Here is a 57,671-nt window from a genome sequence, read left to right as displayed (position 1 = left end):
TTCGCACTTGCCGCACTGCACGCAGGCGTCGAAGCCCAGCAGTTGATTCCAGGTGAAGTCCTGAGGTTTCTCCACGCCCAGCGGCGCGGTTCGATCGTTCAGGTCCAGCGGTTTCAGGCCCGTGGAACGTCCGCCACCAAAACGCTCGGCCCGGCGATGCCAGGCCAGGTGCAGCGCCCCGGCGAAGGCATGCTTCATCGGCCCGCCCCAGGTCATGCCGAAAAACAGTTCGCTCACACCCCACAGCACGCCCAGCCCGAGAACGACCACCAGCACCCAGCCGCCGAAGTGCTCGGGAAGAATGCCCGCCACCGGCAGGGTGACCAGAAAAAAGCTCGCGGAAAACGCCATGAGGCTTTTCGGCAGGCGCATCCACGGCCCTTTCGACAGACGCGCAGGCGGGTTGAGACGACGAAGATAGACAAACACCGCACCGACAAACATCACCGCCGTCATCAACAGCAGCGCATAGCCAAGCAGGCGATTATGCAGACCGAAACCGTGCACCAGAATCGCCAGCACAATCGAGGCCACCGCGCCGCCCGCGGTGGCCACGTGGGTGTTGGCGATGTATTTGTCACGCGCGACCACATGATGCAGATCGACCATGTAACGCTTGGGCATGGCCAGCAGCCCACCCAGCCAATCGACTTTCGAGGACCGGCCGTTGCGCCACAGGGTTACCCGCCGCCAGGCGCCCAGCGCCGCAAGGGCCAGGGCGCTGAACAGCAGGATCGGAAGAAGGGTGTCTAGCATCTGAAGCTCCAGGTACCAAGCGGTCTTGCAGTCCGGGTGACGCTTCGCTGATTCGCAAAATTGTGGATCAGACAACCCGTATGTCGACTGATCCATCGCATTCGCGAACGAGTTCGCTCCCACGGCCTGCGGCCAGAATCAAAGACCGGCGAGCCTTAAAAGTCCTTGCACAGCCGCAAGCCGTCATAGATCGCCGCGTGGGTATTACGCTGCGCCACGCAATCGCCGATACGAAACAGCAGGTAACCGTCACCCGGCTGGCTCAACGATGGCTGTGGCTGAATGGCGAACAGCGCGTCGATGTCGATCTGGCCCTTGTTGCGCGAACCCTCCTTGAGCGCGTAATAGATCGCTTCGTCCGGACGCACACCGTTTTCCACCACCACCTGATCGACAACCCGCTCTTCCTTGGCCCCGGTGTATTCGTTCTCCAGCACCGCCACCAGCTTGTCGCCCTCGCGATAGACCTTTTCCAGCATCATGTCGCCAGTCATGATCACTTCCTTGGGGTACATGCTGCGGTAGTAGGTCGGGAACGAGGTTCCGCCAATCGCCACGCCCGGCTTGATGTCATCGGTGACGATTTCGACCTGACAGCCCTTGTCGGCCAGGAAGTCGGCCACCGACATGCCGGTGAACTCGCAAATGGTGTCGTAGACCAGCACGTTCTTGCCCGGCGTCACCTTGCCGTCCAGCACATCCCAACTGCTGACCACCAGACCTTCAGCGGCCCCCCAGTGTTCGTTCTGCTCCAGAAACGGATGACCGCCGACCGCCAGCACCACGATGTCCGGGCGCAGGTCGAGAATGGTTGCCGCATCCGCGGCGGTCCCCAGACGCAGGTCGACTTTCAGGCGCGCCAGTTCCAGCTGGAACCAGCGCGTGATGCCGGCGATCTGGTCGCGTTGCGGTGCCTTCGATGCGGTGGTGATCTGCCCGCCGATGAAGTCCTTCTTCTCGAACAGGGTCACGTCATGGCCGCGTTCGGCAGAGACGCGTGCAGCTTCCATCCCGGCAGGACCGGCCCCGACCACCACGACCTTGCGCCTGGGTCCGGTGGATTTCTCGATGATGTGCGGCACGCCCATGTATTCGCGGGACGTCGCGGCGTTCTGGATGCACAGCACATCCAGCCCTTGATACTGGCGATCGATGCAGTAGTTGGCGCCGACGCACTGTTTGATCTGATCGATCTGGCCCATCTTGATCTTGGCGATCAGGTGCGGGTCGGCAATGTGCGCGCGGGTCATGCCGACCATGTCGACGTAGCCGCCTTCCAGAATTCGCGTTGCCTGGTTCGGGTCCTTGATGTTCTGCGCGTGCAGCACCGGGGCCTTGACCACTTCCTTGATCCCGGCCGCCAGGTGCAGGAACGGCTCCGGTGGATAACTCATGTTCGGAATGACGTTGGCCAGGGTGTTGTGGGTGTCACAGCCCGAGCCCACCACGCCGATGAAGTCGATCATGCCGGTGTCGTCGTAATACTTGGCGATCTGCTTCATGTCCTCGTGGCTGAGGCCATCGGGATGAAACTCGTCGCCGCAGAGACGCAGCCCCACACAGAAGTCGGGGCCGACTTCCTGGCGCACCGCCTTGATCACTTCCAGACCGAAGCGCATGCGGTTCTCGAAACTGCCGCCCCACTCGTCGGTACGCTTGTTGACCCGCGGGCTCCAGAACTGGTCGATCATGTGCTGATGCACCGCCGACAACTCGACGCCGTCCAGGCCACCGGCCTTGGCACGCGCCGCAGCGCTGGCGTAATTGCCGATCACCCGCCAGATTTCTTCGGGCTCGATGGTTTTGCAGGTTGCCCGGTGTACCGGCTCACGGATGCCCGACGGCGACAGCAGGGTCGGCCAGTGATCGCCATCCCAGCGCGAGCGACGGCCCATGTGGGTAATCTGGATCATGATCTTGGCGCCATGCTTGTGCATGGCGTCGGCGAGGTTCTGGAAGTGCGGGATGATCCTGTCGGTTGCCAGGTTGACCGACTTCCACCAGCTTTGCGGGCTGTCGATGGCCACGCTTGAAGAGCCGCCACAAATGGCCAGACCGATGCCGCCCTTGGCTTTCTCCTCGTAGTACTTCACGTAACGATCCGTGGTCATGCCGCCATCGGTGGCGTAGACCTCGGCGTGCGCAGTGCTCAGCACGCGATTGCGGATGGTGAGTTTGCCGATCTGGATCGGCTGGAACATCGCTTCGAAAGCCATAACCCGATCCTCGATTTACAGCGGCTTGACGACGAACAGACCGTCGTCATGACCTTCTTCGGAACCACCGTAAACCTGCTCGGCAACCGTGCGCACAGCGCTGCCGCTGGCTGCGAGGATCTGGTCCATGGCCCCGGCGAACCAGCCGGTGAACATGTAATCGACCTTGCGCCCGACCTTGCCGTAGACGTACACGAAACAGGAGTGCTCCAGCTTCACACTGGCAGTGCCTTTCTCGACGTCGATGTCCTGGATCTTGAACAGGCCCCAGCCACGCTGCGACAGGCGCTTCATGTAGTGCTCGAACACCGCAACGCCTTCCAGGCCATGGCATTCGGCTTCCTTTTCGCACCAGTGCCAGGCGGATTTGTAACCCGCCTTGTAGAGGATGTCGGCGTACGCATCGGCGCCCAGCACTTCTTCGATGCCCATGTGGTTATTGACGAAAAAGTGCCGGGGCACGTAGAGCATCGGCAACGCATCGGAGGTCCAGACGCCGGTTTCGCTGTCGACTTCGATGGGCAGTTGCGGGGCGATTTTAGCCATGGCGGTCAAACTCCAGATGATTCGGGCTACACCCACCGCTCGAAGGGCCGTGGGGGTTCAATTCGATAAGGTATGGCGGGCGGGTTACTCGCCCCAGACGTCGGCCAGAACGTTGACCCAGTTCTCGCCCATGATCTTGCGCACCACGCGTTCGGAGTGACCGCGCTTGAGCAACGTTTCAGTCAGATTGGGAAACTCCCCCACGGTGCGGATGCCCAGCGGGTTGATGATCTTGCCGAAGTTGGTCAGGCGGCGGGCGTAACCCTTGTCGTGGGTCAGGTACTCGAAAAATTCCTGGCCGTGACCCTGGGTGAAGTCAGTACCAATGCCGATGGCGTCTTCGCCGACGATGTTCATCACGTATTCGATGGCTTCGGCGTAATCGTCGATGGTCGACTCGATGCCCTTGGCCAGGAACGGCGCGAACATGGTCACGCCGACAAAACCGCCATGATCGGCGATGAACTTCAGTTCGGCGTCGGACTTGTTGCGCGGGTGTTCCTTGAGGCCGGACGGCAGGCAGTGGGAATAGCAAACCGGCTTTTTCGATTCGAGAATGACTTCTTCCGAGGTTTTAGAGCCGACGTGGGACAGGTCGCACATCACCCCGACGCGGTTCATTTCAGCGACGATCTCACGACCGAAACCCGATAGCCCGCCATCGCGCTCGTAGCAGCCCGTGCCCACCAGATTCTGGGTGTTGTAGCACATCTGCACGATGCCGACGCCGAGCTTCTTGAAGATCTCGACGTAGCCGATCTGGTCTTCATAGGCGTGCGCGTTCTGGAAGCCGAACAGGATGCCGGTCTTGCCCAGCTCCTTGGCCTTGCGGATGTCGGCGGTGGTATGCACGGGCATGACCAGGTCGCTGTTTTCGCGCATCAGTTTCTGGCTGGTGCAGATGCTGTTGATGGTCGCCTGAAAGCCCTCCCACACCGACACGGTGCAGTTGGCCATGGTCAGGCCGCCCTTGCGCATGTCTTCAAACAGCTCGCGGTTCCATTTGGCGATGATCAGCCCGTCAATAACGATGCTGTCGGCGTGCAATTCGGCTGGGCTCATCAGGCTGTCCCCTTTTTTGATTCCGGTGCGCCGAATCGGCTGTCGGCGCTAATGGGGTCAGCATATGCCGGAGGGTCAGGGGAACCGGGTGCAAAAACGACAGGGGGTTTGCCGAAAGCGTCAAGATGCGACAAAGGGGGACGGCGAGTCGTCGTGCGATGTCGTAAACCTGTTCAATGTCTCGCGCTTGAGACAGAATCGAGCCTATCAATGGATCGGAGCGACTCGATGAAAACGTTTTTGCTGACCCTGGCCCTTATGACGACGGCTGTGACAGGCGTACACGCCGCTCAGAATCCGGACGCGTCGCCCTGCGACGGTGTCGAGGACGACAAGCAGACCCTGGAATGCTCGGCCTACAGCCGCACCACTGCCGAACAGTTGCTCAAGGAGAACTTCGACAACCTGCTCAAGCGCGTTCAGTCGCAGTTCGTTGCCAACAAGACGCAATTCAACGACTTTACCAGCAAACTCAAGACTGCCCAGCAAGCCTGGGAGAAGCTGCGTGACGCCGACTGCGCGGTTGAGGTCTTTCCTTCTGCAGCAGGCAGCAAGGCCTTCACCATCAGCGAAAACGACTGCATTGCGCGCATGAGTGACGAGCGTTCGGAGTATCTGGAGTCGATAGCTCAGGAATAACGTCTACGATGAGATAACCTGCCTCTTTATATGAACGAGCTCATCAGGTTTTCTCATGATTATTTGCGGTGTAGAAATCAAAGGCAGCGAAGCCATCTTCGCCCTCGCCACTCGACGTAATGGCGACATCGAGCACCTGCCGCTCGCCACGAAGAAGCTTGCACTGGAGGACGATGACGAGGCCGCCAACGTCAAAGCCTTCTCCACGCAACTTGCCGGTTTCGTGCGTGAAAACGGCATCAGCCATGTGGTTATCAAGAAGCGCAGCAAGAAAGGCGAATTCGCTGGCGGCCCGACCACTTTCAAGATCGAAACCATCTTTCAACTTATGTCCGATTGCAACGTGGTGCTGATCTCACCGCAGACCGTCAATGCGCAGAACAAGAAACACACCTTCGCCCTGCCCGACACCCTGAACAAGTATCAGCACGAAGCGTACAAGGCGGCGTGTGCGGGAGTGATGAAGAGCGTTTAAGCCTTTCGAGAGAGGACGCAGAGCGTCCAGAACGGCATGCGACGCAGAGCGTCGCACGATAGAGGGGATTATCGTTCCTCACGCTCCAGCGTGGGAATGCAGTTCGTGACGCTCCGCGTCACATTCATTCGCCGCGCAGTTACTTTTGAACCGACATAAAAAAACCCGCATTTCTGCGGGTTTTTTCAATGCTCAGTCAACTCAGTTGACCTTGGCATCCAGTTCGCCGCGCGCGTAGCGCTCGAACATGGCGTCCAGGGAGATCGGCTTGATCTTCGAGGCGTTGCCAGCGGTGCCGAATGCTTCGTAACGGGCGATACAGACGTCACGCATGGCCGAGACAGTCTTGGCCAGGTACTTGCGCGGGTCGAACTCGCTAGGGTTTTTGGCCATGAATTCGCGGATGGCACCGGTCGACGCCAGACGCAGGTCGGTGTCGATGTTGACCTTGCGCACGCCGTGCTTGATGCCTTCAACGATTTCTTCGACCGGCACACCATAGGTTTCTTTGATGTCGCCGCCGAACTCGTTGATGATCTTCAGCCATTCCTGTGGAACGGACGAAGAACCATGCATCACCAGGTGAGTGTTGGGGATGCGCTTGTGGATCTCTTTGATACGCTCGATCGCCAGGATGTCGCCGGTAGGCGGCTTGGTGAACTTGTAAGCGCCGTGGCTGGTGCCGATGGCGATGGCCAGGGCATCGACCTGAGTGCGCTTGACGAAGTCGGCGGCTTCTTCCGGGTCGGTCAGCATCTGGCTGTGATCCAGAACACCTTCCGCACCAACGCCGTCTTCTTCACCGGCCATGCCGGTTTCCAGCGAACCCAGCACGCCCAGCTCGCCTTCCACCGAAACGCCGCAGGCGTGAGCGAAGGACACCACGCGACGGGTAACGTCGACGTTGTAGTCGTAATCGGCCGGGGACTTGCCGTCTTCACGCAGCGAGCCGTCCATCATGACCGAGCTGAAACCCAGCTGGATGGAGCGCTGGCAGATGTCAGGGCTGGTGCCGTGGTCCTGGTGCATGACCACCGGGATGTGCGGAAACTCTTCGATCGCGGCGAGGATCAGGTGACGCAGAAACGGCGCACCGGCGTATTTGCGGGCACCGGCAGAAGCCTGGACGATCACCGGGGAGTCGGTCTTGTCGGCCGCTTCCATAATGGCGCGCATCTGTTCCAGGTTGTTTACGTTGAAGGCTGGAACGCCGTAGCCGAATTCGGCTGCGTGGTCCAACATCTGGCGCATGCTGATAAGTGCCATTGTCTGTGTCTCTCCCGGTAGGGTCGTTAGTCGAGCAAGCCTGCCGTAGTGGCGGCTGCCATTCAAGTTATAAGCTCAGCCGCGAGGCCGTGCGTGTGTGCCCGAGATCCGACTTATCTGGCCTTGCAGCCGCGACCGATCAGATCGTTGGTAGCGTCCCAGTAGATCAGGCCCTCGCTACCCTTGTTGACGAATGCCAACACATTGTTGCTGTACAGCGTACCGCTGGCAGCGCCGGGTTCGGCCTTGAGCCTGAACACCTGATCGCTCTGATTCAGACGCACGTCGACTTCCTTCTTGGCCGAGTCGATGTAGCGCCAGTTGACCTCTGCATTGCTGTCGCATACCCAGCGATTCCAGGGGTCATTCTGCTGCGGTGAACTCATGCTCGAACAACCGCCAAGCACTGCCAAAACCCCGAGGGCAATCACGCCTTTCATTACGTCTCCTGACTGCCCTGCGAAACGCGGCACGTGCCGGTCGTTTCAACTGTCAGGGGCAGTTCTGTTCCTGATTTCGGTCATCGGCCGGCTCACCGGTGACATGTGCCTCGACCCGTTGACTGTTTTCAGTCGTCGGCACATTCACGGCGGCCGGGCTGAATATCTGACAGGTCTTGGCACGCGAGCCAGAACCGGTACAACCAGCCAGTACAATGCAGCTCATCAGAGCCAGGGCAGCGATCTTCATGGCGAAACTCCTTTCGCGGAAAAATATCCACCCTTTAAAGACCGCTGAAGCCCGTCAATGTTGCCAACGGGTTTCAGACCTGGCTCACAGACAGCCCACATTGCCGGTCCGCGGCATGAATTCATAACGATCCCACACCTCCGGACCGCCGCGTTTGTAGACCACCGGCACCGTTTCTGCCTGCCAGCCCGCCTGATAGCAGCTTAGCTGGAGCGGTTGGGTCGGGGAGTCGCTCTCCACCTCTTCAGCCGCAGGCTTGCCCGCGCAACCGGCCAACAAACCTGCGATGAGAAACCACGGTAACGCCCTGACCATTGACCACTCCTTGTCCAAAGCTTTCACTCAAGCCTTGGCGCGTTGTTCGAGCATTTCCACCGCTGGCAGAACCTTGCCTTCCACAAACTCGAGGAACGCACCGCCACCGGTCGAAATATAGGAAATCTGTTGCGCAACACCGTACTTGTCGATGGCTGCCAGCGTGTCGCCGCCGCCCGCGATGGAGAACGCCGGGCTTTCAGCGATGGCCTTGGCCAGCGTCTTGGTGCCTTCACCGAACTGATCGAACTCGAACACGCCGACCGGACCGTTCCACAGGATAGTCCCTGAAGATTTCAGTAATTCGGCGAAATGCGCAGCAGTTTGCGGGCCAATATCAAGAATCATGTCGTCATCGGCGACGTCGGCGATCAGCTTGACGGTAGCGGCAGCGCTCTCGGCGAACTCCTTGGCAACCACCACGTCAGTCGGCAACGGTACGCTGACTTTGGCGGCGATGGCGCGCGCAGTGTCGAGCAGATCAGGTTCGTACAGCGATTTACCGACCTTGTGACCGGCCGCAGCCAGGAAGGTGTTGGCAATGCCGCCGCCGACGATCAACTGATTGCAGATGCCGCTCAGGCTGTTGAGCACGTCCAGCTTGGTGGAAACCTTGGAGCCGGCAACGATGGCGGTCATCGGCTGGGCCGGAGCGCCCAGGGCCTTGCCCAGCGCTTCGAGCTCGGCAGCCAGCAACGGACCTGCAGCGGCCACCTTGGCGAATTTGGCCACGCCGTGAGTAGAACCCTCGGCACGGTGCGCGGTGCCAAAGGCATCCATCACGAACACGTCGCACAGCGCTGCGTATTGCTGCGCCAGCTCGTCGGCGTTCTTTTTCTCGCCCTTGTTGAAGCGAACGTTCTCGAACAGGACGACATCACCGGCCTTCACGTCGACGCCATTCAGGTAATCGGCAACCAGCGGAACGTCACGACCCAGCGCCTTGCTCAGGTAGTCAGCAACCGGCTTGAGGCTGTTCTCGGCAGAAAACTCACCTTCTGTCGGGCGGCCAAGGTGCGAGCAGACCATGACGGCCGCGCCCTTCTCCAACGCCAGCCTGATGGTCGGCAGCGAAGCGAGGATACGTGCATCACTGCTGACCACGCCGTCCTTTACCGGGACGTTGAGGTCTTCGCGGATCAGTACACGTTTACCTTGCAGATCGAGGTCGGTCATCTTCAAGACGGTCATGAGCATTCCTGTTTTTTTACTGTTATTGGTCAGCGACGCGCAGAAAGTGATCGGCGACGTCGAGCATTCGATTGGCAAAGCCCCACTCGTTGTCGAACCAGGCCAGCAGATTCACCAGCCGGGGTCCGGAAACGCGGGTCTGACTCGCATCGACAATGGCCGAATGCGGGTCATGGTTGAAATCGCAACTGGCGTGCGGCAATTCAGTGTAGGCCAGCAGCCCCTTGAGCGGGCCGCTGGTGGCGGCCTCACGCAGGATACGGTTGATCTCCACGGCATCGGTGTCTCGCGACATCTGCAAGGTAATGTCCAGACAGGACACATTCACCGTCGGCACGCGAACAGCTTTGGCCTGAATTCGGCCGGCAAGTTCCGGAAGCAGCCGTTCGATTCCTCGCGCCAGACCGGTGGACACCGGAATGATCGACTGGAAGGCCGAGCGGGTACGGCGCAGATCCTCGTGATGATAAGCGTCGATCACCGGTTGATCGTTCATCGCCGAGTGGATGGTGGTAATGGTCATGTATTCCAGGCCGATCGCCTGATCCAGCAAGCGCAGCAGCGGCACACTGCAGTTGGTGGTGCACGACGCGGCCGAGACCAGCAGCTCGCGGCCAGTCAGCTTGTGCTGGTTGATGCCGAACACCACGGTGGCATCGACATCCCGTTCGCTGGCCATCGGCTGGGAAAACAGCACCCGCGGCGCACCGGCCTCCAGAAAACGCTGGCCGTCTTCGCGAGTGTTGTAGACGCCAGAGCACTCGAGCACCAGATCGACTTCCAGACCGGCCCAGTCGATGCCTTCCGGCGTCGCACTGCGCAGCACCTTGATCCGGTGGTCATTGATGTGCAGGTATTGCCCTTCGACCCGCACTTCGCCGGGAAACCGGCCGTGTGTGGAGTCAAAGCGCGTGAGGTATTCGAGACTGGCCATGTCAGCCAGATCATTGATGGCAACTACTTCAAACCCGGCCTTGGCCCCTCGCTCGCACAGCGCGCGAACGACACAACGACCAATACGGCCGTAGCCGTTCAGAGCAACTTTGTAAGGGCGGGGCTGGGGCATGAAATTTTCGCCAGGGAATAACAATCATGTGGGAGCGAAGCGTCGCCCGGTCCGCTCCCACAACATCAACATCACATAGCTGATCAGTCTTCCAGCAACTCTTCAGCAGTGCTCAGGACGTTTTCCAGCGTGAACCCGAACTCTTCGAACAGCGCTGGCGCAGGCGCCGACTCGCCGAAGGTGGTCATGCCGATCACGCGTCCTTCCAGGCCGACGTATTTGTACCAGTAGTCGGCATGAGCCGCTTCGATCGCAATACGCGCGCTGACCTGCAACGGCAGCACTGCCTGCTTGTACGCAGCATCCTGAGCTTCGAAAATGCTGGTGCATGGCATGGACACCACGCGCACATTGCGCCCCTGTTCGGTCAGCTTGTCGTAAGCCTGCACAGCCAGACCGACTTCCGAACCGGTTGCGATCAGGATCAGCTCAGGCTCGGCCGCGCAATCACGCAGCACGTAGCCGCCACGCGCGATGTAGGACAGTTGCTTCTCGTCGCGTGCCTGGTGAGTCAGGTTCTGACGGGAGAAGATCAGTGCCGACGGGCCATCGTCACGCTCGATAGCGTGTTTCCAGGCCACGGCCGATTCCACCGCATCCGCAGGACGCCAGGTGTCCAGGTTCGGCGTGGTACGCAGGCTGGTCAATTGCTCGATCGGCTGGTGAGTCGGGCCGTCTTCGCCCAGACCGATGGAGTCGTGGGTGAATACGTAGATCACGCGCTTCTTCATCAACGAGGCCATACGCACCGCGTTGCGCGCATATTCCATGAAGATCAGGAAGGTTGCGCCGTAAGGCACGAAGCCGCCGTGCAGGGCGATGCCATTCATCATGGCGCCCATGCCGAACTCGCGAACACCGTAATGCAGGTAGTTGCCGTTAGGGTCTTCGCCGGTGATGCTCTTGCAGCCTTTCCAGATGGTCAGGTTGGACCCGGCCAGGTCAGCCGAACCGCCGAGAATTTCCGGCAGCAACGGGCCCAGTGCGCTCAGCGCGTTCTGGCTGGCCTTGCGGCTGGCGATGGTTTCGCCCTTGGCGTTGACTTCGGCGACATAAGCCGCTGATTTTTCAGCGAAATCAGCAGGCAATTGCCCACTCATACGACGAATGAAATCGTTGGCCAGCTCCGGGAAAGCGGCGGAATAGGCAGCAAAACGCTGATCCCACTCGGCTTCGGCAGCCAGGCCTTTTTCCTTCCCGTTCCACTCGGCATAGATATCAGCCGGGATTTCAAAAGGACCGTAGTTCCACTTCAGTGCAGCACGGGTTAGGGCGATTTCGTCAGCACCCAGCGGCGCACCGTGGGACTCTTCCTTGCCCTGCTTGTTCGGCGAACCGAAACCGATGGTGGTCTTGCAGCAGATCAGCGTTGGCTGATCGCTCTTGCGAGCGGTTTCGATGGCCGTCTTGATTTCTTCAGGGTCATGACCGTCGACATTGCGGATCACCAACCAGCCGTAGGACTCGAAACGCTTCGGCGTATCGTCGGTGAACCAGCCTTCCACTTCACCATCGATGGAGATGCCGTTGTCATCGTAGAACGCGATCAGCTTGTTCAGCTGCAACGTACCGGCCAGCGAGGCCGCTTCGTGGGAAATACCTTCCATCATGCAGCCATCGCCCATGAACACGTAGGTATGGTGATCGACGATGGAGTGGCCTGGACGGTTGAACTGCGCGGCAAGCGTTTTCTCGGCAGCAGCGAAACCGACGGCGTTGGCAAAGCCCTGACCCAGCGGACCGGTGGTGGTCTCGACGCCAGGCGTGTAACCGTATTCCGGGTGGCCGGGAGTACGGCTGTGCAATTGACGGAAGTTTTTCAGGTCGTCGATGGACAGGTCGTAGCCGGTCAGGTGCAGCAGCGAATAGACCAGCATCGAGCCGTGGCCGTTGGACATGATGAAACGGTCACGGTCGGCGAACGAAGGGTTTGCCGGGTTGTGTTTCATATAATCGCGCCAAAGAACCTCGGCGATATCCGCCATGCCCATGGGGGCACCCGGATGGCCGCTGTTGGCTTTTTGCACGGCATCCATGCTGAGGGCACGAATAGCGTTGGCACGCTCACGACGGCTTGGCATCGCTGATCTCCTGGGAATTAAGAAATAGGATTGAGAAAAAGAAGGCTATTTTCCCTCACGGACAGGCCGGGGGCAATCACAGATAGACGACCATAGGCTTTTTTCCGGGGTTGCGGACATTATTTGCCACGCAAAGACTGGATCACCCGTCTGCACGACAAGTTCACAACGCCTGACCGGCGCCATCCATCCAGCAATATCAAAACTTTTTGATATTGCCCTTGCGACACTCTGGATCGCTCTCTAGACTGCGCAGCTATGAACCTGCGTGTACCTGCCATTCGCCACGATGCATGCGACGACCTCTCTGCATTGTGCAAGGCCGGCGGCGATCCCTTGCGGCTGAACGTGCTGCGTGTGCTGACCAACGACTCGTTCGGCGTACTGGAACTGGCGCAGATTTTCGCCATCGGCCAGTCCGGCATGAGCCACCACCTCAAGGTGCTGGCGCAGGCTGATCTGGTCGCGACACGGCGTGAAGGCAACGCGATTTTCTACCGGCGCGCCCTGCCCCACACCGACTTGCCGGGTGGCAGGCTGCATGCGGCGCTCCTCGATGAAGCGGATACGCTGGACTTGCCGGACGACGTACAAAGCCGTATTGGCCTGGTGCATCGGCAACGGGCATTGGCCAGCCAGGATTTTTTCGCCCGTACCGCAGAAAAGTTTCGTGCCCAGCAGGACCTGATCGCCGGTTTGGCGCAGTACAGCGAAAGCCTGCTGACCTTGCTCGACAAACTGAGCTTCGGTGCGCAGGCAACCGCTCTGGAAGTAGGCCCCGGTGACGGCGGCTTCCTCCCTGAGCTGGCGCGACGCTTCGCTCAGGTCATCGCGATGGACAACAGCCCGGTCATGCTCGACCTGGCGCGTGGCGTCTGCGAGCGCAAGGCACTGGCTAACGTTGAGCTGAGGCTGGCCGATGCACTGACCGACGCTAAAGTCAGCGCCGATTGCGTCGTCCTCAACATGGTGCTGCATCATTTCGCGGTGCCGGCCGAAGCCTTGAGGCAACTGGCCGAACATGTAAAACCCGGCGGTAGCCTGCTGGTAACAGAATTGTGTAGTCATGACCAGAGTTGGGCCAGGGAGGCCTGTGGCGATCTCTGGTTAGGTTTCGAGCAGGAAGACCTGGCCCGTTGGGCCATCGCTGCGGGGCTAGTTCCCGGGGAAAGCCTCTATGTAGGCTTACGTAATGGTTTCCAGATCCAGGTTCGCCATTTTCAGCGACCGGCTGGCGACACTCACCATCGGTAAAATGAAGGAAACCCGTAGAGATGAGCGAATACTCACTTTTCACCTCCGAGTCCGTGTCCGAAGGGCATCCGGACAAGATCGCCGACCAGATTTCCGACGCGGTTCTGGACGCCATCATCGCTGAAGACAAATACGCCCGTGTAGCGTGCGAAACACTGGTCAAGACCGGTGTGGCGATCATCGCTGGCGAAGTGTCGACTTCGGCCTGGGTCGATCTGGAAGACATCGTGCGTAACGTCATCCTCGACATCGGCTACAACAGCTCCGACGTCGGTTTCGACGGCGCCACCTGCGGCGTGATGAACATCATCGGCAAGCAGTCGGTAGACATCGCCCAGGGCGTTGACCGCAGCAAACCTGAAGATCAGGGCGCTGGCGACCAGGGCCTGATGTTCGGCTATGCCAGCAACGAGACCGACGTGCTGATGCCCGCGCCGATCACCTTCTCCCACCAGTTGGTGCAGCGTCAGGCCGAAGCGCGTAAATCCGGCCTGCTGCCGTGGCTGCGCCCGGATGCCAAATCCCAAGTTACCTGCCGTTACGAAAACGGCAAGGTGGTCGGCGTCGACGCCATCGTCCTGTCGACCCAGCACAACCCGGATGTGTCGTACAAGGACCTGCGCGAAGGCGTGATGGAGCTGATCGTCAAGCACGTCATCCCTGCGCACCTGCTGCACAAGGACACCCAGTTCCACATCAACCCGACCGGCAACTTCATCATCGGTGGCCCGGTAGGCGACTGCGGTCTGACCGGCCGCAAGATCATCGTCGACACCTACGGCGGCATGGCCCGTCACGGTGGTGGTGCATTCTCCGGCAAGGACCCATCGAAGGTTGACCGCTCGGCCGCCTACGCCGGTCGTTACGTGGCCAAGAACATCGTCGCTGCCGGCCTGGCCGAGCGTTGCGAGATCCAGGTGTCCTACGCCATCGGCGTCGCTCAACCGACTTCGATCTCGCTGAACACGTTCGGCACCGGCAAGCTGTCCGATGACAAGATCATCAAGCTGGTCCGCGACAACTTCGACCTGCGTCCCTACGCAATCACCACCATGCTCGACCTGCTGCACCCGATGTACCAGGCCACTGCAGCCTACGGCCACTTCGGCCGTATCCCGGTCGAAATGACCGTTGGCGATGACACCTTCACCGCCTTCACCTGGGAAAAAACCGACCGCGCCGACGCCCTGCGCGCAGCTGCCGGCTTGTAAAACCCCAGAAAAAAGCCCCGGACGACCTGGTCGTTTCGGGGCTTTTTTTCGTCTGGAGATATGGAAGCTCCGAGTCCGATCAAGAAAATGCGGCGCGCCGCAGACTTGTGACGCAGAGCGTCACCCAAGGCATTCCCACGCTGGAGCGTGAGGAACGATAACCTCAACTATCGTGCCCGATGCTCTGCGCTTCTGCCCGAAGGGCGTGTGAGCTTGCTTACGAAGACGCCGGTGCAGTCGTGACTATCGTGCGGCGCTCTGCGTCGTATGCCTTTCTGGACGCTCCGCGTCCTCTTGACGACGCAGAGCGTCGAGAACTGCGTTCCCACGCTGGAGTGAGGAACGATAACCTCAACTATCGTGCCCGATACTCTGCGCTTCTGCCCGAAGGGCGTGTGAGCTTGCTTACGAAGACGCCGGTTCAGTCACTGAGCACTCCGCGTGGACATGCCGCCCCGCGCAATGGCAAAACCCGGTAACCAAGCCCTACCCCTTCACCTCGCGACAACGACTAGCCTCATCGGGCCCATTCCTAACGCAAGGATGCTTCGATGCTGCCCACCGTTCGACTGATGACGTGTGCTCTTGTGTTTCTTCTGCCCGGCCTCGGCCATGCCAGCCAATGCCCTGACTGGCCTGCAGCCAAGGCGCACAGCGAGGTCACGGCCTTGCAACAGCAGATTGCTGATTGGGACGACAGCTACCACCGGCAGGGCATTTCGCAAATCCCGGACGAGCTCTAAGATCAGGCGCGGCAGAAGCTGAGCCTGTGGCGCTCGTGCTTTGCCGTTTCCACACCCGAGTCCGATCCGCTAAAGACAGCCGTTGGCCCGTTACCTCATCCCGTTCCGCACACGGGCGTCAACAAGCTGGCCGACGAAGGCAGCGTCAAGGGCTGGCTCAAGGGCCGCAACGATCTGTGGATTCAACCCAAGGTCGATGGCGTAGCCGTCACGCTGGTCTATGAACAAGGCCAGCTTGTGCAGGCGATCAGTCGTGGTGACGGGCGCAAGGGGCAGGACTGGACCTCGCAGGCGCGACTGATCAAGGCCATTCCGCAAAAGTTGCCCCAGGCTGAATCCCCAATCCTGCAAGGCGAGCTGTACTGGCGGCTGGACGACCACATTCAGTCAGCATCCGGCAGCGTCAATGCGCGCAGCAAGGTCGCGGGATTGCTGGCGCGGCAGACGATCAGCCCGCAGCAAGCCGACGCCATCGGGCTGTTCGTCTGGGACTGGCCTAACGGGCCTGCCGCTATGGAGCAACGTCTCGCAGGCCTGCAAGCCATGGGCTTTGAGGACAGCGCGGCCTATACGCATCCACTGCAAAACTACGCCCAGGCCGCACGATGGCGCGAGCATTGGTATCGCAATCCCCTGCCGTTCGCCACGGATGGCGTGATCATGCGTCAAGGCCAACGCCCACTCGCGCAGCGCTGGCAAGCCAGTGCGCCTTACTGGATCGCCGCCTGGAAACATCCCTACGCCCAGGCGCTGGCCGAGGTGCGCAAGGTCAACTTCAAGATCGGCCGCAGTGGCAGGATTACGCCGGTGCTGGAGCTGACCCCGGTACGCCTTGACGACCGTACCGTCAGCCGCATCAGCACAGGCTCGCTGCAGCGCTGGCAAACACTGGATATCAGGCCTGGCGATCAGATCGCCGTGAGCCTGGCCGGGCTGACGATTCCACGACTCGATGGCGTGGTGTCCCGTGCTGCCGAACGAGCTGACATGATCATTCCACGAGCCGACGACTTTCATGAACTCAGCTGCTGGCAAGCCACACCAGGCTGTGAAAGCCAGTTCCGCGCCAGACTGGCATGGCTCAGCGGCAAGAAAGGTCTGGCACTGCCCGGCGTTGGTCCGGGGACCTGGAACACGCTTATCGAGAGCGGCCAAATCATGGGCTTACTCGATTGGATGACCCTGAATCATGCTGAGCTTGTTAACATTCCCGGCTTCGCTGAACGCAGTAGCGCTAAACTGCTCGACAGCCTGCAAACCGCACGCGAACGGCCGTTTCAGACATGGCTCAAGGCCATCGGACTGCCGCCCACGGGAGGCGCCAGACTGCCCGACAACTGGCACGAACTGGCTGACCGCAGCGTTGAGCAATGGCAAGCAGAGCCAGGCATTGGTCCTGGTCGTGCGGCCAGACTCAGGGCTTTTTTTCAGGACCCACAGGTACAGGCACTGAGCCAGCAATTGCAGGCGCAGAGCATTTCAGGTTTTAAGTAGCGGACGTTCATTTTTCTGTCCGTATTCAGACGGAGTTCATATGCAGTTTTTATCGCCACTGATTCTTTTCACCAGCTGCACGCTGCTCGCTACAACCGTGTTCGCAGACGCACAGGCGCCCTCCCCCGTGCAGTCCGAATGCCAGATCAAAAGTCAGGAAATCAGCAGCAAGATTCAGGATGCCAAGACCGAGGGTGACAAGGCGGAACAGGCTGGCCTTGAAAAGGCACTCGCCGAGGTCAATGCCAACTGCACCGAAACGTCACTGATCAAACAGCGCAAGCAGAAGGTGCTCGACGCCAAGCAGGAAGTCAGCCGCCGTCAGACCGACCTGAACAAGGCCATGGAAAAGGGCGATCCGGAGAAGATCAACAAGCGCAAGGACAAGCTCGCCGATTCGCGCAAGGAATTGCAGCAAGCCCAGACCGAACTCGAGAAAGTCCAGTCAGACGATTGATCAGGTTGCGACGCTGCCCATGATCGGCAGCGTCGCGACCAGCCTGTCAGGACACGGCCGGGAAAGCCGACACCCCGAACAGCGCGATGATCAGGCCCATGCCCACCAGCCAGACAAGCGAGCGCAGTGCGGCCAGATCGGCCAGATAGAAAATGATGTACAGCAGGCGGCTGGTGATAAACAGCACCGCCAGCACATCAATCGTCACCAACTGCGCGTTGCCGGCAATGTGCGCAATGATCACCGCTGCGGCAAACGCCGGGGTCACTTCAAAGCTGTTCAGCTGGGCAGCGTGCGCGCGGCGCGGGAACCCCTCCAGCTTGTCGAGAAAGGCCCGCGGGTCATGATTATGCCCGCTGCCAAATTTGCCGCTGCCGAACTTGGCGATACCGGCACAGATAATCGGCAGCAGGATCGCGACCAGCACGCACCAGAAAGCAACTGTCATACGTCCATCCTTATAGATTCAGCTTCATCGGAAGCATCCGGGCAATACCCGCTCACACACTATGAGCAGGGGGTCAGCGAAAGGTTCTTGAAGAACGACCACCAACCTGACGCATTACACCAGTTTAGGAAAGATCAGGCTGAACGTGGTGAATTGGCCCGGCTCGCTCTGCACCGTAACCTGCCCCTCGTGCAGGCTCATGATGGAACGCACAATCGCCAGCCCAAGCCCGGTCCCGCCCTGCTGTCGCGCGCGGCTGACATGCACCCGATAGAAACGATCGAACAGGCGCGGCAGGTGCTCGGCATCGATGCCATCCCCCGCATTGCGCACCGCCAGTGACACTTCATCCTCATGTGTGGCAAGCGTGAGGGTAATCACGCTGCCCGACAGACCGTGACGAATGGCGTTGGACAGCAGATTGGAAATCGCTCGCTGAATCATCAGCCGGTCCCCGGTCGCCCTGGCGTGCCCCTGAACCTGCAAGGTGATGTCGCGATCCTCCGCCGAGGAGGAAAACAGTTCAGCGACCTTGTCTGCCTCCTCACGAAGATCGATGACCTCGACCGGCAACGGCGCTGCGGGCTGGCTGACGCTGGCCAGAAACAGCATCTGACTGATCATGCGCGACATGCGCTCCAGCTCTTCGGTGCAGGACTCCAGCGCCTGCTTGTACTCCTCCGACGGGCGCGGTCTGGACAGCGTGACCTGCGCCCTGCCCATCAGGTTGTTCATTGGTGAGCGCAGCTCATGCGCGAGGTCGTCCGAGAACTGCGCCAGTTGCTGCACATCACCGTCCAGCCTGTGCAGCATGAAGTTGACGGCATGTGCCAGGTCGCGCAATTCGTCAGGCAGGCCCTTCACTTTCATGCGATGAGACAGGTCGCGGGCCGAGATCAGCGCGGTGACTTTCCTGAACGCCCCCAGCGGCCTGAGCCCGCGACGCACCACCCACCAGACGCCAAAGCCGACCAGCAGCAGAATCACCGGCAAGGCCAGGCAGGTCGATCTGACGTAAGCGTGCAGCAGCACGGTGTCGCTTTCCCTGTCCATGGACAGCCTGACCAGCACGTCCTGACCGGTCTTGAGGCGTACGGTCCTGTAACCCAGGAGAATCTTGTGGCCCTGAGCGGACTTCAGTTCCTGAAAGCCTTGCGGCAGCCCATCGGTATCAGGAACCGGCAGACTTCGCCCTTCCTGGTTACCGACGCTCATCAACTCTTGCCGAGGGTTGCTCACGTCGAGAATGGTCAGCGAGAAGCTGTCATGCCCGACGATCTGGTCACGCAGCGTGTGCGGGTACTGGACGATGTCGACAACACCCAAAAAACCCTCGCTCATGCTGTGTTCGATCTGCCTGAACTTCTCGTTCAACGCGTCTTCGGCACGTATATCGAGCTGACGGGAAATCGCCGCATAGGCAAGCATTTCCATCATCAGCACCAGGCACCCGATGAGCGCCGCGACCGTCAATCCGAGACGTGTCGAGAGACGGGTCAGCTTCATTCACGCACTTCCAGTACGTAACCGACGCCACGCAGCGTGTGAATCAGCTTGGTCTCGAACGGATCGTCGATCTTCGCGCGCAGACGGCGGATCGACACTTCCACCACATTGGTGTCGCAATCGAAGTTCATGTCCCAGACCAGAGAGATGATCTGGGTGCGCGACATGACTTCGCCGCTGTGCCGCATCAACAGATGCAGCAGCGCGAATTCCTTGGTCGTCAGGTCGATGCGCTGGCTGCCGCGGAATGCCCTGTGGCGCCCCTGATCCAGCTCAAGATCGCCGACCTGCAACACCTTGGACGTGGTGGTCTGCTCGCTACGGCGCATCAGCGTACGGACCCGTGCCAGCAACTCGGGAAACTCGAACGGCTTGACCAGATAATCATCGGCGCCCATTTCCAGGCCCTTGACCTTCTCCTCAAGACGCCCGCGTGCAGTGACCATCATGATGCGGGTACTGACGGTCTTCCTCAGGCGGCTCAACACCTCCCAGCCGTCCATCTCCGGCAGGTTCACGTCCAGTATCACCACATCGTAAGCCTGATGCTGCGCGAGATAGAGCCCATCGAGACCAGTTGCCGCGATATCGACGATATAGCCGCTTTCGGTCAGCCCCTGATGCATGTATTCGGCAGTTTTCGGCTCGTCCTCGACGACAAGGATTCGCATAACCAGGCTTCCTGTTTGATGAACGGTGAATGACGATGCCGTGCAGTGTACTGAAAAGAAACGCCCATCCCGCTGGATAACAAAATCGTAATTTTGCAGCAATCCCTCTGATAACTCCGGTTGCATACAGTCCCCTCAGCCAACTTCAGCGCCCTGGTGCCTGTTTGTTTTTTGCTTTCGATGGGGTGAGTCATGCGACTGGAGAATAACGTGCGCGCTCAGCGTACAGATCGATTGGCAGGGAGTGCGCTATGAGAATCGCCGCACTTTGCCTGGTGTTGTTACCGCTTGTTGCCCCTGGCATTGCCGCAGCTCAAGGCATCAGCCTGGCTCAGGCACTGGAAGCCGCCTTCGCCCGTAACCCGGAACTGGCCGCAGCCCAGTGGGAGATCGGCGTCGCCGAGGGCGATCGACAGCAGGCCGGACTGATCCCCAACCCGACGGTGTCATGGGAAGTGGAAGACACCCGCCGCGAGACCAGCACCACCACCGTGATGCTCAGCCAGGCCCTGGAACTGGGCGGCAAACGTGGAGCGCGGATAGAGGCCGCCAGCAAGGGTCAGGACGCTGCGCGTCTGGAGCTGGAGCGTCGCGGCAACGAGCTGCGTGCCGAGGTGGTTCAGGCGTTCTACGCAGCGGCGCGGGCACAGGCAGGTCTGGAGCTGGCGCGCCAATCCAGGACACTGGCCGAGCGCGGCCTTGAGGTTGCCGAAGGGCGAGTCCGGGCGGGCAAGGTATCGCCGGTGGAAGCCACACGCGCCCAGGTGCAACTGGCCGAAACCGACCTGCTGGTCCGCCGCGCCGAGACCCTGAAAATCAACAGCAACCGAGAGCTGGCGCGCACCACCGGTTCGCCGCTCGCCTCTTTCGAACGTCTGGACTACAGCGACCTGTCGCCGGGCAAGCTGCCACCGGGCGCAAAGCTACTGACCGCCCTCAATCAGTCCGCCGAGCTGCGCTTGGCGCAGACCCAGATCGAGCAGCGCGAAGCCGCGCTGGGGTCTGAGCGCGCCAAGCGCATCCCGGACCTGACCGTGAGCGTCGGCAGCCAGTACAGCCGCGAAGAGCGCGAGCGGGTCAACGTCGTGGGCCTGTCGATGCCACTGCCGCTGTTCGACCGCAATCAAGGCAACGTGCTCGCGGCATCACGCCGTGCCGACCAGTCGCGCGACCTGCGCAACGCCGTCGAACTCAGGCTGCGCACCCAGACGCAGTCCGCCCTCGATCAATGGAACACCGCCGCGCAGGAAGTCGAGTCCTTCGACCGCGTAATCCTGCCCGCCGCGCAACGTGCCGTCGACACGGCAACACGCGGTTTCGAGATGGGCAAGTTCGGTTTTCTCGAAGTGCTGGATGCGCAACGGACGCTGATCTCGGCGCGCAGCCAGTACCTCGAATCGCTGGCCACCGCCACCGAGGCCAGAGTCGCCATCGAGCGTATCCACGGTGATCTCAAACGCTTCAGCCTCAACCCCTGACTTTCCTTTTCCGCCTGTATCGAGCGTATCCAAAAGTGCTGCATGCACCTGATCGCCGGGAGCCTTCATGAACAACAAACGAAGCATTGCCATCGCGCTGGCGGTGGTGGTCATCATTGGTCTGGGCAGTCTGACCCTGAACCGGCAGATGCTGCCGTTCGCAGCAGGACCAGAACCGTCAGCCGATGAGCACGCGCATGAGTCCGGGCAGGGCCATGCTGAAGAGCCAGGCCACGCCGACGAGGCGAAAAAACCGGACGCCGCAGCCTCGGAAGCTTCTCACGAAGAGGAAGAGGAAGAGGGACACATCGAGCTGACTGCCGAGCAGATCAAGGCGGCAGGCATCGAGCTGGTCAGCGCACAACCCCGGCAGATGAGCACGACCGTGACCTTCCCCGGCGAAATCCGCTTCGATGAAGACCGCACTGCGCATGTCGTACCGCGGGTCAGCGGCGTGGTCGAAGCGGTGAAGGTCGATCTGGGTCAATCGGTGAAAAAGGGCCAGGTGCTGGCGGTGATTGCCAGCCAGCAGATTTCCGATCAACGCAGCGAATTGAACGCTGCACAACGACGCCAGGAACTGGCGCGCCTGACCCTGCAACGCGAAAAGAAACTCTGGGAAGACAAAATCTCGGCCGAGCAGGATTACTTGCAGGCGCGTCAGGACTTTCAGGAAGCCGACATCAACCTGGCTAACGCGCGGCAGAAGATCAGCGCCATCGGTGCCAGCACCCATCCTTCGGCGGGAAGCCGCTACGAGCTGATCGCACCGTTTGACGCCGTGGTCGTGGAAAAACACCTGGGCATCGGCGAGATGGTCAGCGAGGCGAGCAACGCCTTCACGCTGTCCGACCTGTCGCGTGTCTGGGCCACCTTCGGCGTAGCGCCCAGGGATCTGGACAAGGTGGTGGTCGGTCGTCCGGTCATCGTCAGTGCGCCCGACCTGAATGCCCGGGTCGAAGGACGAGTCGGCTACGTCGGCAGTCTGCTGGGCGAGCAGACCCGCGCTGCGGCCGTGCGCGTGACGCTGGCCAACCCGCAGGGCGCGTGGCGTCCCGGCCTGTTCGTCTCAGTGGAAGTCGCCGCCGAGCAGTCCAGTGTGGCGGTCAGTCTTCCCGAATCGGCGATCCAGTCGGTCGAGGACAAGCCCTCGGTCTTCGTGCGCAACGCTGAAGGTTTTCAACTGACGCCGGTGACACTTGGCCGCCGCGATGGTGGCCACGTGGAAATCGTCAAGGGCCTGGCGGCCGGCACGCAAGTGGCCACCGCCGGCAGTTTCATCCTCAAGTCGGAGCTGGGCAAAGGCTCCGCCGAGCACGCCCATTGATCTGCGTCACACGAGTACACCCACATGTTTGAACGGTTGATTCAATTCGCGATTGAACAGCGCATCGTCGTGATGCTTGCTGTGCTGCTCATGGCTGGGCTGGGCATCGCCAGTTACCAGAAGCTGCCCATCGATGCGGTCCCCGACATCACCAACGTACAGGTGCAGATCAACACGTCCGCACCCGGCTTCTCGCCGCTGGAAACCGAGCAGCGCATCACCTTCGCCATCGAGACCAACATGGCGGGGCTGCCCGGTTTGCAGCAGACGCGCTCGCTGTCGCGCTCGGGCCTGTCCCAGGTCACGGTGATTTTCGAGGACGGCACCGACCTGTTCTTCGCCCGCCAACTGGTAAACGAGCGCCTGCAGATCGCCAAGGATCAGTTGCCGGAAGGCGTCGATGCGATGATGGGGCCGATCTCCACCGGCCTCGGCGAGATCTTCCTGTGGACAGTCGAAGCCCGCGAGGGCGCGCTGAAGGAGGACGGCACGCCGTACACGCCGACCGACCTGCGGGTGATTCAGGACTGGATCATCAAGCCGCAACTGCGCAACGTGCCGGGCGTGGCCGAGATCAACACCATCGGCGGTTTCGCCAGGCAGTACCAGATCGCGCCTGATCCGAAGAAACTGGCCGCCTACAAGCTGACGCTCAACGATCTGGTGGCAGCGCTGGAGCGCAACAACGCCAACGTCGGCGCAGGCTATATAGAACGCGGCGGCGAGCAGTTACTGATTCGCGCACCGGGTCAGTTGGGCACGGTGGACGACATCGCCAACATCGTCATCGCCAATGTGCAGGGCACGCCGATCAGAATCAGCAGCGTCGCCGAGGTCGGCATCGGCAAGGAAATGCGCTCCGGCGCAGCCACCGAAAATGGCCGTGAAGTGGTGCTCGGCACGGTGTTCATGCTGATCGGTGAAAACAGCCGGACCGTCTCGCAGGCGGTGGCCGCCAAACTCGCCGAGATCAACCGCACACTGCCTGCAGGTGTGGAAGCGGTAACGGTTTATGACCGCACCACGCTGGTGGAAAAAGCCATCGCGACGGTCAAGAAGAACCTGATCGAAGGCGCGATTCTGGTCATCGTGATTCTGTTTCTGTTCCTCGGCAACATCCGTGCTGCGCTGATCACCGCCATGGTGATTCCGCTGGCCATGCTGTTCACCTTCACCGGCATGTTCACCAACAAGGTCAGCGCCAACCTGATGAGCCTGGGCGCGCTGGACTTCGGCATCATTGTCGATGGCGCGGTAGTGATCGTCGAAAACGCCATTCGCAGGCTGGCGCATGCCCAGCAAAAGCACGGCCGCATGCTGACCCGCAGCGAGCGTTTCCACGAGGTCTTCGCCGCCGCCAGAGAAGCCCGCCGGCCGCTGATTTTCGGTCAGTTGATCATCATGGTCGTGTACCTGCCGATCTTCGCCCTCACCGGTGTGGAAGGCAAAATGTTCCACCCGATGGCCTTCACCGTGGTCATCGCCCTGCTCGGCGCCATGATTCTTTCGGTGACCTTCGTGCCTGCCGCCATCGCCATGTTCGTGACCGGCAAGGTCAAGGAAGAAGAAGGCTTTGTGATGCGCACCGCTCGCCAGCGCTACGCGCCGATCCTGAGCTGGGTACTGGGGCATCGCTCGATAGCGTTCGGCATGGCCTTGGTGCTGATCGTGCTGTCCGGCTTCACTGCCAGCCGCATGGGCAGCGAGTTCATCCCGAGCCTGAGCGAAGGCGACTTCGCCCTGCAGGCGCTGCGGGTGCCCGGGACCAGCCTGACCCAGTCGGTGGACATGCAGCAGCGTCTGGAAAAAGCCATCATCGACAAGGTCCCGGAAGTGCAGCGCGTGTTCGCCCGCACCGGCACCGCCGAGATCGCCGCCGACCCGATGCCGCCCAACATCTCCGACAGCTACGTGATGCTCAAACCACAAAGCGAATGGCCTGACCCGGACAAGTCTCGCGAAACACTGATCGCCGACCTGCAAAAGGCCGCCGCCAGTGTGCCGGGCAGCAACTACGAACTGTCCCAGCCTATCCAGTTGCGCTTCAACGAACTGGTTTCGGGGGTGCGTAGCGATGTCGCGGTAAAGGTCTTCGGCGACGACATGAACGTGCTGAACCAGACCGCCGCAAAAATCGCCGCCACCCTGCAAAAAGTGCCGGGTGCTTCGGAGGTCAAAGTCGAGCAGACCACCGGGCTGCCGGTGCTGACCATCAACATCGACCGCGACAAGGCCGCGCGTTATGGCCTCAACGTGGCCGACGTGCAGGACGCCATCGCCATTGCGCTGGGCGGTCGTCAGGCGGGCACGCTGTATGAGGGCGACCGCCGCTTCGACATGGTGGTGCGCCTCTCCGAGCAACTGCGAACCGACGTGGACGGGCTTTCCAGCCTGCTCATTCCGGTGCCTGCAAGCGCTGGCAACCAGCAGATCAGCTTCATCGCCCTGTCCCAAGTCGCCAGCCTCGACCTGGTACTCGGCCCGAACCAGATCAGCCGCGAGAACGGCAAACGCGTGGTCATCGTCAGCGCCAACGTGCGCGGTCGGGATCTCGGCTCGTTTGTCGAAGAAGCGGGCACCACCATCGACAACGGCGTGCAGATCCCGGCCGGCTACTGGACCAGTTGGGGCGGGCAATTCGAACAATTGCAATCGGCCGCCAAACGTCTGCAGATCGTTGTGCCGGTGGCGCTGCTGCTGGTACTGGCGCTGCTGTTCATGATGTTCAACAACCTCAAGGACGGCCTGCTGGTCTTCACCGGCATCCCGTTCGCCCTGACCGGTGGCGTCATGGCCCTGTGGCTGCGCGACATTCCCCTGTCGATCTCCGCAGGCGTGGGCTTCATCGCCCTGTCGGGTGTGGCGGTGCTGAACGGCCTGGTGATGATCGCCTTCATCCGCAGCCTGCGCGAACAAGGCCACTCGCTGCACAACGCCATCAACGAAGGCGCCCTCACCCGCCTGCGCCCGGTGCTGATGACCGCGCTGGTCGCCTCCCTGGGCTTCATCCCCATGGCCCTCGCCACCGGGACTGGCGCCGAAGTGCAGCGACCGCTGGCGACGGTGGTGATTGGCGGGATTCTGTCGTCGACGGCGCTGACGTTGTTGGTGTTGCCAGCGTTGTATCAGTGGGCGCATCGGCGGGAGGATGAGGAGGCGGTTGAGGCGTTGAAATAGGTTTTTAAGTAAAGATTGCGCTGATCCAGCTGATGTTACCGTCAACTGGCACAGCGCAGTCAGCACTGTCTGTAGCCAAAGTCTTACTCCATTTCCAGAAACGCAGCACACTTGCTGGCGAATGACCCAGATAGACGCTGCAGCACTGAACGGTGATATTTAGAGCCTCAGCATTTACCTGCTGACGATTGAGTGCCTCAAGCAACAGTTGCTTGAGCAAGACAAGATCGTCAGTAAAGTCAAAAAAGAACAAGGAAGCTGCATGAGTGGTTATGTTCCAAGACCAGCTTTGCCCAATGCAAGTAAAAGCAACAGCGGTGTGGAGCCTGTCGATATTCATGCCCAGCGCTGGGCCGAATACAAAGTCCATCAAGCGAAGGAAGACGCCAAGCCCAACACCGTGGGCTGTGTGTTTGCAAAGAGCTGCGATCTTCCAGACGGCGTGATCGACCATGAGAAACCAGCAGGGTTTATTCCTGCTGAGAAGGTAGCCAACTACGGCGATCTATCAATTCTCGGCGGCCGTGAAACAGATGCGGACGGGAAGATCCACCTCAAAAAGATCAGTGGAAGCGCGTTGCCGACAGCGCTCGGAACACTTTTATTGCGCGGTGCAGCGACTACTGCGAGTCTTTCCTGCAGCGATCTCTGCACCACTGGAGCGGCTGTTGCTGCGGGTACAGGGACTGCTGCAACTGGCGCGGGGACTGGAGCAGGCGTAGTCACGGCAGGTGTTGCAGCCGGTGCCTTGGCCGGTGTGGTTGCACTGCTCTGGCCATCAAGCCTCGGTGATAGCAGTCTTTACACCGAAGAACAGCTTAAGTCGCTCAAGGAAGGCCGCACACGTGTTCGGTTGCATATCGAGCAACAAGCTAATGGCACTCTGAAAGGTTATGGTTACAACACTCAGAAGCGCCGCGATTGGGAAATGATTCCGGTCGTGCAATTCAAGGCGCAAGGCTCGCAGCAGGTGGCCGATTTTGGTGACGGCGTTACGTTGATTTGGACGCCTGCCGCAACCCCCGCCGATACGTTGGGAATTCCAGCACTGGAAGCCGCACCGCAAGCCCCGCAAATCTGGATTTATCCGCCGACCGAGCAAGCGGATAACATGATCGTCAACCCGACTCATCCGCCTGACTACAAGGATTTTATCCTTGTTTTTCCGGCTGACTCGGGCATAAAACCGCTCTACATCGTGATGAACGTGCGCCTCGATCCGGGCACCGTGACAGGGCAGGGGCAGGACGTTTCGGGGATTTGGTTAGCCGGTGCAGGGGCTGGGCTTGGTGCAGCAATTCCAACTCGTATTGCTGACCAGCTCCGGGGGAAAAGCTTTGCCAGTTTCGACGCGTTCCGGGAAGCATTTTGGAAGGCCGTAGCGAGTGATTCCGAGCTAAACAGTCGATTTATTCAGAGAAATATAGATCGTATGCGAGATGGGTTTGCTCCAACCGCCCGCTATGCAGATGCCGTTGGCAAGAGAAAAGTGTTTGAATTACATCACGTTGAATTAGTATCTGAAGGCGGCAAGGTGTACGACGTAGATAACCTGCGCGTCAATACGCCCAAAAATCACATTTATATTCACAGGTAGATAAATCAATGAAAAAAACCATTTTTGATTATACGGAAGCTCAATTCGCTAATTTCATACAGGATATATTGGTAGCTAACAGCAGTGGTGCTTCTGATGAGGTGATGGCAGACCTTCTAGACAAGTTTTGCGAGATTGCTGATCATCCAGCTGGAACCGATCTGATTTACTATCCCGAAGACGGCGCGGATGATTCCGCCGAGGGCATTACCCAGACGGTTAAGGCTTGGCGTGCGGCCAATGGTTTGCCGGGGTTTAAAGACGCATGAGGCCCCTGAAAGGCATTAGGTAGGCACCACCACTCAGAAACGTCGCGATTGGGAAATGATTCCGGTCGTGCAGTTCAAGGCGCAAGGCTCGCAGCAAGTGGCCGATTTTGGTGGCGGCGTAACGTTGATTTGGTTAGCCGGTGCAGGGGCTGGGCTTGGTGCAACAATTCCAACTCGTATTGCTGACCAGCTCCGGGGGAAAAGCTTTGCCAGTTTCGACGCGTTCAGGAAGGCGTTCTGGAAAGCTGTGGCGACAGATCCGGAGTTAAGCAATCAGTTTAATCCGGATAATATTAAGAGGCTTTCGAAGGGATTAGCACCAACGACCCGGATGAAAGATCAGCTCGGAAAACGGATATCTTTTGAGCTTCATCACCTAGACACAATTGCAGATGGCGGTGCTGTTTACGATGTGGATAATCTCCGTGTAAACACGCCTAAAAACCACATAGATATTCATAGGGATGCACATTAATGGAGCTGAAAAACGCGCTTTCTGACTACACCGAATCTGAGTTCAGGCAGATAATTCAGACCATTAAAAACTGTGACGGTGAAGAGGCGTTTCAGGACGATTTAATTGCTCACCTGAATCTCATCGCCTTAGAGGCTGGTGGGTCTGACTTGGTTTTTTACCCGGAGGAAGGAGCTGATAATTCAGCCGAAGGCATCACCCAAACGATTAAAGAATGGAGTGCAGCCAATGGCCTGCCCGACTTCAAAGATGCCTGAGGTCATGCCTTGACCTGCCCGCAAGGCATTAGACGCCTCCTGGATCCTCGCTTGTGCATTGCACCTAGTGCGCGGATACCCGGCAAAACCGACTGGTCTATCACCCAAAGAAAAAAACCAGCGCCCGTAAGAGCCCCGGTTTTTTATCACGCTCAAATCGCTTGTAGTCGCCGTGGTGTCATTTCGCGCCCTGATCACCACAAGGCATGGCCACGGACCTTGAGCACAGCCAGCTCGATCCCGTTCCCGATTGCGACTCGTATTGCCGATCAGTTGCGCGGCAAAAGCTTCAGCAGTTTTGGTGCGTTCAGGAAGGTATTTTGGATCTCGCTAGCTAATGACTCGGAGTTAAGTCAGCAATTCAGCTCACCTAACCTGTCCGGCATGGCAAAAAGGCTTGGCCCCCCGGCAGCACCGAAAAGCGAGCACGCAGGAAAGCGCATCGCATTCGAACTGCACCACGTAGAACTAATTAAAAACGGTGGTGCCGTGTACGATGCCGACAATCTTCGAGCTGTTACACCAAGCCGTCATATTGTGAGTAATGGAATTTAAGAGCGCTCTTGCCGACTACACAGAGCACGAATTCAAAGCCCTGGTTGACACTATGGACGATGCTGGAACGGGAGAGGATTGCGGAGAGTTGGTGGAGCACTTCAACAAGGTTGTGCTTGCGGATCAAAGCCCCCAATAAAAAGAAAAGCGCCCCGAAGGACGCTTCTACGGATGCTGTCGAGAATGTGATGTGCGGTCAAAGCACACTCAACGGATACTCCACAATCACCCTCACCTCATCCAGATCCGATTCGAACGCCGTGGCCCGGGTCGTTGCCTGGCGCACGCGCAGTGACAGGTCTTTGAGCGATCCGGTCTGCACAATGTATTTCGCTTCGATATCGCGCTCCCAGCGTTTTTGATCGGTCAGCGGGTTGCCTTCTGCGTCGCGGCGCATGTAGGTGTTGTTGGCGTTGGAGTAGTCGGCGTCGGTGCCTTTGCCGTAGCGGGTCATGAACGACAGGCCGGGTACGCCGAAGGTGGACATGTCGAGGTTGTAGGTGACCATCCACGAGCGCTCCTTGGGTGAGTTGAAGTCGCTGTACTGGATGGAGTTGGCCAGGTAGATGGAGTCGGACTGCCTGAGGTAGTCGAAGTCATCATCACCTTCGTTGCGCTGGTGCGAAAGCGACAGGGTGTGTGCGCCGTATTGCAGGGCGAGTTTTGCGCTCCAGATGTCGTTGTCGAATTCGCCGAGCAGCTTTTTGCCTTCGTCGGTTGCGTTGTAATAGTTCAGGCTGCCGGTCAGTGCGAGGTCATCGGAAAGTGGCAGCACATAAGACGCCGAGGCGTATTTCTGATCCCAGACATCTTTGAGTCTGCTGGTGTAGAGGCCAAGGCTCAGCGCGTCGGTGGCCTGGTAGTCGCCGCCGAAGTAGGCGACCCATGGTGCGTCGACCGCGCCGCCGTAGAAGGTGGCGAAACCGTCGCGCAAATTGCTGGAGACGGGCTGGCTCATGGAGTGCAGGCGACCGCCCTGCACGGTCAGGCCGCTGATGCTGTTGTTGACCGCGGTAACGCCGCGGAAGCTCTCCGGCAGCAGGCGGGAGTCGCCGAAGGCAACCACCGGCGTGGACGGGAAGACATCACCGACGTTCACGACGGTGTCGAAAGCCCTGGCCTTCAGCGAGCCGCCGACTTTGGTGTACTCGTCCCGGGCGTTGCCTTGCTCATCGACCGGCAGTACATCGAACGCGCTGCGCCCACCGTTTCTGCCATCCCCCGTGTCGAGCTTGATGCCGATCATGGCAAATGCATCGACGCCGACGCCGAATGTGCCTTGAGTGAAACCTGACTGGAATCGCCCGATGATGCCCTGCGCCCATGTTTCGGAATAGCCATTGCCGGTCGGGCTGGACTCGCCATTGCGATGGTCGCGGTTCATGTAGAAGTTGCGGTTGAGTACCGTCAGCGTGCTGCCTTCGATGAAGCCGTCTTTCTGTTCTTCGGCGAGTGCTGTAATCGGTGTTACACCTGCCAGTGTCGAGCACAGGGCAAGGGACAATGTTCTGAGTTGGGTCATATGTGCTCCGATGGATCGGCAGATTGTTTTAAACGTGTCGACCTGGCTCTTTTTATAAGTACGAGAGCTGCCAGCGGGGCACCATCTTGAAGTGGCGAAGATAACGTCGAGGTGACGGCGGGATTACAAATATGAAAGGAAGTGAAGTACCGCCTGCGTTAGTTCAATACGGTGAAACAGGCATTGAACGGATACGTCTGTTTTTATTCTCGCCGAAGGCCGTAGGAGCAGGCCGGGCGACGTTTCGCTGGTTAGCGAAGATGGTGCATTTGCAGCGAGCATGCCGGCCTCTTCGCGAACAAGTTCGCTCCTACGCCCTTCGGGCAGATGCATGAAAAACGCTTATCGCCGACGTTTCTGCCAGGAATAAAAAAAGCGCCCCGAAGGACGCTTAAAGATTCGCCCCGACCAAAGGAGCAGGGAGCTGCTACAAAGGGCGAATGGGGGTGCAGCGGGTCGGGCAGCAAAGGCATCAGCCTTCGGACTTGGTCGACCGTTCAGCCTCGGCTTTCTCGTCGGCATTGACGTACCGCTCGGCTTTGCTGCTGTTCTGTTCCTTGAAACGCATCTCTTGCGCCAGGCGCATCTTGTCGGCAGCAGGGCTTGCGTACTCGTTACCATCGTCGGCAAAGGCTGCAGTGGCGGACAAGGCAGCTACGGCGAAGACCATCGATTTGACCAGTTTCATCATCATTACCTTTCTCGGTTGAATGTCGGACCTGCGCAGCGCTCGGCGCTCGTCAGGGATGAAACAAGCTTACGGAAGGGGAGCTAACAGGAAGGTGAGCGAACAATGACAATACTGTTAGGAAGCTGACATCTGCGAGATGACCGATTTGTAATGTTTCAGCAACCTTCCGGTTAGTGCGCATTGGTTAGGGTTAAGCCACATTCAAACGGAGACAAAAGAAAATGCGCACAGCCAAATCGTTGTTACTTGCTCTGGTTATCCTTTCGCCCATCAGTGCTTTCGCCTACACCTCTGATGAAGTCAAAGCCACTACGGTGATCAAGGAACACCAGGCCAGCGTGCAGAAGTATGCCGCCCTCCATAACAAGCCGATGCCGGAGATCAAGGAGTACACCTACGGCATGAAGCTGGACATTGCCAAGCTGGTCCGCAAATCCCCGGATCTGCAAACCTGTAGCGTGATGCCAAAGCTGATGACGTACGAAGACTCCAAAGGCAAGCTGAATACGGTTCAGTACCAGGTCCTCAGCGGATGCAGAAACAGCCAATGATTATGACCCTGCCAGGAAGGCCACTCAGCGTTACATCCCCCGTCAGCCCGGACAGTCATTCGGGCTGACTTTTTTGCGTCTGCAATGCCCTCCCTCCCCCATCTCAAATCCAGCTTCGCTTGGTGATTCCGGCATTTTTTGCAACATCACCGCCTCTGCGTGGTCAACGCAAACCCCACTGTGGCGTGTCGAGATGTGTCTGGACGTAGATCCGGTCCATCAAACACAGGCTCGGTTACGGTGATCGAGACACTGCACTTACGGATTCTGGAATGACCGATGCTTGAACTCGCTGCTGGTTTTATCTGCCTCACTGCGCTGCTGACCTACGTGAACTACCGTTTTATCGGTCTGCCGCCCACCATTGGCGTGATGGTCACCGCGCTGATGTTTTCGTTGCTTCTGCAAGGACTGAGCTTTCTGGGCTATCCCGGCCTGGAGGATCGCGTTCAGCAATTGATCGGCCAGATCGACTTCGGCGACCTGCTGATGAACTGGATGCTATCCTTCCTGCTGTTCGCCGGGGCGCTGCACGTCAACCTGGGCGACTTGAGAAGCTACCGTTGGCCCATCGGCCTGTTGGCGACTTTCGGGGTGCTGATTGCCACCACGGTGATCGGCGCACTGGCCTACTGGATCTTTGCCCTGTTCGGCTGGCACGTCAGCCCGTTGTACTGCCTGCTGTTTGGTGCGCTGATCTCGCCCACCGACCCAATTGCGGTGCTCGGTGTGTTGCGTACCGCCAACGCCTCGAAGCCGCTGAAGACCACGATCGTCGGCGAAAGCCTGTTCAACGACGGCACCGCGGTGGTGGTGTTCACCGTGCTGCTGGGTATCGCGCAGCTGGGCGAAACGCCGACAGTAGGCGAAACCGCTCTGCTGTTCGTCCACGAAGCGGTGGGCGGTGTGCTGTTCGGCGGCCTGATCGGTTACGCCGTGTACCTGATGATCAAGAGCATCGAGCAGTATCAGATCGAGGTCATGCTCACGCTGGCGCTGGTGATCGGCGGCTCGGCGATGGCGTCTGAACTGCATGTGTCCGGCCCTATCGCGATGGTCGTGGCCGGCCTGATCATCGGCAACCTGGGACGCAATCTGGCGATGAACGACATGACCCGTCGTTACATGGACGGTTTCTGGGAATTGCTGGATGACATGCTCAACGCGCTGCTGTTTGCGCTGATCGGCATGGAGCTGTTGCTGTTGCCGTTCTCGTGGCAGCACCTGATTGCGGCCAGCCTGCTGGCCGTGGCGATTCTGCTGTCGCGCTTCGTCACCGTCGCCCCGGCCATCCTGCTCCTGCGTCGCTGGCGCAAGGTGCCGCACGGCACGATCCGCATCCTCACCTGGGGTGGTTTGCGCGGCGGCGTCTCGGTTGCGCTGGCGCTGGCCCTGCCGACCGGGCCGGAACGCGATCTGCTGCTGAGCATTACCTACATCGTGGTGTTGCTGTCGATCCTTCTGCAGGGCCTGACCATCGGCAAGCTGGTGAATGCCGTTACCCGCGCCCCGCAGGCGAAAGAGCCGGCAGAGCATTGATCAGACCGATGCAGCGGCGCGCCGGTATTCACTGGGCGTCTGCTGCATCTCCACACGGAAGTGCCGGTTGAAGTTGGACAGGTTGGCATAGCCGACTTCAAAGCAGATGTCCGACACCGACATCTCGCTGTGCAGCAGCAACCGGCAGGCCCGCTGGACCCGCAGTTTGCGCATCAGATCGATAAAACAATGGCCCGTGGTGCGCTTGAAGAAGCGTGAGAAACCCGGATCGCTCATGTCCAGTCGCTGCGCGATGACGGACAGGCGAATATCGCTGGTCAATTCGGTCAGCAGATAGTCGAACGCCTTGTTGATCCGTTCGGAGCTACGCGCATCCAGGGTCGGTGCATACCAGGTGCTGGCCAGTAGGCGAACCTCGTGCGCAGGCGCTTTCATCAGCGTGTTGACCAGTTGCAGGAACAGAATCAGCCGCTCCAGCCCCTGAGCCGGGCCGATCTCTTCAAGCAGGCGCGCGGCCTGCACCGCTGTCGCACCGGTGAACTCCAGGCCGCGTCGCGCCTGCTCGAACAGACGCTGCAAGTCACCCATTTCCGGCAGCGTGCCGCGCAAGGCGAGCAACGCTGCACCGTCGAACTGCAGCACCACGTCCCGCCCGGGCAAATGCTCACCGGGGGCCAGATCGCCAATCCAGTCATGCGGCAGATCCGGACCGATCAGGGCCACATGCCCTGCCGCGAACTCACCGATGTAATCACCGGCCACCAGCCTGCCGCTGCCCTGGCGGATCAGATGAATTTCGAATTCCGGATGATGGTTCCAGCGTGCCAGTGCGTAGGGATAGTCATGCTCGTACCAGCGAAAGCAGTGGTCGGGCTGCGGGAGAATAACCTCAAGCTCGGCAGGGCGCTGCTCGAGCAAGGCGGCTCGGCTGTCAGGCACGGGATGCCCCTTTTTATCGTTATGAATGCGCTGTAGACACTTGAACATACGCCCTCGCGCCTGGCCAAGGCTAGCTCGCGATCAAACCGGCACTGATACTTTTTTGCTTTCGGACAGCCGGAGCATGCTCGGTTAAAAAAGTATCAGTCGATGATCCGCGCTGCGTTTGTTCAGCCTCCTGAGGGCTGCTGTAATCGAGCCGTCCACCAGGGTGACTCAACCGTGGCCAACAACAAAAACAATGACTCCCGCCAGACAAGGCGCGGGGTGGAGAGCACTACGATGAACATTCGGAAAACGCTTTTCCTGTCCGCAGGCGTGTCCGCCGCCCTTTTCAACCTGACTGTCCAGGCCGCCGAAACCGTGACCATCGCCACGGTGAACAACGGCGACATGATCCGCATGCAGCGCCTGTCGAAAACCTTTGAGCAGCAGCATCCCGACATCAAACTCAACTGGGTAGTGCTCGAAGAAAACGTCCTGCGCCAGCGCCTGACCACCGACATCGCCACGCAGGGTGGCCAGTTCGACGTGTTGACCATCGGCACCTATGAGACCCCGTTATGGGGCGCCAAACAGTGGCTGGAGCCGATTACCGATCTTGCGCCGGACTACGATCTGGAGGATATCTTTCCCTCGGTGCGCCAAGGCTTGTCAGTCAAGGACACGCTCTATGCCCTGCCCTTTTACGGCGAAAGCACCATCACTTATTACCGCACCGACTTGTTCAAGCAAGCAGGCTTGAGCATGCCCGAACACCCGACCTGGACGCAGCTGGGCGAATTCGCCGCGAAGCTGCATCAGCCCGACAAGGGCGTTTACGGCATGTGCCTGCGCGGCAAGGCCGGTTGGGGCGAGAACATCGCCCTGCTCAGCACCATGGCCAACGCATTCGGCGCGCGCTGGTTCGATGAGCAATGGAAACCGCAATTGACCAGCCCGGAATGGAGCAAGGCTGCGAACTTCTACGTCAACACCCTGAAAAACTATGGCCCGCCGGGCGTATCGAGCAACGGTTTCAACGAAACCCTCGCGCTGTTCAACAGCGGCAAATGCGCATTGTGGGTGGATGCCAGCGTGGCCGGCTCGTTCACCACCGACAAGGCGCAGAGCAAGGTCGTCGACAGCGTCGGCTTTGCACCTGCGCCGGTTGAAGTGACTGACAAGGGCTCGTCATGGCTCTACGCCTGGTCGCTGGCGATACCGACCACCTCGAAGCACAAGGATGCGGCCAAGGCGTTCATTGCCTGGGCGACGTCCAAGGCGTATATCCAACTGGTCGCCGAGACAGACGGCATCAGCAACGTACCGCCTGGCACCCGCACCTCCACCTACAGCGAGGCTTACCTGAAAGCTGCGCCGTTCGCCAAAGTAACGTTGCAGATGATGCAACACGCCGACCCCGCGCACCCGTCGGCCAAACCCGTGCCCTACGTTGGTATCCAGTACGTGACCATTCCCGAGTTTCAGGCCATCGGCACCTCGGTCGGCAAGCTGTTCTCTGCTGCGGTGACCGGGCAAACCACCACTGAACAGGCACTCACAGCCGCGCAGGCGGTGACCGAACGCGAGATGAAACGTGCCGGCTACCCGAAGTAGAGCGCCAGCCCTCAACTGTATTGAACGGATGATGAACCCATGAAACGACTTGAAGGTAAAAGCGCACTGATCACCGGATCGGCGCGAGGCATCGGGCGGGCGTTTGCGCAGGCGTACATTCACGAAGGCGCTCGTGTGGCGATTGCCGATATCGACCTGCAACGCGCACAGGCCACAGCGACCGAACTGGGACCCAACGCTTATGCGGTGCGGATGGACGTCACGGATCAGTCGTCCATCGATCAGGCCATCGCCGCAGTGGTCGCCCAGGCCGGCAAGCTGGATATCCTGATCAACAACGCCGCGCTGTTCGACCTGGCACCAATCGTCGACATCACCCGCGACAGCTACGAGCGGCTGTTTTCGATCAATGTCGGCGGCACGCTTTTCACCTTGCAGGCTGCGGCGAAGCAAATGATTGCCCAAGGACACGGCGGCAGGATCATCAACATGGCCAGCCAGGCCGGTCGCCGGGGCGAGGCGCTGGTGGCGGTGTATTGCGCGACCAAGGCTGCGGTGATCAGCCTGACCCAATCGGCCGGGCTGGACCTCATCAGGCACGGCATCAATGTCAACGCCATCGCGCCGGGTGTGGTCGATGGCGAACACTGGGACGGCGTCGATGCGTTGTTCGCCCGCCACGAAAACCGGCCGTTGGGCGAGAAGAAAAGGCTGGTGGGCGAGCAAGTGCCTTTCGGGCGCATGGGCACAGCGGACGATTTGACCGGCATGGCCATTTTCCTGGCTTCAGCGGACAGCGAGTACGTGGTCGCCCAGACCTATAACGTCGACGGTGGCAACTGGATGAGTTGAAGTGCGACAGAGGTAAGATGAGCCGAACCGCGCAAAAAAGCCTGCGACCGCTTCCATTGCCGAAGCGATTGGCTAAGATGCGCGGACCGTCTGCTGCCTGAGGCGGCTCATTGATGTACAGGAGTACGAATGTCCACTGAAGAGGAGATCGCCATTTCCGGCGGTACACCTATGATCCCTGATCAGCGCCGGGAGCTGATGCTGCGTCAGTTACGCAAGCATCAGGTGCTCAGCGTGCATCAGTTGATGGAGATGTTCGATTGCTCGCACATGACCATCCGCCGCGACATCGCCCAGCTGGAACAGGAGGGTCGTGCCTACTCGGTCACCGGCGGCGTGCGCATCGCCAGCCAGGTCCACAGCGAACCCAGCCACCAGTCCAAGGCGGTGGTGGAGTTGCCGCACAAGCAGGGCATGGCGCGGCTCGCAGCGGGGTTGTTGCACCCGGACATGACGATCTATCTGGACGCAGGCACCAGCACACTCGAAATCGTCCCGCACATCATCGCGCTGTCGGGCATGACCGTGGTCACCAATGATTTCGGCGTGGTCAACGCGTTGGCCGATGCTGCGCATGTGGATGTGATTCACACCGGCGGGCTGCTCGATCATCCGAACCGCTCCAGCGTCGGCGGCCTGGCAGCGGCAACCTTGCGCCAGCTGGCGACCGATGTGGCCTTCATGTCCACCAGCTCGTGGGACCTGCAACGCGGCACCACCACACCGTCGGCGCTGAAGGTCGAGGTCAAGCAGGCCGCCATGCAGTCCGCCTCGCAAACCGTGCTGATCGCCACCAGTTCCAAATACGGCACCTTCGGTATGTACAAGGTCGCCGGGCTCGAGCAGTTCGATACCATCATCACCGACGCGGCTCTGGCCGAAGCGGCTGCCGACGGGATTCGCAAGCAGCGTATCGAGTTGCTGCTGGCACCAGTGGGCGGCCGTTCGAAGTAGGTGCCTCAAGGCTGACTGATACCAGAGGCAAATAACTGGCATAAAAAAACCCGGTCTCGCGACCGGGTTTTTTGTGTCTAGCCGACTAACTGATTACTCAGTTGCCCGACTTCTTGGCAGCACGAGTACGCTCGCTTTCGCCAAGGATTTTCTTACGCAGGCGGATCGACTTTGGAGTCACTTCGCAGAGTTCGTCTTCTTGTACGAATTCCAGCGCTTGTTCCAGAGTGAAACGGATAGGCGGAACCAGAGCGATGGTTTCGTCTTTACCGGAAGCACGCATGTTGTCGAGCTTCTTGCCTTTGGTTGGGTTTACACCCAGGTCGTTGTCGCGGCTGTTGATGCCGACGATCTGACCTTCGTACACGTCTTCGCCATGACCCAGGAACAGCTTGCCACGGGCTTGCAGTGTTTCCAGGGAGTAGGTCAGCGCCTTGCCGGTAGCAACCGAAACCAGAACGCCGTTCTGACGGCCGGACATGTCGCCAGACTTCATCACGTCGTAACGGTCGAAGATGCTGGTCAGGATGCCTGCGCCGGAAGTCAGGGTCAGGAACTCGTTACGGAAACCGATCAGGCCACGTGCCGGGATGTTGTACTCGAGGCGCACACGGCCCTTGCCATCCGGAACCATGTTGGTCAGGTCGCCTTTACGGTTACCCATTTGCTCCATGATCGCGCCCTGCGCTTCTTCAGGCAGGTCGATGGTCACGTTTTCATACGGTTCGTGCTTGACGCCGTCAACCATGCGGATGATCACTTCAGGACGACCAACACCCATTTCGAAGCCTTCGCGACGCATGGTTTCGATCAGTACCGAGAGGTGCAGCTCACCACGGCCGGAGACCTTGAACTTGTCGGCGGTGTCGCCTTCTTCAACGCGCAGGGCAACGTTGTAGAGCAGTTCCTTGTCCAGACGCTCCTTGATGTTACGGCTGGTGACGAACTTGCCTTCCTTACCGCAGAACGGCGAATCGTTAACCTGGAAGGTCATCGAAACGGTAGGTTCGTCAACGGTCAGCGGCTTCATCGCTTCGACGTTCAGTGGGTCGCACAGAGTGTCGGAGATGAACAGCTGGTCGAAGCCGCTGATGCAGACGATGTCGCCGGCAGCTGCTTCTTCAACGTCGATGCGGTGCAGACCGTGGTGACCCATCAGTTTCAGGATACGGCCGTTACGCTTCTTGCCGTTGACGTCGATGGCAACCACCGGAGTGTTCGGCTTGACGCGACCACGAGCGATACGGCCAACACCGATGACGCCCAGGAAGCTGTTGTAGTCCAGTGCGGAAATCTGCATCTGGAACGGACCGTCACGGTCAACCTTTGGCGCAGGGACGTGATCGACAATCGCCTGGTACAGCGGGGTCATGTCTTCAGCCATGTCGGTGTGTTCCAGACCGGCAATGCCGTTCAGGGCCGAGGCGTAGACGACTTTGAAGTCCAGCTGCTCTTCGGTGGCACCCAGGTTGTCGAACAGGTCGAAGATCTGGTCCAGAACCCAGTCCGGACGCGCGCCTGGACGGTCAACCTTGTTGATGACCACGATCGGACGCAGGCCGGCTTCGAAAGCCTTCTTGGTCACGAAACGGGTTTGCGGCATAGGGCCGTCCTGGGCATCGACCAGCAGCAGTACGGAGTCGACCATCGACATCACGCGCTCTACTTCACCACCGAAGTCGGCGTGGCCCGGGGTGTCCACGATGTTGATGTGGTAGCCATTCCAGTTGATCGCGGTGTTCTTCGCGAGAATGGTAATACCGCGCTCTTTTTCCTGGTCGTTGGAGTCCATCACGCGCTCATCGTTGAGCTCGCCGCGCTCCAGAGTGCCGGATTGACGCAGGAGTTTGTCTACCAGGGTGGTCTTACCATGGTCAACGTGAGCAATGATGGCGATGTTACGTAGATTTTCGATCACTTGTGTATCTCGATCAGAGGATTCGGTCTGCTGACTGGTTAAGGACAGCGATTACTATTTTGAGTCGGCAAAAGCCGTAACGGCATGACGACAGGTGTCGGGGGGCCGGTGACGCAAGCCACAGGCAAACAGCCCCGGGCACTTAGCTCGGTCGATATACGCGCACATTGGCATGTCCCTCACTGAGCAAATGGTGGGCATGCAGGCGACTCATGACGCCTTTGTCGCAATACAGCAGGTACTGGCGCGTGTCATCCAGTGCCTTGAAACGGCTGTTCAATGCGTAGAACGGCAACGTCTGTATCTCCACGCCAGGGACTTGCAGCGGCTGGTCTTCCTGGGCATCCGGGTGACGGATGTCGAGGATCACCTGACCGGCCAGCGCCTGGCTGACTTCTTCTATATCGACATTGCGGCTCAGATCGTCGATAACCCGATCGATCGAAACCAGCTTCGCGCGTTCGAGCGCCTGCTCGAGAATCGCCATGTCGAACTGTTTTTCTTCGTACTCAACGCGATTTCGCTTGGCGTTGGTCTTCGGGTTGACCGAAATCACCCCGCAATACTCTGGCATGTGCCGGGCAAAATCAGCGGTGCCGATTTCAGTCGCCAGGTCCACGATGTCCTGCTTATGGGTGGCAACCAGCGGCCGCAGGACCAGCTTGTCGGTCGCCGCGTCAATCAGCGACAGGTTGGGCAGCGTCTGGCTGGCAACCTGTGAAATCGCTTCGCCGGTGACCAGCACATCGATTTCAAGACGATCGGCCACGGCGGATGCAGCGCGTAACATCATACGCTTCAAAACTACACCCATATGACTGTTATCGACTTTCTGCAGAATTTCTCCGAGAACTTCCTCGAACGGTACGCTGACGAACAGCACGCGCTGTGAACTGCCGTACTTCTTCCAGATGAAGTGCGCAACTTCCATCACGCCCAGTTCATGGGCTCGTCCGCCCAGATTGAAGAAGCAGAAGTGCGCCATCAGGCCGCGGCGCATGATCTGGTAGGCCGCAACGGTCGAATCGAACCCGCCGGACATCAATACCAGGGTCTGCTCCAGCGCGCCCAGCGGATAACCGCCCATGCCCTGATGCTGGTCATGAACCACAAACAACCGTTGGTCGCGAATTTCCATGCGCACGACCAGATCGGGCTTTTTCAGCTCGATTCCGGCCGCGCCGCACTGCATGCGCAGCTTGCTGCCGACGTATTTCTCGACGTCCATGGAGCTGAAGTCGTGTCGACCGGCGCGTTTGCAACGTACTGAAAACATCTTGCCAGGCAACAGATCGGCGTAGTGCAGTTTGCACTTGGCAACCACGTCGTCCAGATCGCCCAGCGGGTACTCGGCGACCTGCAGAAAGTTGGCGATGCCCGGCATGCAGCTCAGCCGTTCCCTGATGCCCTGCAGCACTTTGGCGTCGGTCAGCCGGGTTTCGACCTCAAGGTTGTCCCATACGCCACCCACGACAATGTCCGCGTCCAGTTCACGGAGCACGGTACGAATGTTCTTGCCCAGTTGCCGGATGAACTTCTTGCGCACCGGCGGGCTTTTAATGGTGATTTCTGGGAAAACTTTAACGATTAGTTTCATGGAAACGGAGCGTGAGGTGCCGACCAAAAAAGGGGGGCGCGGATTATAGCGGAAATTGCTCAAGGTTTAACCAGTTATCGTACACGCAATCAACGACGCACCAAAAAGAGTCGGCGCACCAAATTGCAGCGCCATAAAGGTGCGTGTTTTTCCCGCGTGGTGCGTTTTCGCCCCCTGAAAACCTGCGTTTGAGGCAAAAAACCCAACACGGGGCACTGGCATGCAAATTGCTCCCTTGTGAGGCAGGTTGCCTTGGCAGAGTATCTGCGCCGGCATCACCCAAATTCAAGGGACCATAACTCTATCAAGTCGGTCTCTAGCCACCCGGAGGACACCATGTCGAAGTCGGTTCAACTCATCAAAGATCATGACGTTAAATGGATTGATCTGCGCTTCACAGACACCAAGGGCAAGCAGCAGCACGTCACCATGCCTGCGCGCGATGCACTGGAAGACGACTTCTTCGAAGTCGGCAAAATGTTCGACGGTTCCTCCATCGCTGGCTGGAAAGGCATCGAAGCGTCCGACATGATTCTCCTGCCGGATGACGAAACTGCCCTGCTCGATCCGTTCACCGAAGAGCCGACCCTGGTTCTGGTGTGCGACGTCATCGAACCTTCGACCATGCAAGGCTACGACCGCGACCCGCGCGCCATTGCCCACCGTGCCGAGGAATACCTGAAGTCGACCGGTATCGGCGACACCGTATTCGTAGGTCCGGAGCCAGAGTTCTTCATCTTCGACGAAGTGAAGTTCAAGTCCGACATCTCCGGTTCCATGTTCAAGATCTTCTCCGAACAGGCTTCCTGGATGACCGACGGCGACGTCGATGGCGGCAACAAGGGCCACCGTCCGGGCGTCAAAGGGGGTTACTTCCCACTGCCACCGGTCGACCACGACCACGAAATCCGTACCGCAATGTGCAACGCTCTGGAAGAAATGGGCCAGACCGTTGAAGTTCACCACCACGAAGTGGCGACTGCCGGCCAGAACGAAATCGGTGTGAAATTCAACACGCTGGTCAAGAAGGCTGACGAAGTTCAGACCCTCAAGTACTGCGTACACAACGTTGCCGACGCTTACGGCCGTACCGCTACTTTCATGCCCAAGCCACTGTACGGTGACAACGGCTCGGGTATGCACGTACACATGTCCATCTCCAAGGATGGCAAGAACACCTTCGCAGGCGAAGGCTATGCCGGTCTGTCCGATACCGCCCTGTACTTCATCGGCGGCATCATCAAGCACGGCAAGGCTCTGAACGGCTTCACCAACCCGTCGACCAACTCCTACAAGCGTCTGGTCCCAGGTTTCGAAGCTCCGGTCATGCTGGCCTACTCGGCGCGTAACCGCTCCGCATCGATCCGTATTCCTTACGTCAACAGCCCACGCGGCCGTCGTATCGAAGCACGCTTCCCGGATCCGGCAGCCAACCCGTACCTGGCATTCGCTGCTCTGTTGATGGCTGGCCTGGACGGCATCCAGAACAAGATCCACCCTGGCGACGCAGCTGACAAAAACCTGTATGACCTGCCGCCTGAAGAGGCCAAAGAGATCCCACAAGTTTGCGGCAGCCTGAAAGAAGCCCTGGAAGAACTGGACAAGGGCCGCGCGTTCCTGACCAAGGGCGGCGTCTTCAGCGACGACTTCATCGATGCCTACATCGAGCTGAAAAGCGAAGAAGAAATCAAGGTTCGTACCTTCGTACACCCACTGGAATACGAGCTGTACTACAGCTGCTGATCCAGCCACGCCAGCATTGATGGCGTAACAGGAGACCTCCTTCGGGAGGTCTTTTCGTTTCAGGAGCAGGTTTTTTATTTTTTTGTGCGGTAACGGGATATCGGGTTTTCAAAAAAATACCGGGCAAACTTCTGGCCTGAATTTCAGCCAGCCGGACCTTCCTGACATGACACGCAGACTCCTGATTGCAACAGCCCTGCTCGTACTGACCAACAACGCCATCGCCCACCAGACACCATCTGCCGTCGAGTCCCGCGTTTTGCTGAAAAGCAACACATCCTGGGACGGTACACCTTATAGCTCCTACCCCGAAGGACAGCCCGAACTGACCCTTCTGAAAATCGACATTCCTGCAAATACCGCATTGAAATGGCATAGCCATCCGATCCCTAACGCCGCCTATGTGGCCTCCGGAGAAATCACCATAGAGACCCGGGACGGCAACAGGCAGATTCGCCTGAAAAAAGGCGACGCACTGGCGGAAGTGGTCGATATCGTCCATCGCGGCAAGACTGGCGACACGCCGGTCGAGCTCATCGTCTTCTACGCGGCGACAGAAGCAACGCCCTTGTCGCAGTAAACTCGCCGCAGCCAGTGCGCCATGTGCAGCTTCGGCGCGACGTGAAGTTTTTTTCACCACCCGCCACTGGCTGCACACCGATCAATTGGGCTTAACTCTGCATCTCCCAACCGAACCGAGATGGAACTGCCATGCGCCTTATTCTGGCCACTTCCCTGCTGACAATGACGTTCATGTCTACCTGCTTCGCCTTCACTGCCGAGCAGAAGCCTTCTGCACTTGAACCTCTGCTGCAAGCGATCAGCGAGCGCCTGACCATCGCCGATCAGGTTGCCCTGAGCAAGTGGGACAGCGGCAAGGCCGTCGAGGACCCGCCGCGCGAGCTGCAAGTGATCAGCGCCGCCCAGGCCCGTGCTGCCGAGTTCAAGCTCAACCCCGATGACGTTCAACGCCTGTTCCGCGCCCAGATCGAAGCCAATAAACAGGTGCAGAACGCCCTGCTCGCCCAATGGCATGCGGCAGGCAAGGCGCCCGACACGGTCAGGCTCAGCCTGGTCGATGACATCCGTCCGAAACTGGATCGCCTGCAGACCCAGTTGCTCCAGGCCTACGCGGACTTCCAGCCACTGCGCAAGGCAGAAACCTGCCAGATACAACTGGATGCGGCGCTGAAGCGTTATCAGACCGACCCGATTCACGATCAGGCGCTGGTACTGGCCACAGCCGACCTCTGCCCTGCGAAACGCTGACACATCAGGCGGATAGCGCAGCATAGGGCGATGTGTTCTATGCTGACGGCCAATCTTGCCCTGCTGTCGAGAGTCTCATGCGTCAAAGTCTGATTTGCCTGCTGCTGTTGATCAGCCTGCCCGCGCTGGCGCAGATCTATAAGTACACCGATGCGAACGGTAACACCGCGTTCAGCAACCAGCCGCCCAATGGGGCCAAGACCGAAGTGGTCGAACTGCCGCCACTCAACAGCATCGAAACGCAGACGCCTTCCAGACCGGTCGTCAACAGTGCGCCGCAGCCGGCCCCTGCAGCGCCACAATCGCAGCCGCAAACGGCCTATGACGTACTGGAACTCACCGACCTGCCCACCGACGAAGCCTTACGCGCCAACAATGGCACGTTCATCATCGGTGTGAAGATCCAGCCACGCCTGCAACCGACTCACAGCCTGCAACTGCTGCTGGACGGCAACCTGTACGGGCAGCCCTCCAACCTGCCGCGCTTTCAGGTGGTCAACGTAGATCGCGGTGAACACAGTTTCGCGGTGGTCGTGAAAGACGGCGAGCGGATCATTCAACAGAGCGAAACCATCACACTGACCGTACAGCGCGTACACCTCGGCAAGCCATGAGCAGATACACGATGCGCGGTCTGCTGACCTGCCTGTTGCTGCTCTTGACGCTGCCCGCAGTGGCCGACGTCTACACCTATATCGACGCGCAGGGTAATCGGGTGTTTACCGACCAGCCGCGCAAGAACGCCACCCGCGTCGACATCGCCCCCAGCAACAACATGACCGGCACACCGCCGACCCGCACCTTGAAGGCCCACCCTGCCAAACCGGCAGTACAACCGATGTTTCATTACCAGTTGCTGAGAATCCTGGTGCCCGAACCGGACGCCACCCTGGTCAATCCCAGCGGCGACCTGATCGTTACCGTCACCAGCGAGCCGGTGTTACAGGCGGGCCACAGCTACCGGCTGATGCTGGATAACGTGGCCGTCGGCCAGGCCGGCCGCAGCCCCGTATTCCCGTTGAGCAACGTGGATCGCGGCACGCATCAACTGTCGGTAGAGATTTTCGACGAGCTCGGCCGTGTTCTGGAAAAAACCCCGAACCAGCCGTTTCACGTACAGCGCATTTCCCTGGCGCAAAAACGCGCGACTCATCCCTGCAAGGAGGATGACTACGGTGTGCGGCCGGAGTGTCCGCTCAAGGACAAGCCCGAACCAAAAAGCAGCATCCTGCCCTTCTTCTGACCTCGCCAAATCGCCAGCACCTTTTTGGTGCGCTCAATGTCTACCTGCGCAACAATACAGCCCAATCTGGTTCAGGAAGCCTGGCCGGGTAGCGCCGTATGCGGGCACTCTTTACAAAAACGGCCCGATTTTGCAGATAAAGCGCTTCTTTTCGGAGCCTTGGTTTGTTTTTTGCAACTTCACTGACATAGCACCGTATTGGTGGCCTTGCTCCTGCTGGTGCAGACCAACCAGCACCCGCATTGCGCGACTGCAATGTGCCAAAAGAGGTCAACACGATTCATGACTATCAGCGATGCGCTGCACAGACTGTTACTGGATAACCTGACCACTGCCACCATTCTGCTCAACGCTGACCTGCGACTTGAGTACATGAACCCGGCGGCGGAAATGCTGCTGGCCATCAGCGGGCAGCGCAGCCATGGGCAATTCATCAGCGAGCTGTTCACCGAGTCGGCCGAAGCATTGAGTTCGCTGCGTCAGGCTGTCGAACAGGCTCATCCTTTTACCAAGCGCGAAGCGATGCTCACTGCACTGACCGGTCAGACCCTGACGGTCGACTATGCGGTGACGCCTATCCTCAGCAAGGGCGAAACCCTGCTGTTGCTTGAAGTACACCCGCGTGACCGGCTGTTGCGCATCACCAAGGAAGAAGCCCAGCTGTCCAAGCAGGAAACCACCAAAATGCTGGTGCGTGGCCTGGCTCACGAAATCAAGAATCCGCTGGGCGGCATTCGCGGGGCCGCACAACTGCTGGCCCGCGAGCTGCCTGAAGAAAGCCTCAAGGACTACACCAACGTCATCATCGAAGAGGCCGACCGCCTGCGTAATCTGGTCGACCGCATGCTCGGCTCCAACAAGCTGCCATCGCTGGCGATGACCAATGTGCACGAAGTGCTCGAGCGCGTGTGCAGCCTGGTCGAGGCCGAAAGCCAGGGCTGCATCACCTTGGTGCGCGACTACGACCCAAGCATCCCCGACGTATTGATCGACCGCGAGCAAATGATCCAGGCCGTGCTCAATATCGTGCGCAATGCCATGCAGGCCATCAGCGGCCAGAACGAATTGCGCCTTGGCCGGATCACCCTGCGTACCCGCGCCATGCGCCAGTTCACCATCGGTCACGTTCGCCATCGACTGGTGAGCAAGATCGAAATCATCGACAACGGCCCCGGTATTCCGGCCGAGCTTCAGGAAACCATTTTCTACCCCATGGTCAGTGGCCGCCCGGACGGTACGGGATTAGGTCTTGCCATTACCCAGAACATCATCAGCCAGCACCAGGGTCTGATCGAGTGTGACAGCCATCCCGGCCACACCACGTTCTCGATCTTCCTGCCGCTGGAACAAGGAGCAGCTTCGACATGAGCCGTAGTGAAACTGTCTGGATCGTAGACGACGATCGTTCTATCCGCTGGGTACTGGAAAAAGCCTTGCAACAGGAAGGCATGACCACGCAAAGCTTCGACAGCGCCGACGGGGTGATGAGCCGTCTGGCCCGTCAGCAACCGGACGTGATCATTTCCGACATCCGCATGCCGGGTGCCAGTGGCCTGGACCTGCTGGCGCGGATTCGCGAGCAGCATCCGCGTCTGCCGGTGATCATCATGACCGCCCACTCGGACCTGGACAGCGCCGTGGCGTCCTATCAGGGCGGCGCGTTCGAGTACCTGCCAAAGCCGTTCGACGTCGATGAAGCCGTGTCGCTGGTCAAGCGCGCCAATCAGCACGCTCAGGAACAACAGGGCCTGGACGTTGCACCGACACTGACCCGCACCCCTGAAATCATTGGTGAAGCGCCAGCGATGCAGGAAGTGTTTCGCGCCATCGGCCGTCTGAGTCACTCCAACATCACGGTGTTGATCAACGGTGAGTCGGGAACCGGCAAGGAACTGGTCGCTCATGCATTGCATCGCCACAGCCCGCGTTCGGCCTCGCCGTTCATTGCGCTGAACATGGCGGCGATCCCCAAGGACCTGATGGAGTCCGAACTGTTCGGGCATGAAAAAGGCGCGTTCACCGGCGCGGCCAACCTGCGTCGTGGACGCTTCGAACAGGCCGACGGCGGCACGCTGTTTCTCGATGAAATCGGTGACATGCCCGCCGACACCCAGACCCGTCTGTTGCGTGTCCTGGCGGATGGCGAATTCTACCGGGTCGGCGGTCACACGCCGGTCAAGGTCGACGTGCGCATCATTGCCGCCACCCACCAGAATCTGGAAACCCTGGTGCAGGCCGGCAAGTTCCGCGAGGACTTGTTTCACCGCCTGAACGTGATCCGCATCCATATTCCGCGCATGTCGGACCGTCGCGAAGACATCCCGACCCTGGCCAAGCACTTCCTCAGCCGCGCGGCTCAGGAACTGGCGGTCGAGCCCAAGCTGCTCAAGGCCGAGACCGAGGAATACCTCAAGCATCTGCCATGGCCTGGCAACGTGCGTCAGCTGGAAAACACCTGCCGCTGGATCACGGTCATGGCCTCGGGTCGTGAAGTGCACATCAGCGATCTGCCGCCGGAACTGCTGAGCCTGCCGCAGGACGCCGCGCCGGTCACCAACTGGGAACAGGCGCTGCGCCAGTGGGCCGATCAGGCCTTGTCTCGCGGTCAGTCCAGCCTGCTGGACAGCGCCGTGCCGACCTTCGAGCGGATCATGATCGAAACCGCCCTCAAGCACACCGCCGGCCGCCGCCGCGATGCCGCCGTGCTGCTGGGCTGGGGCCGCAATACCCTGACCCGCAAGATCAAGGAACTGGGCATGAAGATCGATGGCGGGGATGACGACGAGGCTGACGAAGGCTGAGCCGTCCTCAAGACGTTCACTGCCATTTCTGACAGTTACCCGCAACGCCCGTTAATGATTAGCTTCTTTTGACTCCACTCGAGGAGTCATAAGGAGCTGATCAACATGGAAAGTGCATTACTCGGCGAACCTGACGCCCGACAGCACGCCAACAATTTACGTTTGCTTGCGGCACTGCCGCGTGGTGCAGGCATTGAACGACGCGAGCGGATTGTTGACTACGACATCGTCGAACTCGCCGCACTGCTGCGCGAAGGCAACCCGCAAAGACTGACCGCCGAACAGGTGCTAGTCGAATACTGGAGCCGCATCACCCGGTTCAACGGCCCGCAAGAAACCTACGGCGATAACGGTAAATACAACGCTTTTGTGCGGCTGGAAGATTTCTCGACACTGTTGGAGCAGGCAAGACTCGCCGATCAATGGCTGACGACTCCAGACGATCAGCGCGGCCCGGCGCCTCCGTTGTGCGGAATTCCCTTTGGTATAAAAGACTCTTTCGCCATTCAGGGCCTTGAAAGCAAAAACGGCACTCAGGCCTTTTCCGGCAACCTGGCATTACGTGATGCGACATGCGTCGCCCGGCTGAGGGCTCAGGGCGCTCTTATTATCGGTCATACCATCTGCTCCGAACTCTCGACCCATACGGTCGGCCAGTTTGCCGGGAACGCGTGGGACCCGATACGTACGCCGGGCGGGTCCAGTCAGGGCTCGGGGGTCGCCCCGATTGCACGGCTGTGCGCCGCAGCGCTGGGCGAAGAGACGGCAGGCTCGATTATCATTCCTGCGGCTGCGAATGGCGCCAGCGCAATAAAACCATCGCTGGGACTGGTGTCTGGCGCCGGCGTAATGCCCCTGCGAACCGGCTGGGACGTGGTCGGCCCCATGGCCCGTTCGATCCGCGATGCCTCGCTGATACTGTCCATAATCGCCGGCCCTGATGGAGAAAACGACCCGCAAAGCCTGTCGGCCCCATCGATAGGCGAGCAGCTTTCCATCACCCCGACCCCTGGTTCTCTTCCTCTGCAAGGGCTGACCATAGGCATTCCGCAGACGGACTGGATGTCGTCGTCCGGTCAACCCCCTGCGCAGTCTTACGACGAGGACTACAGCGCAGCGTTTATCAGGTTCAAGGATCAGCTTGAGACGCTGGGTGCACGGGTCATCGACTTTCCTTGGCTGGATGCTGAAATTCTTGAAAACATTCCTTACTCCTCGCCAGAACCCATTCATGACGTGCTGAACAGTGATGGCAGCATTCTGATGAGAGTCAACGCCCAAGCCGTGACCAGTTACGCCAACCAACTGGAAACCCGGCACTGGTCGGCCGTACGTGACTTTGCAGACGTGTTGGAGAATCAAGACGACAGAGACTATTTGCTACGAAGATACCCGGAGTTATTCGATCAGGTTGCCTCACTGATTCCAGTGGGGATCAGACTCGAAGCAGAGAACAGACGCCGTCTACAGCAGGGGCATTTTGAAAAGGCCCTGAATGACTATCAGATTGACTTCATGATGGTGCTGCCGCTCGGTGCTCACGTCGGCGAGCGGGCAGGCGCACTGGTGAAGACACTACCGGTACAGCGCATGTACTTCGATATGCCCAACGCGCTGGCCTGGCCCATGCTGACACTGCCCATCGGCCATGGCGCGAACGGCGTCCCAAAGCAATTACCCGTTACGGCGGCGTTCTGGGGCAGGCGCTTCAGTGAACCACTGCTCGTGCAAGCCGCCATCGACTTTCAGACGCACTATTGCGAGTATCACACCAAAGCGCCGCCAGACCCGGATTTCGCCTCGCCCGTAGCGTTTCATCTCTGGGAACTGGACGAGATTCCTTGGCAGTACTCAGCCGATCCGCTGGTCATTGCCGAGGGCAGAAGGAAAAAATCATGAGCCATACCTCATTCTTTGTTATCCAGTGGAAGCCACTGAACAACCCGGCGTTGCTGCCCGCGCAGACGAGTGAGCCGCCAGACGCATTTTTCAACGTCCGATGGCGGCCCACGCAGGGTCTGAGTTATTACCCGGAAACGGCTGTGCTTACTCCGCCAGAGAAGGCTTTTCCCACAGGTTGATCCCGCCTTCCACCGCAAAGCTGTCGATCTCGGTCAGTTCTTCACTGCTGAACGCGAGGTTCTTCAGCGCGCCGACGTTTTCGATGATCTGCTCGGGACGGCTCGCACCGATCAACGCTGAAGTCACACGCGGATCGCGCAACGTCCAGGCCAGGGCCATTTGTGCCAGGCTCTGACCGCGACGCTGGGCGATTTCGTTGAGCGCGCGCACGTGGGCGATGTTCTGCTCGGACAGGTGCGAAGCCTGCAGCGAGCCGCCCCCCGGACGATTGACCCGCGCATCCTTGGGCACGCCGTTCAGATACTTGTCCGACAGCAGCCCTTGGGCCAACGCAGTAAACGCGATCACGCCAGCGCCCAGCTCTTCGGTAGCGTCGAGCAAGTCTTTCTCGACCCAGCGATTGAGCAGGTTGTAGGCCGGCTGGTGAATCAGCAGCGGTACTTTCCACTCTTTGAGCAACGCGGCTATCTCGCGGGTCTTGGCCCCGGAGTACGACGAGATCCCGATATACAGCGCCTTGCCCTGCTGAACCGCGGTGGCCAGGGCGCTGGCGGTTTCCTCCAGCGGAGTGTCCGGGTCGAAACGGTGGGAATAGAAGATGTCGACGTAATCGAGGCCCATGCGTTGCAGGCTCTGGTCGAGGCTGGCGAGCACGTATTTACGTGAACCACCGCCCTGCCCGTACGGCCCTGGCCACATGTCCCAGCCAGCCTTGCTGGAGATGATCAATTCATCACGGTAGTGCTTGAAGTCTTCGCGCAGCAGACGGCCGAAGTTGATCTCGGCGCTGCCGTACGGCGGGCCATAGTTGTTGGCCAGGTCGAAATGATTGATGCCCAGATCGAACGCCGTACGCAGCATGGCGCGCTGGGTGTCGATCGGTGTGCTGTCACCGAAGTTGTGCCACAAGCCCAAAGACAGTGCCGGAAGCACCAGCCCGCTGCGGCCGGTACGGCGATAAGGCATGTCTTCGTAACGTTTTTCGGCAGCGATGTAGGTCATTGAGTCCTCTCTTGTCTGGGGGATATTCGAGGCGTCTTGATTGCGTTTGCGAACAGGCGACGCCCGTTCGCAACGCCGGAATCATGGCTTTTGCCAGACAACCTGCTGAATGTCGACCCGCTTGGGTATCAAGTGGTTGTCGTAAAACAGATCAGCGGTCGCCTGCTGCGCGCGTACGATCTCCGGCGTGATCGGCAGGCTGGGTGATACAGGCCGATGGTCAAGATACTGAGTCATTACCGCTTCGGACAAGCCCATGCTGCGCGCCAGTATCTGAATACTCTCGACACGCTGCGAGCGCGACAGCCCGTCGGCCACCGTCAGTTCGTCGAGCACCTGCTGCACGAGCGCTGCATTTTCCTCGGCAAACGCCCGCCGTGCGGTATAGAACGGCCCGGACAATCCAAGCCCCTCGCCGTTGGCCAGCAGGCGAGTGTGGCCTTCGCTCATGGCGATGGAATAGTAAGGGTCCCAGATCGCCCAAGCATCGACACTGCCGTTTTCAAAGGCCGCGCGAGCATCGGCAGGGGTCAGGTAGATTGGCTGAATATCCTTGAAGGTCAGGCCGGCTTTGTTGAGCAAACGCAGCACCACGTTATGCGAGCTGGAGCCTTTCTGCAGAGCGACCTTGCGGCCTTTCAATTCTGCGACGCTGTGCACCGGGCTTTCGTTGCGCACCAACAGGGTTTCCACCTGCGGCTTGGGTGGCTCGGCACCGATGTAGACCAGGTCGGCACCTGCGACCTGGGCGAAAATCGGCGGAATGTCGCCGGTGGAGGCAATGTCCAGACTGCCAATATTCAGCGCCTCCAGCATCTGCGGCCCGGCCGGAAACTCGACCCATTTGATTTTCTTCTGGGGAAAACGCTTTTCCAGCAGGCCATGTTCCTTAGCCAGCACCAGCGTGATCGAACCCTTCTGATAGCCGATGCGAAGGGTGTCAGGCTCGTCGGCAGCAGCTGTACCGAACAGGCCGCTAAAGGCCAGAATGGCGGCGATAAACGTGAATGGTTTCATGGGTAATCCTTTAATTCAGTGGTCTATGTCCGAAAATCACAGCCGTACACAAATCTGTCTTTGATTCTGGCCGAAGGCCGTGGGAGCGAACTTGTTCGCGAAAGGGCCGGTACAAGCACTGAAAATTCATCGTCTGAAATACCGTCTTCGCGAACAATGCGGACCACCGCCCCGGTCGCTTCCACGCCCTGCGGGCAGAAGCCCGCTTGCTGCGCCCATCAGGACTTGCATGCGGCAACGATCAAAATCTATAAGCAGGCCGTTGCAAGCCCAGGTTTTCACGCAAGGTCGTACCCTCATACTCGGTACGAAACAGCCCGCGCCGCTGCAACTCCGGCACCAGAAGCTGCGCGACATCTTCCAGACCGCCCGGCAGGTGCGGCACCAGCACATTGAAGCCATCCGCCGCGCCTTGCTCGAACCAGCGCTGCAACTCATCGGCAACCTGCTCTGGCGTGCCGATCAGGCTGTAGTGCCCTCGCCCACCGGCAATTCGTCGCCCCAGTTGCGCCAGAGTCAGGTTTTCCTGATCGGCCAGTTCGGTGAGCAGTTTCTGCCGGCTGCGCTGGCCGCTGTCGGTCAATGGCAATTCCGGCAGCGGGCCGTCCAGCGGGTAACCCGACAGGTCGAAATTGCCCAGCATGCGGCCCAGTAGAGCGACCCCGACCTGAGGCTCGACCAGTTCCTGAAACGACTCGAATTTAGCGTTCGCCAAGGCTTCGGTTTCGGCCACGACGATGAACACGCCGGGCATGATTTTCAGAGAATCGACGGCCCGCCCGTAAGCACTCAGACGGCCCTTGAGGTCAGCGTAGAAAGCTTGCGCACTGGCCAGCGAGGTCTGCGCGGTGAATACCACTTCCGCCGTCTGCGCCGCCAGATCACGTCCGACTTCCGAGGAACCGGCCTGCACCACCACCGGCTGACCCTGCGGCGAACGCGCCACGTTCAGCGGCCCCTTGACGCGGAAATGCTCGCCCTGATGATCGAGCACATTCATTTTGGCCGGGTCGTAATACTCGCCACTGGCCTTGTCGCGGGTGAAGGCATCGTCTGCCCAACTGTCCCACAGGCCGGTCACCACCTGATGAAACTCTCGTGCGCGGCTGTAGCGCTCGGCGTGACCCACATGCTCGGCGCGACCGAAGTTCTGCGCTTCGGCGGCGGCATCCGACGTCACCAGATTCCAGCCCGCTCGCCCACCGGAGAGATGATCCAGCGAGGCGAACTTGCGGGCTACGTGATACGGCTCGTTGTAGGTGGTGGTCGCTGTCGCGATCAGACCAATATGCTCGGTCACCGCGCTGAGTGCCGAGAGCAGGGTCAGTGGCTCGAAATGATCGGAGCGCGCCATGCGGCTGGCGATATCACCGGTCGCGGCAGCCACGCTGTCGGCGACGAACAGTGCATCGAATTTTGCCGCCTCCGCGACCCTGGCCACGTGCCGGTAATGCTTGAAATCCAGCCCTGCATCCGCAGGCACCTCCGGGTGCCGCCAGGCAGCGACATGGTGCCCGGTGGCCATCAGGAAAGCGCCCAGTTTCATCTGTCGAGCAGTCGTGCTCATACCTCACTCCTTACGTGTTGCCTGGGGTCTCGGCTCAAAAATCCTTGCGTAACTGCACGCCGAAATAACGCTCGTCATCACGCGGTACGGATCGGTAAACGTAATTCCCGCCGGTGGCGAGCATTGGCGAATAGGACTTGTCGGCCAGGTTCTTGCCCAGCAGTGCCACACGCCAGCCGCTGTTGTAATCCGCCAGTGCCACGCTGGCGTTCCAGATGCCGTAAGCGCCCTGTTTGGTGTCCGGGTTCTGGCTGATGTCGTACTGCACTTCGCTCTGCCAGCTGTAATCGGTGCCCAGTTCGATATCCAGGCCGTTATCCAGCGGGATGGTGTAGTCGGCGCGCACGTAGCTTTTCCAGTCCGGGCTGTATGGCAGGGTCTTGCCGTCAACGTTGCAGGACGCCGCCGCACCGGCCGGGCAGGCAAAGCTGTCGATGCGTGCTCTGGTGTAGGACAACGCACCGGAGAATTTCAGGTTTCGGGTGGCTTGCAGGGCGTAATCCAGCTCGACGCCTTCGGTGCTGACACTGCCTGCGTTGATCAGGCGCGTCACGACCTGTCCGGCAACGCTGTCGAAGAAATTCGCCTGATAGTTGTCGTACTCGCTGTGGAACACCGCCAGGTTGGTGGTCAGGCGATTGTTCCAGGTGGTGGCCTTAAGGCCGACCTCCCAGGTGTTCGAGGTTTCCGGCTTGAGAGCCTCGGTGTCACGCGGCTGCATGTTGAAGAACACGTTGTAGGCCGGGCCTTTGTAGCCGCGCGAGTAGGTGATGTAGGTCATCACACTGTCGCTCAGGTCGTACTGCAAACCGAGACGCCCGGACTTGCCGTCTTCATCCACCGAGCCGGAACTGCTGGTCGCTGGCTGAATGCCGCTGACGGTCGTAGCCGATGTCGATACGCGGCGATGATCGTATTCCAGATCGTCGTGGGTCCAGCGTGCCCCGGCAATCGCACGCAAGTCCGGGGTGAAGTTGAACGTGGTTTCACCGAACACCGAATAACTGTCGGTGGTGGTGCTGTAGTCGGCGATGCCGCGATCCTGAGTCGTCGGTGTGATCAGCGTGCGCTGATAGGTCTCGTCGTTCTTGCCGTGCATGTAAAACAGACCGCCGACGTATTCGACAAACTGGCCTTTCGGCGACGCCAGACGCAGCTCCTGGGAATACTGGTTGAACGCCAGATCGCCCTTGTCTTCAGTGCCGGGGAACGCTGCGGTGACAGTGCCAAGCCGGTCGCCGTCCTGATACTGCGTGTTGTCCCAACCGCGCCAGGCAGTGATGGAGGTCAGGGTGTAGTCGCCCAGTTGCCAGTCGAGCTGACCGGACAGGCCTTTGTTGACGTCCTCGACATGGCTGCGGTAATCGCTGACGACATTGCGGTTATCGCTGTCGGCACGTACCGGCGCCAGGGCACTGGCGAAGGACGGGGTCAACGCCTTGGTTACCACCCCGTTGGGCGCGTCGTCATGGGACTGCATGTAGTCCGCTGCGAGGATGAAGGTGATGTCGTCATTGGGCGTGAATTGCAGCTTGCCGCGGGCGCCCTTGCGGTTGTAGCCGTTGACTTCCTGACCATTGAGCTTGTTATCGACATTGCCGTCATAGCTGCCGAACAACGTCGTGATCGAGCCTTTGAGGGTTTGCGGAATCAGGCTGCCGCCAATGCCGAAACGGGTGCGGCTTTCGTTGCCGCTGTAATACGACTGATCGATGTAACCGTGAGTCTCTTCGGTCGGTGCCTTGGTGGTGACGTTGAGCACGCCCGCCGAAGCGTTCTTGCCGAACAGCGTGCCTTGCGGGCCGCGCAGCACTTCGATGCGTTCCAGGTCGAGCAAGTCCAGCGTGGCCTGACCCGGACGCGCATACACCACACCATCGATCACCGTGGCCACCGTCGGTTCGACGCCTGGCGAGGTGGAAATGGTGCCGACACCGCGAACGAACAGCGAAGTGTCCTTGTTGGAAGCCCCGGTGCGGAAATTCAACGATGGCACCTGCTGTACGATGCTGGCCACGCCATTACGGTTATCGCGTTCCAGTTGTTCGCCCTCGATCACGGACACGGCGACCGGTACTTTTTGCAGCGATTCTTCGCGGCGTGTGGCGGTCACGGTCACCGATTCCAGCGCTACTGTTTCTGTGTTCTGCCCTGCCGCTGTCTCTGCCATGGCCGGAACACACGGCAATGCCGTCAGCCCCATCAGCAACCACCCACAACGACGCCCCCGCGCCGTGTGAGCCTGATCGATCGCCTGCGCCAGAAGCGTGTGTCTGACGCCATCCCCACCTGTTGTGTGCATCTGCGTGCCTACCTGAAATATGCCCTGATCCGACAGTGCGATGCGCACTGGCGCCTATGCGTGCTGACTAAACCGGGTCCGGGCATTCGCGGTGGCGAGTAGCAGACAAACCATCTTTGTTAGCGCTAACATCGCCAGTATCAGGAAACGACTGATAGATCGTCCAATACTGAAAAATTAGTTTTATATTCTTTTTACTTTTATGCGAAGTGATCGAGCATGGCCGACGAGAAGCCTCTGATACGCAAACGCCGAGGCGCAGGCCGGGTGACGATCACCGCCGTGGCGCGTCAGGCAGGGGTGTCGGCCATTACCGTGTCGCGCTATTTCAATCAGCCGGAACAGGTCTCGCCCGAACTGCGCGAGCGGATTGCGAGCACAGTCAGTGCACTGGGTTACGTGCCCAATCTGGTTGCTGGCGGCCTGGCATCGGCACGCAGCCGGGTGGTAGCGATGGTAATTCCCAACATCTCCGGGCCGATCTTTGCCAATACCATTCAGGGCTTCAGCGACACACTGAGCCGGCACGGTTTCCAGTTGCTGCTGGCGTCCAGCTACTTTTCCGCAGAGCAGGAGGAAAGCGCAGTGCGGGCTTTCCTGGGTTGGTCACCAGCGGCACTGGTGCTGACCAGCCGCTTTCACAGCCCAGCTACCGAGAACATGATCGAGCAGACCGATGTTCCGGTGATCGAAACCTGGGACCATCAACCCGACCGCAGCCCGATCCAGATCGGCTTTTCGCACTACGACGTCGGCGTGATGGCAGCCCGTTATCTGCATGACAAAGGCTACCGGCGCATCGCATTCGTACAGAACAGCATCGCGGGCGACTTCAGCGCACTGGAGCGTCGCGACGGCTATGCCGCAACCGTGGAAGGGCTAGGTATCACGCCGTGGGTTTTCGTCCCGGACGCGGATCGAGCGCCCTTCGAGGCTGGCAAACAGGCGATGGACACCCTGATGAACCAAGCGCCCCGCCCTGACGCGATCTTCTTCGCCAACGACAACCTGGCAGCCGGCGCCCTGCTCGCCAGCCAGCGCGCAGGCCTGAGCATTCCACAGGATTGTGCCGTGATGGGCTTTGGCGATTACGCCTTCGCAGAAATGATGCTGCCCAGCCTGACCACCATCAAACCACCCGCCCTGCAGATCGGCGTAATGGCTGCCACGCGGGTGCTTGAAAGCCTCGGTGTATTACCGGTAGAGGGAGAAATACAACGGCTGAATCTGCTGGAGTGCAGCCTGGTGGAACGGGAGAGTACCTGAGCCCGGCGCAATCTCGAGCCTGCGCTGGAGCGTGAGGAACGATGACCCTGTAACCATCGTGCGACGCTCCGCG

General features: G+C 59.5%; 51 protein-coding genes and 1 pseudogene (1 of these 52 running past the window's edge). 28 read left to right on the top strand and 24 right to left on the bottom strand.

Going from position 1 to position 57,671, the window contains the following annotated elements; translation table 11 throughout:
• The 4 genes from dgcB to P406_RS05025 form a co-directional block, all read right to left on the bottom strand.
• Positions 1–756 carry the 5' end (the start) of a dimethylglycine demethylation protein DgcB gene (dgcB, locus tag P406_RS05040; RefSeq protein ID WP_046235517.1) on the bottom strand. It extends 1,206 nt beyond the left edge of the window, so 756 of the gene's 1,962 nt are visible here — the first part of the coding sequence; the start codon lies at positions 754–756; the stop codon falls past the left edge of the window.
• Positions 757–911: 155 nt separating this feature from the next.
• Entirely contained in the window at positions 912–2,972 is a 2,061-nt protein-coding gene (gene dgcA, locus P406_RS05035) for a dimethylglycine demethylation protein DgcA (RefSeq protein ID WP_046235516.1), read from the bottom strand.
• Positions 2,973–2,987: 15 nt separating this feature from the next.
• The gene (locus P406_RS05030; RefSeq protein ID WP_046235515.1) at positions 2,988–3,518 is read right to left on the bottom strand and encodes a DUF5943 domain-containing protein; all 531 of its coding nucleotides are present in this window, start codon (positions 3,516–3,518) and stop codon (positions 2,988–2,990) included.
• Between the two features lie 84 nt (positions 3,519–3,602).
• The gene (locus tag P406_RS05025; RefSeq protein ID WP_003372603.1) at positions 3,603–4,580 is read right to left on the bottom strand and encodes a dipeptidase; all 978 of its coding nucleotides are present in this window, start codon (positions 4,578–4,580) and stop codon (positions 3,603–3,605) included.
• A 228-nt stretch (positions 4,581–4,808) separates the two neighbouring features.
• On the opposite strand from P406_RS05025, the gene P406_RS05020 reads away from it, so the two are divergent.
• Together P406_RS05020 and P406_RS05015 are read left to right on the top strand one after the other, a co-directional pair.
• Positions 4,809–5,219 (top strand): lysozyme inhibitor LprI family protein, encoded by a 411-nt coding sequence (locus P406_RS05020; RefSeq protein ID WP_003405168.1) that lies wholly within the window; start codon positions 4,809–4,811, stop codon positions 5,217–5,219.
• Positions 5,220–5,274: 55 nt separating this feature from the next.
• On the top strand, positions 5,275–5,694 hold the full coding sequence (locus P406_RS05015) for a DUF3010 family protein (protein WP_003411995.1): 420 nt from the start codon (positions 5,275–5,277) through the stop codon (positions 5,692–5,694).
• Positions 5,695–5,895: 201 nt separating this feature from the next.
• Here P406_RS05015 and fba read toward each other — a convergent pair whose 3' ends face one another.
• The 7 genes from fba to tkt form a co-directional block, all read right to left on the bottom strand.
• On the bottom strand, positions 5,896–6,960 hold the full coding sequence (fba, locus tag P406_RS05010) for a class II fructose-bisphosphate aldolase (protein WP_003316351.1): 1,065 nt from the start codon (positions 6,958–6,960) through the stop codon (positions 5,896–5,898).
• 113 nt (positions 6,961–7,073) lie between these two features.
• A complete protein-coding gene (locus P406_RS05005; RefSeq protein ID WP_003320832.1) occupies positions 7,074–7,400 on the bottom strand; it encodes an MliC family protein in 327 nt (108 codons plus the stop codon).
• 52 nt (positions 7,401–7,452) lie between these two features.
• Complete coding sequence (locus P406_RS05000; protein ID WP_003316353.1) at positions 7,453–7,650, bottom strand: hypothetical protein; 198 nt, start codon at positions 7,648–7,650, stop codon at positions 7,453–7,455.
• A gap of 84 nt (positions 7,651–7,734) precedes the next feature.
• Positions 7,735–7,965, bottom strand: a complete 231-nt coding sequence (locus P406_RS04995; protein WP_003316354.1) for a lipoprotein — start codon at positions 7,963–7,965, stop codon at positions 7,735–7,737.
• A 27-nt stretch (positions 7,966–7,992) separates the two neighbouring features.
• The gene (locus P406_RS04990; protein ID WP_046235514.1) at positions 7,993–9,156 is read right to left on the bottom strand and encodes a phosphoglycerate kinase; all 1,164 of its coding nucleotides are present in this window, start codon (positions 9,154–9,156) and stop codon (positions 7,993–7,995) included.
• A gap of 22 nt (positions 9,157–9,178) precedes the next feature.
• A complete protein-coding gene (gene epd / locus P406_RS04985; protein ID WP_003411999.1) occupies positions 9,179–10,222 on the bottom strand; it encodes an erythrose-4-phosphate dehydrogenase in 1,044 nt (347 codons plus the stop codon).
• 83 nt (positions 10,223–10,305) lie between these two features.
• Positions 10,306–12,303, bottom strand: coding sequence for a transketolase (gene tkt, locus P406_RS04980; protein ID WP_046235513.1), 1,998 nt, complete (start codon positions 12,301–12,303; stop codon positions 10,306–10,308).
• A 258-nt stretch (positions 12,304–12,561) separates the two neighbouring features.
• Between tkt and P406_RS04975 the strand changes: the two genes are divergently transcribed.
• The 4 genes and pseudogenes from P406_RS04975 (at position 12,562) to P406_RS04960 (ending at position 17,462) form a co-directional block, all read left to right on the top strand.
• Positions 12,562–13,557 carry an ArsR/SmtB family transcription factor gene (locus P406_RS04975; protein WP_046235512.1) on the top strand — a complete coding sequence of 332 codons (996 nt, stop codon included), beginning with the start codon at positions 12,562–12,564 and terminating at the stop codon, positions 13,555–13,557.
• Positions 13,558–13,577: 20 nt separating this feature from the next.
• A complete protein-coding gene (gene metK, locus P406_RS04970) occupies positions 13,578–14,768 on the top strand; it encodes a methionine adenosyltransferase (RefSeq protein ID WP_003372639.1) in 1,191 nt (396 codons plus the stop codon).
• Between the two features lie 551 nt (positions 14,769–15,319).
• A pseudogene (gene ligB, locus P406_RS04965) lies at positions 15,320–17,005 on the top strand (NAD-dependent DNA ligase LigB).
• A 40-nt stretch (positions 17,006–17,045) separates the two neighbouring features.
• A complete protein-coding gene (locus P406_RS04960; RefSeq protein WP_046235511.1) occupies positions 17,046–17,462 on the top strand; it encodes a DUF1090 domain-containing protein in 417 nt (138 codons plus the stop codon).
• Between the two features lie 46 nt (positions 17,463–17,508).
• Here P406_RS04960 and P406_RS04955 read toward each other — a convergent pair whose 3' ends face one another.
• The 3 genes from P406_RS04955 to P406_RS04945 all read right to left on the bottom strand — a co-directional run bounded on the left by P406_RS04955 (position 17,509) and on the right by P406_RS04945 (position 20,087).
• Complete coding sequence (locus P406_RS04955; protein ID WP_003405186.1) at positions 17,509–17,910, bottom strand: MAPEG family protein; 402 nt, start codon at positions 17,908–17,910, stop codon at positions 17,509–17,511.
• A gap of 114 nt (positions 17,911–18,024) precedes the next feature.
• Entirely contained in the window at positions 18,025–19,416 is a 1,392-nt protein-coding gene (locus tag P406_RS04950) for a heavy metal sensor histidine kinase (RefSeq protein WP_046235510.1), read from the bottom strand.
• The gene (locus tag P406_RS04945; protein ID WP_003372647.1) at positions 19,413–20,087 is read right to left on the bottom strand and encodes a heavy metal response regulator transcription factor; all 675 of its coding nucleotides are present in this window, start codon (positions 20,085–20,087) and stop codon (positions 19,413–19,415) included. The genes P406_RS04950 and P406_RS04945 overlap by 4 nt, the downstream gene beginning before the upstream one ends.
• A gap of 251 nt (positions 20,088–20,338) precedes the next feature.
• Between P406_RS04945 and P406_RS04940 the strand changes: the two genes are divergently transcribed.
• The 3 genes from P406_RS04940 to P406_RS04930 all read left to right on the top strand — a co-directional run bounded on the left by P406_RS04940 (position 20,339) and on the right by P406_RS04930 (position 26,069).
• Positions 20,339–21,565 (top strand): TolC family protein, encoded by a 1,227-nt coding sequence (locus P406_RS04940; protein ID WP_046235509.1) that lies wholly within the window; start codon positions 20,339–20,341, stop codon positions 21,563–21,565.
• A 67-nt stretch (positions 21,566–21,632) separates the two neighbouring features.
• Positions 21,633–22,892 carry an efflux RND transporter periplasmic adaptor subunit gene (locus P406_RS04935; protein WP_046235508.1) on the top strand — a complete coding sequence of 420 codons (1,260 nt, stop codon included), beginning with the start codon at positions 21,633–21,635 and terminating at the stop codon, positions 22,890–22,892.
• Positions 22,893–22,916: 24 nt separating this feature from the next.
• Entirely contained in the window at positions 22,917–26,069 is a 3,153-nt protein-coding gene (locus P406_RS04930) for a CusA/CzcA family heavy metal efflux RND transporter (RefSeq protein WP_046235507.1), read from the top strand.
• 4 nt (positions 26,070–26,073) lie between these two features.
• Here the strand turns inward: P406_RS04930 and P406_RS04925 are convergent, their stop codons facing one another.
• Positions 26,074–26,322 (bottom strand): hypothetical protein, encoded by a 249-nt coding sequence (locus P406_RS04925; protein WP_046235506.1) that lies wholly within the window; start codon positions 26,320–26,322, stop codon positions 26,074–26,076.
• 9 nt (positions 26,323–26,331) lie between these two features.
• Here P406_RS04925 and P406_RS04920 point away from each other — a divergent pair, with 9 nt between their 5' ends.
• The 5 genes from P406_RS04920 (at position 26,332) to P406_RS28595 (ending at position 29,222) form a co-directional block, all read left to right on the top strand.
• Positions 26,332–27,666: an S-type pyocin domain-containing protein gene (locus P406_RS04920; RefSeq protein WP_046235505.1), complete on the top strand. Its 1,335-nt coding sequence runs from the start codon at positions 26,332–26,334 to the stop codon at positions 27,664–27,666.
• Between the two features lie 8 nt (positions 27,667–27,674).
• Positions 27,675–27,935, top strand: a complete 261-nt coding sequence (locus P406_RS04915; RefSeq protein ID WP_032699896.1) for a bacteriocin immunity protein — start codon at positions 27,675–27,677, stop codon at positions 27,933–27,935.
• A 55-nt stretch (positions 27,936–27,990) separates the two neighbouring features.
• A complete protein-coding gene (locus P406_RS04910; RefSeq protein ID WP_082100707.1) occupies positions 27,991–28,410 on the top strand; it encodes an HNH endonuclease signature motif containing protein in 420 nt (139 codons plus the stop codon).
• On the top strand, positions 28,410–28,667 hold the full coding sequence (locus P406_RS04905; protein WP_046235504.1) for a bacteriocin immunity protein: 258 nt from the start codon (positions 28,410–28,412) through the stop codon (positions 28,665–28,667). The genes P406_RS04910 and P406_RS04905 overlap by 1 nt, the downstream gene beginning before the upstream one ends.
• Positions 28,668–28,886: 219 nt before the next feature.
• A complete protein-coding gene (locus P406_RS28595) occupies positions 28,887–29,222 on the top strand; it encodes a pyocin-S2/colicin E7-DNase domain-containing protein (protein WP_144431236.1) in 336 nt (111 codons plus the stop codon).
• A gap of 196 nt (positions 29,223–29,418) precedes the next feature.
• On the opposite strand, the gene P406_RS04895 is transcribed toward P406_RS28595, so the two are convergent.
• On the bottom strand, positions 29,419–30,744 hold the full coding sequence (locus P406_RS04895) for an OprD family porin (RefSeq protein ID WP_046235503.1): 1,326 nt from the start codon (positions 30,742–30,744) through the stop codon (positions 29,419–29,421).
• Positions 30,745–31,216: 472 nt separating this feature from the next.
• Positions 31,217–31,438 (bottom strand): hypothetical protein, encoded by a 222-nt coding sequence (locus tag P406_RS29320; protein WP_003343801.1) that lies wholly within the window; start codon positions 31,436–31,438, stop codon positions 31,217–31,219.
• Between the two features lie 218 nt (positions 31,439–31,656).
• Between P406_RS29320 and P406_RS04885 the strand changes: the two genes are divergently transcribed.
• Both P406_RS04885 and P406_RS04880 read left to right on the top strand, forming a co-directional pair.
• Positions 31,657–31,986, top strand: coding sequence for a DUF2790 domain-containing protein (locus P406_RS04885; protein ID WP_003413437.1), 330 nt, complete (start codon positions 31,657–31,659; stop codon positions 31,984–31,986).
• A 279-nt stretch (positions 31,987–32,265) separates the two neighbouring features.
• Complete coding sequence (locus P406_RS04880) at positions 32,266–33,525, top strand: cation:proton antiporter (protein WP_003396859.1); 1,260 nt, start codon at positions 32,266–32,268, stop codon at positions 33,523–33,525.
• Here P406_RS04880 and P406_RS04875 read toward each other — a convergent pair whose 3' ends face one another.
• Positions 33,526–34,425 (bottom strand): AraC family transcriptional regulator, encoded by a 900-nt coding sequence (locus P406_RS04875; RefSeq protein WP_046235531.1) that lies wholly within the window; start codon positions 34,423–34,425, stop codon positions 33,526–33,528. It lies immediately after the preceding gene.
• Positions 34,426–34,707: 282 nt separating this feature from the next.
• Here P406_RS04875 and P406_RS04870 point away from each other — a divergent pair, with 282 nt between their 5' ends.
• From P406_RS04870 to P406_RS04860, 3 genes are all read left to right on the top strand, one after another.
• Positions 34,708–36,024 carry an ABC transporter substrate-binding protein gene (locus P406_RS04870; protein ID WP_046235502.1) on the top strand — a complete coding sequence of 439 codons (1,317 nt, stop codon included), beginning with the start codon at positions 34,708–34,710 and terminating at the stop codon, positions 36,022–36,024.
• 39 nt (positions 36,025–36,063) lie between these two features.
• Positions 36,064–36,837 carry an L-iditol 2-dehydrogenase gene (locus tag P406_RS04865; RefSeq protein WP_046235501.1) on the top strand — a complete coding sequence of 258 codons (774 nt, stop codon included), beginning with the start codon at positions 36,064–36,066 and terminating at the stop codon, positions 36,835–36,837.
• A 129-nt stretch (positions 36,838–36,966) separates the two neighbouring features.
• Complete coding sequence (locus P406_RS04860) at positions 36,967–37,791, top strand: DeoR/GlpR family DNA-binding transcription regulator (protein WP_003413442.1); 825 nt, start codon at positions 36,967–36,969, stop codon at positions 37,789–37,791.
• A gap of 97 nt (positions 37,792–37,888) precedes the next feature.
• Here P406_RS04860 and typA read toward each other — a convergent pair whose 3' ends face one another.
• Together typA and thiI are read right to left on the bottom strand one after the other, a co-directional pair.
• Positions 37,889–39,709, bottom strand: a complete 1,821-nt coding sequence (gene typA / locus P406_RS04855; RefSeq protein ID WP_003316380.1) for a translational GTPase TypA — start codon at positions 39,707–39,709, stop codon at positions 37,889–37,891.
• A gap of 142 nt (positions 39,710–39,851) precedes the next feature.
• Positions 39,852–41,306 carry a tRNA uracil 4-sulfurtransferase ThiI gene (gene thiI / locus P406_RS04850; protein WP_003413443.1) on the bottom strand — a complete coding sequence of 485 codons (1,455 nt, stop codon included), beginning with the start codon at positions 41,304–41,306 and terminating at the stop codon, positions 39,852–39,854.
• Positions 41,307–41,642: 336 nt separating this feature from the next.
• On the opposite strand from thiI, the gene glnA reads away from it, so the two are divergent.
• From glnA to P406_RS04810, 8 genes are all read left to right on the top strand, one after another.
• Positions 41,643–43,049, top strand: coding sequence for a glutamate--ammonia ligase (glnA, locus tag P406_RS04845; protein WP_003343817.1), 1,407 nt, complete (start codon positions 41,643–41,645; stop codon positions 43,047–43,049).
• Between the two features lie 166 nt (positions 43,050–43,215).
• A complete protein-coding gene (locus P406_RS04840; RefSeq protein WP_046235530.1) occupies positions 43,216–43,629 on the top strand; it encodes a cupin domain-containing protein in 414 nt (137 codons plus the stop codon).
• Between the two features lie 131 nt (positions 43,630–43,760).
• Positions 43,761–44,318 carry a chorismate mutase gene (locus P406_RS04835; protein WP_046235500.1) on the top strand — a complete coding sequence of 186 codons (558 nt, stop codon included), beginning with the start codon at positions 43,761–43,763 and terminating at the stop codon, positions 44,316–44,318.
• 77 nt (positions 44,319–44,395) lie between these two features.
• Positions 44,396–44,932, top strand: coding sequence for a DUF4124 domain-containing protein (locus tag P406_RS04830; RefSeq protein WP_003413452.1), 537 nt, complete (start codon positions 44,396–44,398; stop codon positions 44,930–44,932).
• An 11-nt stretch (positions 44,933–44,943) separates the two neighbouring features.
• Positions 44,944–45,561, top strand: coding sequence for a DUF4124 domain-containing protein (locus P406_RS04825; protein ID WP_003316392.1), 618 nt, complete (start codon positions 44,944–44,946; stop codon positions 45,559–45,561).
• A gap of 282 nt (positions 45,562–45,843) precedes the next feature.
• A complete protein-coding gene (gene glnL / locus P406_RS04820) occupies positions 45,844–46,929 on the top strand; it encodes a nitrogen regulation protein NR(II) (protein ID WP_004882729.1) in 1,086 nt (361 codons plus the stop codon).
• On the top strand, positions 46,926–48,362 hold the full coding sequence (gene ntrC / locus P406_RS04815) for a nitrogen regulation protein NR(I) (protein ID WP_003413458.1): 1,437 nt from the start codon (positions 46,926–46,928) through the stop codon (positions 48,360–48,362). The genes glnL and ntrC overlap by 4 nt, the downstream gene beginning before the upstream one ends.
• 105 nt (positions 48,363–48,467) lie before the next feature.
• Entirely contained in the window at positions 48,468–50,261 is a 1,794-nt protein-coding gene (locus P406_RS04810) for an amidase (protein WP_046235499.1), read from the top strand.
• Positions 50,262–50,408: 147 nt separating this feature from the next.
• On the opposite strand, the gene mgrA is transcribed toward P406_RS04810, so the two are convergent.
• The 4 genes from mgrA to P406_RS04790 form a co-directional block, all read right to left on the bottom strand.
• A complete protein-coding gene (gene mgrA / locus P406_RS04805; RefSeq protein WP_046235498.1) occupies positions 50,409–51,446 on the bottom strand; it encodes an L-glyceraldehyde 3-phosphate reductase in 1,038 nt (345 codons plus the stop codon).
• Positions 51,447–51,527: 81 nt separating this feature from the next.
• Positions 51,528–52,463: a sulfonate ABC transporter substrate-binding protein gene (locus P406_RS04800; RefSeq protein WP_046235497.1), complete on the bottom strand. Its 936-nt coding sequence runs from the start codon at positions 52,461–52,463 to the stop codon at positions 51,528–51,530.
• Positions 52,464–52,704: 241 nt separating this feature from the next.
• Positions 52,705–54,030 carry an LLM class flavin-dependent oxidoreductase gene (locus P406_RS04795; RefSeq protein WP_046235496.1) on the bottom strand — a complete coding sequence of 442 codons (1,326 nt, stop codon included), beginning with the start codon at positions 54,028–54,030 and terminating at the stop codon, positions 52,705–52,707.
• Positions 54,031–54,064: 34 nt separating this feature from the next.
• Positions 54,065–56,380, bottom strand: a complete 2,316-nt coding sequence (locus tag P406_RS04790; RefSeq protein WP_144430876.1) for a TonB-dependent receptor — start codon at positions 56,378–56,380, stop codon at positions 54,065–54,067.
• Between the two features lie 171 nt (positions 56,381–56,551).
• Between P406_RS04790 and P406_RS04785 the strand changes: the two genes are divergently transcribed.
• Positions 56,552–57,598 carry a LacI family DNA-binding transcriptional regulator gene (locus P406_RS04785; RefSeq protein ID WP_024683389.1) on the top strand — a complete coding sequence of 349 codons (1,047 nt, stop codon included), beginning with the start codon at positions 56,552–56,554 and terminating at the stop codon, positions 57,596–57,598.
• Positions 57,599–57,671 lie beyond the last annotated feature (73 nt).

Source organism: Pseudomonas syringae pv. coryli str. NCPPB 4273, from assembly GCF_000972175.1.
Taxonomy (GTDB): domain Bacteria; phylum Pseudomonadota; class Gammaproteobacteria; order Pseudomonadales; family Pseudomonadaceae; genus Aquipseudomonas; species Aquipseudomonas syringae.
Note: the sequence above shows the minus strand (reverse complement) of the source record. Positions and strands in the feature narration are given on the sequence as shown.

Coding starts and splice junctions, on each gene's coding strand:
- dgcA (WP_046235516.1), bottom strand. CDS start 2,972: ATGGCTTTCGAAGCGATGTTCCAGCCGATCCAGATCGGCAAACTCACC.
- P406_RS05030 (WP_046235515.1), bottom strand. CDS start 3,518: ATGGCTAAAATCGCCCCGCAACTGCCCATCGAAGTCGACAGCGAAACC.
- P406_RS05025 (WP_003372603.1), bottom strand. CDS start 4,580: ATGAGCCCAGCCGAATTGCACGCCGACAGCATCGTTATTGACGGGCTG.
- P406_RS05020 (WP_003405168.1), top strand. CDS start 4,809: ATGAAAACGTTTTTGCTGACCCTGGCCCTTATGACGACGGCTGTGACA.
- P406_RS05015 (WP_003411995.1), top strand. CDS start 5,275: ATGATTATTTGCGGTGTAGAAATCAAAGGCAGCGAAGCCATCTTCGCC.
- fba (WP_003316351.1), bottom strand. CDS start 6,960: ATGGCACTTATCAGCATGCGCCAGATGTTGGACCACGCAGCCGAATTC.
- P406_RS05005 (WP_003320832.1), bottom strand. CDS start 7,400: ATGAAAGGCGTGATTGCCCTCGGGGTTTTGGCAGTGCTTGGCGGTTGT.
- P406_RS05000 (WP_003316353.1), bottom strand. CDS start 7,650: ATGAAGATCGCTGCCCTGGCTCTGATGAGCTGCATTGTACTGGCTGGT.
- P406_RS04995 (WP_003316354.1), bottom strand. CDS start 7,965: ATGGTCAGGGCGTTACCGTGGTTTCTCATCGCAGGTTTGTTGGCCGGT.
- P406_RS04990 (WP_046235514.1), bottom strand. CDS start 9,156: ATGACCGTCTTGAAGATGACCGACCTCGATCTGCAAGGTAAACGTGTA.
- epd (WP_003411999.1), bottom strand. CDS start 10,222: ATGCCCCAGCCCCGCCCTTACAAAGTTGCTCTGAACGGCTACGGCCGT.
- tkt (WP_046235513.1), bottom strand. CDS start 12,303: ATGCCAAGCCGTCGTGAGCGTGCCAACGCTATTCGTGCCCTCAGCATG.
- P406_RS04975 (WP_046235512.1), top strand. CDS start 12,562: ATGAACCTGCGTGTACCTGCCATTCGCCACGATGCATGCGACGACCTC.
- metK (WP_003372639.1), top strand. CDS start 13,578: ATGAGCGAATACTCACTTTTCACCTCCGAGTCCGTGTCCGAAGGGCAT.
- P406_RS04960 (WP_046235511.1), top strand. CDS start 17,046: ATGCAGTTTTTATCGCCACTGATTCTTTTCACCAGCTGCACGCTGCTC.
- P406_RS04955 (WP_003405186.1), bottom strand. CDS start 17,910: ATGACAGTTGCTTTCTGGTGCGTGCTGGTCGCGATCCTGCTGCCGATT.
- P406_RS04950 (WP_046235510.1), bottom strand. CDS start 19,416: ATGAAGCTGACCCGTCTCTCGACACGTCTCGGATTGACGGTCGCGGCG.
- P406_RS04945 (WP_003372647.1), bottom strand. CDS start 20,087: ATGCGAATCCTTGTCGTCGAGGACGAGCCGAAAACTGCCGAATACATG.
- P406_RS04940 (WP_046235509.1), top strand. CDS start 20,339: ATGAGAATCGCCGCACTTTGCCTGGTGTTGTTACCGCTTGTTGCCCCT.
- P406_RS04935 (WP_046235508.1), top strand. CDS start 21,633: ATGAACAACAAACGAAGCATTGCCATCGCGCTGGCGGTGGTGGTCATC.
- P406_RS04930 (WP_046235507.1), top strand. CDS start 22,917: ATGTTTGAACGGTTGATTCAATTCGCGATTGAACAGCGCATCGTCGTG.
- P406_RS04920 (WP_046235505.1), top strand. CDS start 26,332: ATGAGTGGTTATGTTCCAAGACCAGCTTTGCCCAATGCAAGTAAAAGC.
- P406_RS04915 (WP_032699896.1), top strand. CDS start 27,675: ATGAAAAAAACCATTTTTGATTATACGGAAGCTCAATTCGCTAATTTC.
- P406_RS04910 (WP_082100707.1), top strand. CDS start 27,991: ATGATTCCGGTCGTGCAGTTCAAGGCGCAAGGCTCGCAGCAAGTGGCC.
- P406_RS04905 (WP_046235504.1), top strand. CDS start 28,410: ATGGAGCTGAAAAACGCGCTTTCTGACTACACCGAATCTGAGTTCAGG.
- P406_RS04895 (WP_046235503.1), bottom strand. CDS start 30,744: ATGACCCAACTCAGAACATTGTCCCTTGCCCTGTGCTCGACACTGGCA.
- P406_RS29320 (WP_003343801.1), bottom strand. CDS start 31,438: ATGATGATGAAACTGGTCAAATCGATGGTCTTCGCCGTAGCTGCCTTG.
- P406_RS04885 (WP_003413437.1), top strand. CDS start 31,657: ATGCGCACAGCCAAATCGTTGTTACTTGCTCTGGTTATCCTTTCGCCC.
- P406_RS04880 (WP_003396859.1), top strand. CDS start 32,266: ATGCTTGAACTCGCTGCTGGTTTTATCTGCCTCACTGCGCTGCTGACC.
- P406_RS04870 (WP_046235502.1), top strand. CDS start 34,708: ATGAACATTCGGAAAACGCTTTTCCTGTCCGCAGGCGTGTCCGCCGCC.
- P406_RS04865 (WP_046235501.1), top strand. CDS start 36,064: ATGAAACGACTTGAAGGTAAAAGCGCACTGATCACCGGATCGGCGCGA.
- P406_RS04860 (WP_003413442.1), top strand. CDS start 36,967: ATGTCCACTGAAGAGGAGATCGCCATTTCCGGCGGTACACCTATGATC.
- thiI (WP_003413443.1), bottom strand. CDS start 41,306: ATGAAACTAATCGTTAAAGTTTTCCCAGAAATCACCATTAAAAGCCCG.
- glnA (WP_003343817.1), top strand. CDS start 41,643: ATGTCGAAGTCGGTTCAACTCATCAAAGATCATGACGTTAAATGGATT.
- P406_RS04840 (WP_046235530.1), top strand. CDS start 43,216: ATGACACGCAGACTCCTGATTGCAACAGCCCTGCTCGTACTGACCAAC.
- P406_RS04835 (WP_046235500.1), top strand. CDS start 43,761: ATGCGCCTTATTCTGGCCACTTCCCTGCTGACAATGACGTTCATGTCT.
- P406_RS04830 (WP_003413452.1), top strand. CDS start 44,396: ATGCGTCAAAGTCTGATTTGCCTGCTGCTGTTGATCAGCCTGCCCGCG.
- P406_RS04825 (WP_003316392.1), top strand. CDS start 44,944: ATGCGCGGTCTGCTGACCTGCCTGTTGCTGCTCTTGACGCTGCCCGCA.
- glnL (WP_004882729.1), top strand. CDS start 45,844: ATGACTATCAGCGATGCGCTGCACAGACTGTTACTGGATAACCTGACC.
- ntrC (WP_003413458.1), top strand. CDS start 46,926: ATGAGCCGTAGTGAAACTGTCTGGATCGTAGACGACGATCGTTCTATC.
- P406_RS04810 (WP_046235499.1), top strand. CDS start 48,468: ATGGAAAGTGCATTACTCGGCGAACCTGACGCCCGACAGCACGCCAAC.
- mgrA (WP_046235498.1), bottom strand. CDS start 51,446: ATGACCTACATCGCTGCCGAAAAACGTTACGAAGACATGCCTTATCGC.
- P406_RS04800 (WP_046235497.1), bottom strand. CDS start 52,463: ATGAAACCATTCACGTTTATCGCCGCCATTCTGGCCTTTAGCGGCCTG.
- P406_RS04795 (WP_046235496.1), bottom strand. CDS start 54,030: ATGAGCACGACTGCTCGACAGATGAAACTGGGCGCTTTCCTGATGGCC.
- P406_RS04785 (WP_024683389.1), top strand. CDS start 56,552: ATGGCCGACGAGAAGCCTCTGATACGCAAACGCCGAGGCGCAGGCCGG.